57 protein-coding genes and 2 pseudogenes are annotated in these 53,570 nt (G+C 66.8%); 36 read left to right on the forward strand and 23 right to left on the reverse strand.

The features are described from left to right. The 5 genes from B141_RS42855 to B141_RS0126395 form a co-directional block, all read right to left on the reverse strand. The coding region (locus B141_RS42855) for a DUF6966 domain-containing protein (protein ID WP_202805926.1) at positions 1-268 on the reverse strand (268 nt) is incomplete at its 3' end. Positions 269-508: 240 nt separating this feature from the next. Next, entirely contained in the window at positions 509-670 is a 162-nt protein-coding gene (locus tag B141_RS52940; protein WP_420313605.1) for a hypothetical protein, read from the reverse strand. Then, positions 631-1,206, reverse strand: coding sequence for a tyrosine-type recombinase/integrase (locus tag B141_RS50855; RefSeq protein WP_084678534.1), 576 nt, complete (start codon positions 1,204-1,206; stop codon positions 631-633). The genes B141_RS52940 and B141_RS50855 overlap by 40 nt, the downstream gene beginning before the upstream one ends. A gap of 123 nt (positions 1,207-1,329) precedes the next feature. Continuing rightward, on the reverse strand, positions 1,330-1,599 hold the full coding sequence (locus tag B141_RS0126390; RefSeq protein WP_157181295.1) for a MafI family immunity protein: 270 nt from the start codon (positions 1,597-1,599) through the stop codon (positions 1,330-1,332). 149 nt (positions 1,600-1,748) lie between these two features. Beyond that, a complete protein-coding gene (locus tag B141_RS0126395) occupies positions 1,749-2,186 on the reverse strand; it encodes a DUF4265 domain-containing protein (RefSeq protein ID WP_020578193.1) in 438 nt (145 codons plus the stop codon). Between the two features lie 512 nt (positions 2,187-2,698). Between B141_RS0126395 and B141_RS0126400 the strand changes: the two genes are divergently transcribed. Next, positions 2,699-2,992, forward strand: a complete 294-nt coding sequence (locus B141_RS0126400) for a hypothetical protein (protein WP_202805927.1) — start codon at positions 2,699-2,701, stop codon at positions 2,990-2,992. Positions 2,993-3,169: 177 nt separating this feature from the next. Here B141_RS0126400 and B141_RS49675 read toward each other — a convergent pair whose 3' ends face one another. The 3 genes from B141_RS49675 to B141_RS0126415 are packed head-to-tail and all read right to left on the reverse strand — an operon-like array spanning position 3,170 to position 4,501. Beyond that, positions 3,170-3,340 carry a hypothetical protein gene (locus B141_RS49675; RefSeq protein ID WP_157181296.1) on the reverse strand — a complete coding sequence of 57 codons (171 nt, stop codon included), beginning with the start codon at positions 3,338-3,340 and terminating at the stop codon, positions 3,170-3,172. 10 nt (positions 3,341-3,350) lie between these two features. Next, positions 3,351-4,271 carry a hypothetical protein gene (locus tag B141_RS46125; protein ID WP_020578196.1) on the reverse strand — a complete coding sequence of 307 codons (921 nt, stop codon included), beginning with the start codon at positions 4,269-4,271 and terminating at the stop codon, positions 3,351-3,353. Further along, positions 4,268-4,501, reverse strand: a complete 234-nt coding sequence (locus B141_RS0126415) for a helix-turn-helix domain-containing protein (RefSeq protein WP_020578197.1) — start codon at positions 4,499-4,501, stop codon at positions 4,268-4,270. Before B141_RS0126415 ends, B141_RS46125 begins: the two co-directional genes overlap by 4 nt. A 686-nt stretch (positions 4,502-5,187) precedes the next feature. On the opposite strand from B141_RS0126415, the gene B141_RS0126420 reads away from it, so the two are divergent. After that, positions 5,188-5,580 (forward strand): ankyrin repeat domain-containing protein, encoded by a 393-nt coding sequence (locus B141_RS0126420; RefSeq protein WP_020578198.1) that lies wholly within the window; start codon positions 5,188-5,190, stop codon positions 5,578-5,580. Between the two features lie 112 nt (positions 5,581-5,692). On the opposite strand, the gene B141_RS0126425 is transcribed toward B141_RS0126420, so the two are convergent. From B141_RS0126425 to B141_RS0126440, 4 genes and pseudogenes are all read right to left on the reverse strand, one after another. After that, the gene (locus B141_RS0126425) at positions 5,693-6,589 is read right to left on the reverse strand and encodes a nucleotidyltransferase domain-containing protein (protein WP_020578199.1); all 897 of its coding nucleotides are present in this window, start codon (positions 6,587-6,589) and stop codon (positions 5,693-5,695) included. Positions 6,590-7,328: 739 nt separating this feature from the next. Continuing rightward, complete coding sequence (locus B141_RS0126430; protein WP_020578200.1) at positions 7,329-7,892, reverse strand: dihydrofolate reductase family protein; 564 nt, start codon at positions 7,890-7,892, stop codon at positions 7,329-7,331. 35 nt (positions 7,893-7,927) lie between these two features. Beyond that, positions 7,928-8,044: pseudogene (locus tag B141_RS51705) on the reverse strand (IS630 family transposase); the annotation flags it as partial. Between the two features lie 38 nt (positions 8,045-8,082). Next, the gene (locus B141_RS0126440) at positions 8,083-8,655 is read right to left on the reverse strand and encodes a dihydrofolate reductase family protein (protein WP_020578202.1); all 573 of its coding nucleotides are present in this window, start codon (positions 8,653-8,655) and stop codon (positions 8,083-8,085) included. 153 nt (positions 8,656-8,808) lie between these two features. Between B141_RS0126440 and B141_RS0126445 the strand changes: the two genes are divergently transcribed. Further along, entirely contained in the window at positions 8,809-9,294 is a 486-nt protein-coding gene (locus B141_RS0126445) for a hypothetical protein (protein ID WP_157181297.1), read from the forward strand. 195 nt (positions 9,295-9,489) lie between these two features. Beyond that, positions 9,490-10,278 (forward strand): GNAT family N-acetyltransferase, encoded by a 789-nt coding sequence (locus tag B141_RS47805; protein WP_157181298.1) that lies wholly within the window; start codon positions 9,490-9,492, stop codon positions 10,276-10,278. Positions 10,279-10,367: 89 nt separating this feature from the next. On the opposite strand, the gene B141_RS0126455 is transcribed toward B141_RS47805, so the two are convergent. Together B141_RS0126455 and B141_RS0126460 are read right to left on the reverse strand one after the other, a co-directional pair. Beyond that, positions 10,368-10,766: a contact-dependent growth inhibition system immunity protein gene (locus B141_RS0126455; RefSeq protein ID WP_020578205.1), complete on the reverse strand. Its 399-nt coding sequence runs from the start codon at positions 10,764-10,766 to the stop codon at positions 10,368-10,370. A gap of 126 nt (positions 10,767-10,892) precedes the next feature. Further along, positions 10,893-11,669 carry an SDR family oxidoreductase gene (locus B141_RS0126460; protein ID WP_237742810.1) on the reverse strand — a complete coding sequence of 259 codons (777 nt, stop codon included), beginning with the start codon at positions 11,667-11,669 and terminating at the stop codon, positions 10,893-10,895. A gap of 250 nt (positions 11,670-11,919) precedes the next feature. On the opposite strand from B141_RS0126460, the gene B141_RS42875 reads away from it, so the two are divergent. From B141_RS42875 to B141_RS50860, 3 genes are all read left to right on the forward strand, one after another. Further along, positions 11,920-12,633 carry a sigma-70 family RNA polymerase sigma factor gene (locus tag B141_RS42875; RefSeq protein WP_237742811.1) on the forward strand — a complete coding sequence of 238 codons (714 nt, stop codon included), beginning with the start codon at positions 11,920-11,922 and terminating at the stop codon, positions 12,631-12,633. A 244-nt stretch (positions 12,634-12,877) separates the two neighbouring features. Then, positions 12,878-13,318, forward strand: coding sequence for a cupin domain-containing protein (locus tag B141_RS0126470; protein WP_237742812.1), 441 nt, complete (start codon positions 12,878-12,880; stop codon positions 13,316-13,318). Positions 13,319-13,545: 227 nt separating this feature from the next. Next, entirely contained in the window at positions 13,546-14,349 is an 804-nt protein-coding gene (locus tag B141_RS50860; protein ID WP_202805928.1) for an NsdA family TPR-like regulatory protein, read from the forward strand. Positions 14,350-14,611: 262 nt separating this feature from the next. Here B141_RS50860 and B141_RS0126485 read toward each other — a convergent pair whose 3' ends face one another. Both B141_RS0126485 and B141_RS0126490 read right to left on the reverse strand, forming a co-directional pair. Continuing rightward, positions 14,612-15,274 carry a tetratricopeptide repeat protein gene (locus tag B141_RS0126485; protein WP_020578212.1) on the reverse strand — a complete coding sequence of 221 codons (663 nt, stop codon included), beginning with the start codon at positions 15,272-15,274 and terminating at the stop codon, positions 14,612-14,614. Positions 15,275-15,356: 82 nt separating this feature from the next. Beyond that, positions 15,357-16,220, reverse strand: coding sequence for a class I SAM-dependent methyltransferase (locus B141_RS0126490; protein ID WP_157181299.1), 864 nt, complete (start codon positions 16,218-16,220; stop codon positions 15,357-15,359). A gap of 31 nt (positions 16,221-16,251) precedes the next feature. Between B141_RS0126490 and B141_RS0126495 the strand changes: the two genes are divergently transcribed. The 9 genes from B141_RS0126495 to B141_RS0126535 all read left to right on the forward strand — a co-directional run bounded on the left by B141_RS0126495 (position 16,252) and on the right by B141_RS0126535 (position 23,345). Further along, on the forward strand, positions 16,252-16,749 hold the full coding sequence (locus tag B141_RS0126495) for a hypothetical protein (RefSeq protein WP_237742813.1): 498 nt from the start codon (positions 16,252-16,254) through the stop codon (positions 16,747-16,749). A 169-nt stretch (positions 16,750-16,918) separates the two neighbouring features. Further along, entirely contained in the window at positions 16,919-17,758 is an 840-nt protein-coding gene (locus tag B141_RS0126500) for a helix-turn-helix domain-containing protein (protein WP_237742814.1), read from the forward strand. Positions 17,759-17,821: 63 nt separating this feature from the next. Continuing rightward, positions 17,822-18,403, forward strand: coding sequence for a dihydrofolate reductase family protein (locus B141_RS0126505; RefSeq protein ID WP_020578216.1), 582 nt, complete (start codon positions 17,822-17,824; stop codon positions 18,401-18,403). Positions 18,404-18,608: 205 nt separating this feature from the next. Beyond that, positions 18,609-18,770, forward strand: coding sequence for a site-specific integrase (locus tag B141_RS50865; RefSeq protein WP_020578217.1), 162 nt, complete (start codon positions 18,609-18,611; stop codon positions 18,768-18,770). 154 nt (positions 18,771-18,924) lie between these two features. Next, positions 18,925-19,509: a dihydrofolate reductase family protein gene (locus tag B141_RS0126515; protein ID WP_020578218.1), complete on the forward strand. Its 585-nt coding sequence runs from the start codon at positions 18,925-18,927 to the stop codon at positions 19,507-19,509. Positions 19,510-19,593: 84 nt separating this feature from the next. Continuing rightward, a complete protein-coding gene (locus B141_RS46140; RefSeq protein WP_020578219.1) occupies positions 19,594-20,196 on the forward strand; it encodes a phosphatase PAP2 family protein in 603 nt (200 codons plus the stop codon). A gap of 120 nt (positions 20,197-20,316) precedes the next feature. Continuing rightward, positions 20,317-21,126, forward strand: a complete 810-nt coding sequence (locus tag B141_RS0126525) for an arylamine N-acetyltransferase family protein (RefSeq protein ID WP_157181305.1) — start codon at positions 20,317-20,319, stop codon at positions 21,124-21,126. Between the two features lie 83 nt (positions 21,127-21,209). Further along, positions 21,210-22,103, forward strand: a complete 894-nt coding sequence (locus tag B141_RS42890; RefSeq protein ID WP_020578221.1) for a phosphotriesterase family protein — start codon at positions 21,210-21,212, stop codon at positions 22,101-22,103. 72 nt (positions 22,104-22,175) lie between these two features. Further along, positions 22,176-23,345 carry a hypothetical protein gene (locus B141_RS0126535; protein WP_026257600.1) on the forward strand — a complete coding sequence of 390 codons (1,170 nt, stop codon included), beginning with the start codon at positions 22,176-22,178 and terminating at the stop codon, positions 23,343-23,345. On the opposite strand, the gene B141_RS0126540 is transcribed toward B141_RS0126535, so the two are convergent. Continuing rightward, positions 23,330-24,133 carry a TetR/AcrR family transcriptional regulator gene (locus B141_RS0126540; RefSeq protein WP_020578223.1) on the reverse strand — a complete coding sequence of 268 codons (804 nt, stop codon included), beginning with the start codon at positions 24,131-24,133 and terminating at the stop codon, positions 23,330-23,332. The genes B141_RS0126535 and B141_RS0126540 overlap by 16 nt on opposite strands. Positions 24,134-24,222: 89 nt before the next feature. Between B141_RS0126540 and B141_RS0126545 the strand changes: the two genes are divergently transcribed. From B141_RS0126545 to B141_RS0126590, 10 genes are all read left to right on the forward strand, one after another. Further along, positions 24,223-25,200, forward strand: a complete 978-nt coding sequence (locus tag B141_RS0126545; protein ID WP_020578224.1) for a daunorubicin resistance protein DrrA family ABC transporter ATP-binding protein — start codon at positions 24,223-24,225, stop codon at positions 25,198-25,200. Between the two features lie 2 nt (positions 25,201-25,202). Beyond that, positions 25,203-26,039 (forward strand): ABC transporter permease, encoded by an 837-nt coding sequence (locus B141_RS0126550; protein WP_040422397.1) that lies wholly within the window; start codon positions 25,203-25,205, stop codon positions 26,037-26,039. Between the two features lie 526 nt (positions 26,040-26,565). Next, positions 26,566-27,015, forward strand: coding sequence for an HIT family protein (locus tag B141_RS0126555; RefSeq protein ID WP_020578226.1), 450 nt, complete (start codon positions 26,566-26,568; stop codon positions 27,013-27,015). Between the two features lie 155 nt (positions 27,016-27,170). Then, the gene (locus B141_RS0126560; RefSeq protein ID WP_237742817.1) at positions 27,171-28,181 is read left to right on the forward strand and encodes a LacI family DNA-binding transcriptional regulator; all 1,011 of its coding nucleotides are present in this window, start codon (positions 27,171-27,173) and stop codon (positions 28,179-28,181) included. Between the two features lie 132 nt (positions 28,182-28,313). Next, complete coding sequence (locus B141_RS0126565) at positions 28,314-29,654, forward strand: extracellular solute-binding protein (protein WP_020578228.1); 1,341 nt, start codon at positions 28,314-28,316, stop codon at positions 29,652-29,654. Between the two features lie 14 nt (positions 29,655-29,668). Continuing rightward, positions 29,669-30,610 (forward strand): carbohydrate ABC transporter permease, encoded by a 942-nt coding sequence (locus tag B141_RS0126570; protein ID WP_020578229.1) that lies wholly within the window; start codon positions 29,669-29,671, stop codon positions 30,608-30,610. Further along, positions 30,607-31,503 carry a carbohydrate ABC transporter permease gene (locus B141_RS0126575; RefSeq protein ID WP_020578230.1) on the forward strand — a complete coding sequence of 299 codons (897 nt, stop codon included), beginning with the start codon at positions 30,607-30,609 and terminating at the stop codon, positions 31,501-31,503. Before B141_RS0126570 ends, B141_RS0126575 begins: the two co-directional genes overlap by 4 nt. Positions 31,504-31,520: 17 nt before the next feature. Continuing rightward, positions 31,521-32,516 carry an alcohol dehydrogenase catalytic domain-containing protein gene (locus B141_RS0126580; protein WP_020578231.1) on the forward strand — a complete coding sequence of 332 codons (996 nt, stop codon included), beginning with the start codon at positions 31,521-31,523 and terminating at the stop codon, positions 32,514-32,516. After that, on the forward strand, positions 32,513-33,514 hold the full coding sequence (locus B141_RS0126585; RefSeq protein ID WP_020578232.1) for a Gfo/Idh/MocA family protein: 1,002 nt from the start codon (positions 32,513-32,515) through the stop codon (positions 33,512-33,514). The genes B141_RS0126580 and B141_RS0126585 overlap by 4 nt, the downstream gene beginning before the upstream one ends. Before the next feature lie 88 nt (positions 33,515-33,602). After that, on the forward strand, positions 33,603-34,475 hold the full coding sequence (locus B141_RS0126590; protein WP_020578233.1) for an alpha/beta fold hydrolase: 873 nt from the start codon (positions 33,603-33,605) through the stop codon (positions 34,473-34,475). Here B141_RS0126590 and B141_RS52945 read toward each other — a convergent pair. Together B141_RS52945 and B141_RS52950 are read right to left on the reverse strand one after the other, a co-directional pair. Then, positions 34,459-34,794 (reverse strand): aminoglycoside phosphotransferase family protein, encoded by a 336-nt coding sequence (locus B141_RS52945; RefSeq protein ID WP_420313606.1) that lies wholly within the window; start codon positions 34,792-34,794, stop codon positions 34,459-34,461. The two genes, B141_RS0126590 and B141_RS52945, sit on opposite strands and share 17 nt — an antisense overlap. 62 nt (positions 34,795-34,856) lie before the next feature. Beyond that, positions 34,857-35,507 (reverse strand): annotated as a pseudogene (locus tag B141_RS52950) (aminoglycoside phosphotransferase family protein); the annotation flags it as partial. Between the two features lie 216 nt (positions 35,508-35,723). Here B141_RS52950 and B141_RS0126600 point away from each other — a divergent pair. Beyond that, positions 35,724-37,052, forward strand: coding sequence for an MFS transporter (locus tag B141_RS0126600; protein WP_020578235.1), 1,329 nt, complete (start codon positions 35,724-35,726; stop codon positions 37,050-37,052). A gap of 73 nt (positions 37,053-37,125) precedes the next feature. Beyond that, positions 37,126-37,437, forward strand: coding sequence for a GNAT family N-acetyltransferase (locus B141_RS0126605; protein WP_020578236.1), 312 nt, complete (start codon positions 37,126-37,128; stop codon positions 37,435-37,437). Positions 37,438-37,460: 23 nt separating this feature from the next. On the opposite strand, the gene B141_RS0126610 is transcribed toward B141_RS0126605, so the two are convergent. Continuing rightward, positions 37,461-38,936, reverse strand: a complete 1,476-nt coding sequence (locus B141_RS0126610) for an ATP-binding protein (RefSeq protein ID WP_020578237.1) — start codon at positions 38,934-38,936, stop codon at positions 37,461-37,463. Beyond that, on the reverse strand, positions 38,933-40,615 hold the full coding sequence (locus B141_RS0126615) for an NAD(P)/FAD-dependent oxidoreductase (protein WP_020578238.1): 1,683 nt from the start codon (positions 40,613-40,615) through the stop codon (positions 38,933-38,935). The genes B141_RS0126610 and B141_RS0126615 overlap by 4 nt, the downstream gene beginning before the upstream one ends. Before the next feature lie 113 nt (positions 40,616-40,728). Between B141_RS0126615 and B141_RS0126620 the strand changes: the two genes are divergently transcribed. The 8 genes from B141_RS0126620 to B141_RS0126655 all read left to right on the forward strand — a co-directional run bounded on the left by B141_RS0126620 (position 40,729) and on the right by B141_RS0126655 (position 51,142). Continuing rightward, the gene (locus tag B141_RS0126620) at positions 40,729-41,556 is read left to right on the forward strand and encodes a phytanoyl-CoA dioxygenase family protein (RefSeq protein ID WP_020578239.1); all 828 of its coding nucleotides are present in this window, start codon (positions 40,729-40,731) and stop codon (positions 41,554-41,556) included. A gap of 242 nt (positions 41,557-41,798) precedes the next feature. After that, positions 41,799-45,089, forward strand: coding sequence for a hypothetical protein (locus tag B141_RS0126625; RefSeq protein ID WP_237742816.1), 3,291 nt, complete (start codon positions 41,799-41,801; stop codon positions 45,087-45,089). A gap of 43 nt (positions 45,090-45,132) precedes the next feature. Continuing rightward, positions 45,133-46,656, forward strand: coding sequence for an ABC transporter substrate-binding protein (locus tag B141_RS0126630; RefSeq protein ID WP_020578241.1), 1,524 nt, complete (start codon positions 45,133-45,135; stop codon positions 46,654-46,656). 5 nt (positions 46,657-46,661) lie between these two features. Then, entirely contained in the window at positions 46,662-47,561 is a 900-nt protein-coding gene (locus B141_RS0126635) for a carbohydrate ABC transporter permease (protein ID WP_020578242.1), read from the forward strand. A gap of 103 nt (positions 47,562-47,664) precedes the next feature. Beyond that, complete coding sequence (locus B141_RS0126640) at positions 47,665-48,465, forward strand: carbohydrate ABC transporter permease (protein ID WP_020578243.1); 801 nt, start codon at positions 47,665-47,667, stop codon at positions 48,463-48,465. Positions 48,466-48,475: 10 nt separating this feature from the next. Then, a complete protein-coding gene (locus tag B141_RS0126645) occupies positions 48,476-48,805 on the forward strand; it encodes a hypothetical protein (RefSeq protein ID WP_157181302.1) in 330 nt (109 codons plus the stop codon). Positions 48,806-48,851: 46 nt separating this feature from the next. Beyond that, positions 48,852-50,096, forward strand: coding sequence for an L-rhamnonate dehydratase (gene rhmD, locus B141_RS42895; RefSeq protein WP_020578245.1), 1,245 nt, complete (start codon positions 48,852-48,854; stop codon positions 50,094-50,096). Next, positions 50,096-51,142 carry a Gfo/Idh/MocA family protein gene (locus B141_RS0126655; RefSeq protein ID WP_020578246.1) on the forward strand — a complete coding sequence of 349 codons (1,047 nt, stop codon included), beginning with the start codon at positions 50,096-50,098 and terminating at the stop codon, positions 51,140-51,142. Before rhmD ends, B141_RS0126655 begins: the two co-directional genes overlap by 1 nt. Before the next feature lie 120 nt (positions 51,143-51,262). Here the strand turns inward: B141_RS0126655 and B141_RS0126665 are convergent, their stop codons facing one another. Beyond that, positions 51,263-52,654 (reverse strand): HNH endonuclease signature motif containing protein, encoded by a 1,392-nt coding sequence (locus tag B141_RS0126665; RefSeq protein WP_020578248.1) that lies wholly within the window; start codon positions 52,652-52,654, stop codon positions 51,263-51,265. A 162-nt stretch (positions 52,655-52,816) separates the two neighbouring features. Continuing rightward, entirely contained in the window at positions 52,817-53,218 is a 402-nt protein-coding gene (locus B141_RS50870; RefSeq protein WP_202805930.1) for a transposase, read from the reverse strand. Between the last annotated feature and the right edge of the window lie 352 nt (positions 53,219-53,570).

Genomic DNA, 53,570 nt, shown 5'->3' on the forward strand with positions numbered 1-53,570 from the left:
CGAGGCGCGTGTTAACGGCACCTTCTTGTGCCTCATTGATCTCGTGGCCGTTGACGCGAAGCACCAACAGGTCGTTGAGGCTGCCCATGCCACCGAACGCGCTAAGTAGGTGGTCGAGGCCGTATGTGTCACCTGCAGCGATTCTTCTCCTGGACGTCGCGAGCCAGGATGCCCAGTGGCTCTCGCCATGTTTTTCCAGGAGCCCAACCGCTTCGTCAAGGAGGTTCGCCAGCCTCGACGCCCGTGCCTCCACTTCATCAGTCGCCACGAGCAGAGCGTATGCGGGGCGAGACTCCGGCGCAGCTGCCATGCGCCGGCCGTGGTCTCAGTTGTGGTCTCAATTCCCACTCGTACCAGGCCGTTCAGAAGCCCTCCGAAGACCACCATCAACGCTTGTACGAGCCGACCCGACCAGACCCAAACCTCTTCCGCGCTGCCTCGTAATGCGTAGGTCGTGGGTTCGATTCCCACCGGCGGCTCTCCTCGAAGCCCCAGGCCAGGGCCATGATCACTGACCTGGGGCCTTGTCATCTTCGGTGAGCTGGGCGGGAAATGCCCCTGCGGTGCCCCCGATCCTTTTGGCGGCCTCCCACAGGTTGGCGTCCAGGAGGTGCCCGTAGAGGTCCATCGTCATGGATGCGGTGGCATGGCGGAGCACCCGCTGAACCACCTTCGGGTCCGCGCCCTGGGCGAGCCAGATGGATGCGGCGGTGTGGCGTAGGTCGTGGTCCGGACGCCGACCTCGGTGGTTGCCCGGGTCCAACCAACCGAGCGCTTCCAGTTCGACTCCCGCAGTGGGCCACCCTCGGGGGCGGCGAAGATCCACGCGTCCGGCGACTTGCTCGCCACCCACTCGTCGACGACTGGCACCAGCTCGGCTACCAGGGCGACGGTCCTGGCCCGTCCACTCTTCAGGGTGTCCACATACAGCCGGCCGCCGCCGTGACTGGCCAGCACAGCCCGCTGAACCCGAAGGCCTCGGCCCGGCACGGATACGAGGTCGCGCACCTGCAACCCCGCCAGTTCTCCCCACCGGAGCCCGGCGAGCGCGAGGACCAGGACGACATCGCCGTACCTGCCTCGGCATGCCGAAGCCAGCGCCCGAACCTGTGCCAGCGACAGCGCCTGACCCTCTCGGCGAGCACGGCCGCGCGGTGGTCGCACGGTCGCGGCGAGCCACCCGAGCATCCGCGCACACGACGGCATCCACCTCCTCACGCCGCAGACACGAACCTAGCCGCCGCACCACCGCCTCTCGGTCGACATGAGCGCCTAGGACACTGAGGAGCTGGATCCGCGTCGAGGTCTACCGACGAGCGAGGACTGTGCCTAGTTCGGGCAGGAGGCGAGCGCGCGGGAAACGCGGTCCCCGACGTCCATTTGCTCCGCGACAGCGAGCATGTCGGAGCGCTCCTCGGCCGATAGAGGCTGCTCGTCCTCCGAGAGCACGTCCGCCATCTGCTCGAGGGCGAGCCCCAGCTCGTTGACGTCGATGAACTCCGCAATCAGGATCTGATCCGTCCTCTGGAGGCGGTCGCTCAGACGGATGAGGAGGCCACGCAGCTTTCCGGCGACGTCCTCGTAGTACGCAGTGTCCACTCGGATGATGCTGCCAGAACTAGCCGTTGAAACGACCATCGCCCAAGCAGTCCCTTGAGCTCTTGATCGTAGTCCTGTGGCTGGCTTCAGAACCGCTGACGTGAGTCGGGCGTGTCTGATCACCCAGGAATGTCGAGTGTCGAAGAGCCTCAGGCCGATTTACCGGTTTCGTACATCAGCTCGCCGCAGTTTTCGCGATCTTGAAGGAAGTCGGCGATCTGCTTGGCATGCTCATGATCTCGGGCGTCAACGGCCAGTAAGTTCACCGACGACCACTCAAGCAGGGCACCCATCCCGGCTAGGGCCTCCGCAATCTCACCCCGCGGGTGGTACGACTCGCCGAACCACACACGGAAGACATACCGACCGGAGGGTACGACCAGCCGGCTCAGCATGTAACGGCGCCCGCCGGATGGCGCCGTCTCTACGACATCGCCGAGCGCTACGTCGTAGAGAAAGAAGGGTATGCAGCACAACTCGAAACGGTTCTCGTCGACCTGGCGCGCCCACAGCTGCTCCCGGCTCGCGGTCGTCACCTGGGAGGAGATGTCAGCACCGATGATGAAGTTACTGCGGTCCCTCCACACCGGTTCCAGGTGCTGAACCTCGCGTGACGGGTCAGGTGGCACGGTACAACCCCCGGAGGGCAAGGGAAGCTGCCTGCAAGAGGCTAGCTCCGCGGAGACGTCGACCACAGAGTGGGCGAGCCGGACCACTGTCGCACATCACCTGGCGCGAGAGTGTCGCGGATCACCTGGCACAAGACACTGATGCGCGACTCTGCGTTGCTGATTTCGGCTCTATAGGATCAAGGCGCCGCTGGCGCGGCGCTGCGCCGGTCCGCCCTTGCGGGCGGCCCTGGGGGGCCGTCCTCGGACGGCCGGCGCCCGGAAGGGGGACCTGCACTCATCGAAAACCTCGGTGGCTTCGCCCCCGAACCCCCAGACCTCTCTCCGGGAGGGAAGCGCCGGGCTCCTCTCCCATCGGACGGCCACCGCAAGCGGCTACCCGGAACCTGGGTACGGACAAGCTGACCGACCGACGGGAGAGAAGCCCTCACCAATGGTGCATTAGCCTGCGGGTCGTGGGGTCGGGAAAGGTGAGTGTCGTCGAGCGCTGGCCGATGCTGGGACGCCAACTCCGAGAGGCATTAGTCGGTGAGGGTGAGCACGAGCTCGCGGTACAGGTCGATGCTTTGCAGGTCTATGAGATGTGCCAGTGTCACGACCGCTTCTGCCAGAGCTTCTACACCGACCCGCCGCCCAAAGGGGCATACGGTGCTGGCCACCGGAACGTCGTGCTTAGGCCGGATTGGGGCGGCTACCTGATTCTCGATGTGGTTGACGGACAGATCGTGTTCGTCGAGGTGCTGTACCGATCGCCCCTCGATTAGTCGTGGGAAATGCGTGGGATGGGCGCGGGACGTGGAGGACAGGAAGCCCGCATACATGCAGGTCAGCGCCGAGAAACGGTCAGGAGCGCCAGCCCATTCCTAAACCGTGTGTCCCGTACGCCAACGCGTGCACTCCCTGTGCGCTAAGGGGGGTAAATCGTGTGCCATGGTGTCAGGTCAGCGCTTGAGAGCCCGATACTTCTTGAGCAGAGCGGTGATCTTCTCGTAGTCCGCGTCGCCGTTCAGTTCGGTCAGCAGCTCGTCGGGGCATAGTTCGTAGAGATCTCCCCACCAGCGGCGTGCCTTGGTGACCCAGACCCGGTAGCCGCCCTGCACTCCTCTGGCCACGTGCCGTCTCCTACCTAGTGACCGCCTCCGGGCCGTTGGGCTCCGGGATGTAGCCGCAGCGTTGTGGGCTGCAGTCGGCCTTGTGGTCGCGGCCCCACAGGTAGGTGTCGCGTTCGGTGGCTCGGGCGAGGTGGACCAGCCGGTGTTGGCGCCTCCTGGCCAGGGCGGACGGCAGGGCGGTGAAGGTCTCGGGGAGTACGGCGACCATGCCGGTGACCTGTTCACCGTCGGACATCCGCAGCAGAGCCGTGCACTGCCACCAGCGGATCTTCCCGTTCGGGTCGGGCCAGTAGTAGTCGGCCGGGTCGGGCACCACGAAATGCGTGCCGTCCGGAGCCAGATGCGCGCGGAGCCATGGCCCGCCCTTGCCGAGGCCGAGCCGAAGCCGACCGGCTTCCTCGTAGAGCGCGCAAATGCCATTAGTGTCCAGCCCCTTGAGTACGCGCGCTTGCCGAGGCAGAGGGATGCGCCCGTCCGGCGTTTGTACCGGCCAGCGTCCAGGCAGGCCAGCCCGTTGCCGCATCGTCAAGTATGGCGGTCTCGCCTGTGCGGTCGGCAGCGGCGGCGGGGGCGTCCAGTCGTGCCCGGCCTGGCAGAGCTGATCCAGAATCCAGGCGCGCCCTTGCGGGCCGGCGGTGTTCCAGACCCAGCTCATCGGCCGTTCCGCCATGGCCCGATCCCGGCTGTTCATGGGCGCGTTCTTGCGGGACGGCTGCCAGGCGGGCGACTGGGCGACTTCGGGCAGGTTGTGGCAGAGATCGGCCAGGAACCAGATACGGTCCAGATCATCGCCCGGTGAGGCATCTCGCTCCACGCGCCGGACGGGTCCGGCGAGATAGCGGATCTCCACCAGCGCCCTGGCCGCAAGGATCGCGGCCGCCCTGCGGTCGGCGATCTCGGTTGCAGCGCGCTGAACGTGGTGACGTCTCATGGACTCTCACGGGTCGAGGCTGCAGCGCGATCGAGGACGCGGTAGACAGGGGCACGTCCGATTGAGAACACCTCCATTAGCTCGGCGACGGTGTACTCGCCGTTGGCGTGGGGCCACGCCAGCTCGGCCCGCTGGCGGGCGGTGAGTTTGGTCTGGCAGCCGTTGAGCTTGCCGCGCCATCGCAGGAGCTCCGTCGAGGCGAACGTCCAGATCGACGAGTTCCCAGGCACGCTCTATCCTCGAATCCGCGAAAGCCATCGGGCAGAGCCGCCTGCCAGTCGCCAACGTCATGCCGACAGGCTCGTAGCTCAGCGTACGCTCCGACAGGCTTGGTCCTGCTCTTCGCATCATCGAGTCATTATGCGCAGACACCACGGTCGGCCTGCGTTGATCCGAGATGGCTTTACGTACGCCTGAACGACCACTACCGACCACGGCGCCGATCGTTCGCATCGAGAGGGGCAGCCGGGCCATTAACGGGCCATTAGCCGAGGACAACGAGGGGTACTCCAGGCCGCTCCAGCCCGTCGGTCACACCGGAGATCGGGCTCTGAGCGCCGTAGACGTACGTTTCCCAAGCTGAAGTCGTCTAGGGGACCGTGCCCCTGACGTGCCCCCGAACGGCCCCCACCAGCCGTCAACGATCAACACTCGCCAGCGTCGATCCACGCTCAGCGGCAGCGGGACGAGGCGGTGACCTGCGCACGAGAACCACTCGTAATGCGTAGGTCGTGGGTTCGATTGCCACAGGCGGCTCCACCCATCAGTCCAGGTCATTCCTTAAGGAGCGGGGCCGGTCAAGCCGCCCAGCCATCCGAACCCACGACGGCGAACACGTCAGCCCCTGACATGGCGACCTTACTGACCCTGAGGCTGGGCTCACCTGGACGATTGTGGCAAAGTGCGGGAGGCGCGTATGGATTCGGCCGGGCGGACATCGATGCACTACAGCGCCATGAACAACCATGTCGAAGAAGTACGCCGCCAGCTTCACGATGGCCTCGACCCGAACGCGGCCGGCGCTCACGGGTTCACCCCTTTGCATTTCGCTGCGCAGGAACACGCCGTGGACGCTCTGCGGGAGCTGCTAGTGAACGGCGCATCCGTTGACGCCCGGAACGGTTTCGGGAACACCTCGCTGTTCACGGCGGTCTTCAACTCCCGAGGACGCGGCGACGTCATCGAATTGCTGCGGGCGTACGGGGCCGGCCCTCTGGCACGGAACTACTCTGGGCAGACGCCGCTCAGCTTGGCGCGCTCAATTGCCAACTACGACGTCGCTCGCCACTTCGCCGACATCGAAGAATGAAGCAGCCGCGGGAGGGGCGGCACTCTACGTCGCCTGCCGCTCTTGTCGTGTGCCAAGTGATGCTTGACAGATCTGTGCCACGACATCGTTGACACACCTAGATCGCTGGGCGCTATGAGACGTGCCGCGTCGCGTGTCGAGCGTTCCAATCATCCATATTCCAGGCGCGGCCTGGCTCGTCATGTGCACGGATGAAGGCTTCGTCAATGGGCTCGAAGTCGCCGTAGATGCCGTCCGCTACGAGGCGTTCCAGGAGCTGGTTCGACAGCTGCTTAAGAGCCTTGGCCCGACCGATGTATGCGCTACGGTCGTCGCCGGCTCCGCCCAGGGCTGCCACCATGATGTGGTCGTCGAAGTCTGAAGGTAGCCACGGCAATCGCATCAGCGGCGTCATCTCACGGTTGCGCCAGCCTCGCCACTGTCGGTTGTACGCGAAGAGCGCTTGGACCAGGTACTCGTACACGCTCTGCAGTCGGTCACCGGCCACCAGGGGGCCCAACGTGTCCCAGCAGCGGGACACGACGTCTTCGGCGAGGTGGTCCGAGATCAACGGCATGGCGTTGTCGAGGATCCGTTGGCGTTCGTCGTCAGGGTAGGTCGTTCGTTCATCGATCAGGCGGCGTACTTCTCCGTCTCGGTCGAACGCGATCCATCCGTTGGCTAGTTCGTAGCGAGAGGGTTCGGGCCAGCTGTATGCGGCATCGCACCACACGCGGAGGTCGATGCGATGAAGGTCGAGCTGTATGCCCTCACGGTCCAGTCCGTCCTCGCCCCCCATGATGCTGTGAAAGGTGTCGTCTCTCGGCCGCCAGATTGATTCGGCGGGGACCAGGTAGAGGTCGAGCGGATCCATGAAGACGAAGGCATCGATGTCGGAGCCGGGGCGGGCCTGCCCCGTTGCAATGCTGCCAACGCCGATCACCGCCTGGATCGCGGAGTGTGGCGCCAGCTTTCGATCGATGAAGTCCAGCAGCTGCTTACGCTTGTGTTCGGTCGCGGCCGTCACCATACGCGTCGCTCCGTTCTGACCGGAGCCGGACAGCTCCAGCCGACTCGCCCAGACATCAGTCAGCTAGTGCTCAACACATACCAGCATCCTCGTCCTTTGGCCCGCGAGTTTCGGCGTGGGCGGGGACCCGCCGCTACCGGTGACGTAGCACCGACAGGACTCGAACCACTGTCAACCGTCTGGTGGCACGCGACTGTCAAAGCATCAGGTGGCACAGCACACCCGGCATGGCCCTGCGTTGCTGAGTTGACCTCTCTTAGATCAAGGCGCGGCGCGAGCGCCGCGCGCCGCGCACGTCCTTGCGGGCGGCGCGGGGCGCCGTCCTCGGACGGCGCGGGCACTCGCTAGCTACCCGATCCTGAGAGCCACGGCAACCACGCTCCCCAGCCGGCCACGAGCGCCAGTCACAGGCCACACGACACGGCACCACGGCATGTACCGGTGGAACCCCTCACCCGATGCCAGGGAGTGTGCGCCGAGCCACCGTCGGCGTCCAGGGGCAGCAAGATCTTTTCGGCCGCCACCTCGCTTGTCCGGCGGACCGTTCCACTCGCGCGAGGACTCCCGGAGCCGAAAACATCTTGCCGCTGATCCCTGGACCCCGCCGCCGTCTCGGCTACGTTCGGCATCTATCGGGTGAGGGGGAGGAATGGCGAGCCCTGCCTTGTCGCAGCGAACAGCTCGACCTTGCTCCGGGGCATGCTGCCACTCCCTCAGGCAAGCAGCAAAGGAATCACGCTCAACGCCTCGTCTCGTACCTGGTCAGGACCACGCCGCCGGGAAACGTCCGCGTCTCCACCAGGTTCAGGTTCACCCAGCTGTCCAGCGCGGTGAAGAACGGTGTGCCGCCGCCCACCAGCACCGGATGGGTCACGATCTCGTACTCGTCGATCAGCCCGGCCCGCATGGCCGCCCCAGCGAGCGCTGCGCCACCAACCCTCATCGGCTCGCCGTCCTCGGCCTTGAGCCGGGTGATCTCCGCGACCGCGTCGCCGGTGACCAGGCGAGTGTTCCAGTCGACCCTGTCGACCGTCGAGGAGAACACCACCTTCGGCGTATCCCGCCAGTTCCGCGCAAACTCGATCTGCGCCGGGGTGGCGCCCGGCTGCTGGTCGCCGGTCGGCCAGTAGGAACTCATGGTTTCCCACAGCTTGCGCCCGTACATCAACAGGCCGATCGCCAGCTCCTGGTCGAGCCACCACTGAAACAGCTCGTCGCTCGGCCCGCCCCAGCCGATGTCGTCGCCGGGCGCGGCGACGTAGCCGTCCAGGGTCAGGTTCATGCCGTAGATCAGTTTCCGCATGGCGCCATGTCTTTCTGTCAGTCGGTTTCGGGAGTCTAGTGCTCCGCGTTTGAGATCTTCTTACGGTTTGACTTGGTCAGGATCTGGTGTGCGGTCTTGGTCCAGGTGAAGGGGTGGGCGCGCTCGTTCCGACCGTTGATGAAGGCGCGGATCTTGGTGTTGACCGGATCGTCTCCGAATCCGTAATTGGTCAATGGCGCGTGGGTCGGTAGATGAGCTCTTGGGTGTTGCCGTCGAGCGTCCGGTTCTCGATCAGCTCCAGGTCGAAGTCGGCCGCACCCTTGAAGATCGGGTCTTCCCCGGTCTGTCCACAGATGACAGGGAAGAGCGTCACCTGCACGCGGTCGACTAGGCCGGCGGCCATCAGCGCCCGGTTCAACGACAGGCTGCCGTGCGAGCGCAACGGAACCCCGGACTCCTCCTTGAGCCGGGCGACGACCTCGACGATGTCACCGCTTACGACGGTCGCGTCCGGCCAGTCAAGGGGTCCTTCCAGCGTGCTCGACACCACGATTGCCGGCAGGTTCCTCATCCGCGTGACCCACGGATCAAGCGATTCGGGCTCGGTGCCCGAGGCCAACATCGCCGCGTGCGCACGATAGGTGTTGGCCCCGAAGACCATCCGCTGCTCCTGGTCGTACAAGGCGAGGCGGTGGTCGAGCAGCTCGGGGCCTTGCTTGCCCCAGTAACCGCCCCAGTTGCCGCTGTGAGCGCCAAAGCCATCGAGGCTGGAAAAGACGTCGAAAGTGTAGGTAGCGGTCACGATGCTCTCCTCTACGGTGGGGTGCCCCTCGTGGGCGGCCGCTCACTCCTGCTACGAACACATCGGCCCCGATCCGACACCGTCTCCCGGATTTCTATCGAGGACTTTCTGGGAGCAATGCTCGGAACCTGTGGATGGTCTTGGGTGGCGAGCATGACCGCGGCGGACTGGCGCACCGTGCTGAGGTACTTCAGAGACCGCCCCGACATGTGGACACCCTGCATAGATCTCGAGACGGCGGAGCACTTTGACCCCGCAATCGTCGACTGGGGCGACCAGATCCTGGCCCGTGGTGACCTTCCGGGCCAGCTGAACGCCCGGTTCTGGAACGACGAGCTGGAGGTAGACCTCGATCCGCGGCTGGTGACCGAGGATGAGCATGTCCTAGCGCTCCACGGCTTCATGCGCGAACTCGGCCAGCTTCTTGAGCGAGACGTCGCCATGAGCTGGGAAGGCGCTCGTGAAGCCGTGGAGTTCCGGTACCGTTCACCGCAGACACGATCGAACGCACCCCGCAGGGCTGATACAAGCGGCCTGAGACGCGGCGTCGACATGCCAAGGCGTCGGCCAGTGAGCCATGAACGTCGACGGTCAGATGCAATTCGGACCCGACCCGCTGTGGTCTCAGTTGTGGTCTGAGTCGGATCTTACGGACCAGATGCTTCACGAGCCTGCAACGTCCGATAGTCGTTGCGCGGGTAGATCGGCGTTCCGAGCCTTGTCGTCAACACCAGGTTCGGATCCGACCAGGGCCTTGCCTCGGTCCGTACCAGATCCTGGCAATGGCGATGCTCCGGCAACGCCTGCAAAGCCGTATCTGCGACCCTGATGTGCATGGCGACAGGAAGCCTCAACTTTGGTGTCCGAGCCACAAGGCGGCTGCGCCTGGAGCCGATCGGCCCCGAGCACGCTCATGACCTTTGGCGCCTCCATCAGGACCCAGTGGTCGTAGCTTGGTATGCAGGCGCTTGGTCATTTGAAGAGGCCGAGGCTTTCGGCGTCGAGTCGCGTCGACTCTGGAATGACGACGGCGTTGGCAAATGGATGGCTTATCTACACGACGGCACCCTGGTGGGCCGGGGCGGCCTGTCCCGTACTCCGGAAGGTGCCTCAACCACAACTCAGATTCAGCGCCTCGTGAAGCGATCCTGGTCGATCGATCGTTTCGAGATCGGCTGGGCCCTCCTCAGCGAGTTCCACGGCCAGGGTTATGCCGCCGAGATCGGTCGGGAGGGCCTGACGTGCGCCGAGCAGGTTCTTGGGGGCACCGCAGTCATCTCCTTTACCGAGCGGCATAACGTCCCTTCACGGCGGGTCATGAAACGAATCGGCATGACCTATGCCGGGGAGATCCTCTGGCGCGGCCTGGCTTCGCGCGTCGTGGCGCGAACACTTGAGTTCTGGCCGGACTATGGATCGGGACCACTCTGGGATAACGAAGGTCGGCCGGTCGACCTCGACGAGCTAGACCTACCGGGAGCACTGATCGAGCGCATCCCCAACTGGCACAACAGGTACGAGGAAGCGCGGCTCCCGATGATGGGCCTGGTGATCCCTCCTGGCTGCAGGAGGGTCGCGAAGTACTGGAGAGCATCCGAAACTCGATGTCCGGCATCTGCATAGTGGTCAGCGAACCGTGGTGGGGGGAGTCGGCCTGAGTACCTGTTTGGGCCCGCGCTATCTGCGTGCTATTCGCCGAAGGGCCCAAGGGGTCACCCGGGGGCGCCACCAATGAACTGGAGCACCCGATCCCGTAGTAGTGCGGGGTCATCGAGTTCAGACTCCGTTACGAGATCCGTTAGGACGCCTGCGAGGCGTTGTCGTTCGACGTGTAGGTTCGACCACGCCGACTCCGGCAGCCTCACGACACTCGCCAGGAGATCGCCCGGATAGAAGTCGCCCTGGGCGAGTGGTTCGCGAAGAAGAACTTTAACGGCACGAGGTAACAGGATGGGCACGCCGATCTCCTGGCCGAGCATTATGCGTAAGTCCTCCACCGTGAACTCGGACAGAGGCTTGCGTCGAAGTTCTGTACACCGGAGCACCAGGAAAGTCGAGTCCGGTCCTGGGTCCGGCCAGACGTCCCGTTCAAGCTGCTCGATCGTGGTCACGAAGCGAAGGTTAAGCCACGGACGTGTGCCTCATGTCCCTGAAGGGCGCAAGTAAACCTATCTCAGGTGGCTGGAACGTTCCCGGGCGTACAACCACTTTTCGTTATCTGAAGTGGCGATGCGCGGCTACTTGGCGGCGGTCTGGCCGAGCCAGTCGCGGTAGCGGATCTTGCCGAGGGTGGCGCCCTCACTCGGCACCAGCGTCCGCTCGCCCGGCACGCTGCCGTAGTAGCGCGCCTGCGGGTCGGTGACCACCGTGCGCGGGTCGCCCCAGGCGGCCAGGGCGTCGCGGAAGAACTCATCCATCCGGGACTGCTCGGGCCCAGCCACCTCGACCCGGCCGTTCAGCGGCTGCCCAACCGCAACCCGGCCGACCGCCTGGGCGACCTCCTCGCCCGCGATGGGCTGGAAAAGCACGGGCGCGATCCGCACCGTGTTGCCGTCCGTGGACTCGTCCGCGATGCCGCGCACGAACTCGAAGAACTGGGTCGCGTGCACGAGCGAGAACGGGATCCCCGACGACTCGATCAGCTGCTCCTGAGCGATTTTCGCCCGGAAGTAGCCGTTCTCTGGCATCCGCTCCGTTCCCACTACCGACAGCGCGACATGGTGACCGACCCCGGCCGGCGCCTCCGCGGCCAGCAGATTGCGCGTGGAGGTCTCGAAGAACTTCAGTACTGCGGCGGGCTCGAACGACGGCGAGTTCGACACGTCGATCACCACCTGCGCACCCGCCAGCACCTCCGCCAGCCCTTCCCCGGTGAGGGTGTTGACGCCGGTGCTCGGCGCCGCCGCCACCGCCTCGTGACCATGCTCACCCAACTTCGCCACCAGCTTCGACCCGATCAGCCCAGTCCCGCCGATCACCACGACCTTCATGACGAACCCCCCTTTCCTGGCCACCGAGGCACCCCCATGTGCCAACCGGTCGCCAGCTAAGACAGGGCAGCCTCGGGGCTTGTGACAGCTGCCGCGAAGTTTCTTCCTCCAGGCTGTGGTGAAGCCCGTCGACAGCGATCAAGATCTGCGCTCTGAACGTACGCACAGCTCGCCACTGGTATGTCCCCGCTGCTCAAGGGGTAGGCGGCAGGTAAGCAGTCCAGGAAGATTCCAAAGCTCGCATTACCGACGAAGGAGGACGCTGGAGCAGGGGGTGACAGTGACGGAAACCGTGCCGGCGAGCGAATCCCGTGGACCGGAAGATCTCGAACAGGCGGCGGTGGTGTTCGTCGGTGTGCGGCCACGCCTGGTCGGTATCGCCTATCGGATGCTGGGCAGCGCAGCCGAAGCCGAGGACCTGGTGCAGGACGTCTGGCTGCGTTGGCAGGCCTATGATCGCGCCACGGTGGACAGCCCGCCCGGATTTCTGGCGACGGTGACCACGCGGCTGGCGATCAACGCCGCCCAGTCCGCACGCGTACGCCGCGAGACCTACAGCCCATGGCTGCCCGAACCCGTCGACCCCGGCGCGGACCCCTACCTCGGCGCCGAGCGCGGCGAGGCCCTGGAGTTCGCCGTTCTGCTGCTCCTGGAGCGCCTCTCACCCACCGAACGCGCGGCGTACGTGCTGCGGGAGGCGTTCGACTACCCCTACCGGCGGATCGCCGACATCGTCCGGCTCAACGAGGCGGCCGTACGCCAGCTGGTCAGCAGGGCCCGCAAACACGTGCTCGGCGGGCGGCGTACGCCCGTGACCAGGGTCGAACAACGCAGACTACTGACGGCTTTCGTCGTCGCTGCCCGCTCCGGCGACATGACCGTGCTGGAGGAGCTCTTCGCCGCGGAGGTGACCAGCTACTCCAACGGCGGCGCCGTACGCACATCCCACTTCGGGCAGTCATGTCGTTCTGCCGCGTATGCGGCTTGATCGGGCAGGTTAAGGCCGGGAGGCCATGCTCTGCAGCTGATGCGCCAGAGGCGCGACGTCGCGAGGCACAAGGCACGGCCTGTCACAGATGCGAGCCGCACTTTGTCTCTCCTGCGAATCCAGTTGTCTGAGCTCGGAATTAACGAACACGGTCGCCGCCGACCGAGAGGTCGGTACACCGGCCCAGAAAGGGGTGGCCGACGCCAGATCGTCCGTTTCGCGTAGGCCTACGGAGGTTAGTACCGTGTCGAAGAAGGACCCAATGGGCGGGACCGCCGAGCAGGAGAGCCAGGCGGCGTTCGGACCCAAGATGCTGGCGGACATCAAGCCGCCCTTCATTCCCGAGGGTGCTTCGGGGATGACCGTCCTCGTCGAGTGGCCTCCCGGCCACCCCGGCGCTGCTCCGCACCGCCACTCGGGGCCGGCTTTCGGCTACGTGATCGAGGGCGCGGTCCGGTTCGAACTCGAGGGTGAGCCGGAGCGCGTGGTCAAGGCCGGTGAGACATTCTGGGAGCCGGGCGGCGACGTGATCCACTACCAGGACGGCAACGCCTTGTCGGACGCGGCGACCAAGTTCGTCGTGTTCATGCTGTGTGAGTCGGGTCAGCCGATGCTCACGTACGTCGACGAGGAGGAACTGGCACAGCGGGCCCACCTGCGCGCCCCGCGTCCCACCGGAGGGTGATCCGCCTGTTCGATACGGCGGAGCCCGGACCCGCGCCACGCACTCCAATCGACTCCATACCTATCGTCGTCGGTACGAACGCTTTGATAGCTGGAAGGTGCTGGCCGCGGTCGCACAACTGACGAGAGCGAGTTTCGACGGCTGGCCCCGGTGGTGACGGAGCTGGCCGGCCACGAAGGCTTTCCGGCGCACGCCGCGACTGTGACCATCCGCCTGAGCGACAACGCGTGACAGACGTGGTCGCCGCCATGTTCCCTGCTGAAGGGAATCGGGACGGCAACGCCGAACTACTGGCCGCCACCGGCATGGACACGCTCGAAGTCCTCGCCAGAGTGCAGGCCTCTGACGTGGACGAGGCGACCCTCGACGCGCTCCGGATCACCGTCGACCGCCTTTGCTCGGAATACGCCTATGTCCCATCGGAGCAGCTTGTCATCGATGGTCGGGAGTGGCTCGGCCGTGTCGCGGACCTTCGTCACCGGCGGCTAACCCTCACCCAGCACCGCGAGATACTCACCCTCGCCGGTTGGCTCGCCCTGCTCGTCGGATGCGTGGAGTACGACAGTGGCGACCAGCTCGGCGCCGAAGCCACCCGCCGGGCTGCTCTCAGCCTCGGTCGAGAAGCCGAAAACGGCGAGATCCAAGGCTGGGCGCACGAGATGCGCGCGTACTTTTCCCTGACAACTGGCGATTATCGCGGCGTGATTAGCGCCGCGGCGGCTGGCGGCGAAGTAGCGTCCCAGCATTGCGTCGCTGTCCAGCTCGCGACCCATAAAGCAAAAGCCTGGGCGATGCTCGGTGATCGCCGTCGATGCGAGGATGCTCTCGCCTGCGGTCGAAAGCTGGTTGATTCGCGGCCACACCCAGAGAATGTCGCGCATCACTTCGTTGTCGATCAGGCGAAATACGACTATAAGGCGATGGGTTGTTACCGAATCCTGGGCGAGGACTCGACCGCCTCGACGTTGGCTCAGGAGGTAATCACAAGGACGCCTCGCCGCCCGCGCCGGGGAGTTGGAGCAGGCCGTTGACTACGGCCGTCTCGCAATAGTCAACGGCGCCAAGAGGTCGCTGCCGTCGCTCCTGATGTGCTCCGCCGAGTTGGCTTCGACGCTCCAGCAGCGATACCCCAACGAACTGGGTGCGCGGGAGTATCTTGACCAGCTTCGGGCGCTTGAGGGGTGAACTGCTCCGAGGCTGTGACACACGTGTGACACCGAGGCTGGGGCCCGCAGCTATTCCCCGGCCATTTGATCGTTGAGAATCGACCTCGGCGACGCCCCAGCGACCCGGTCAGATCTCTGTCCGCGCCTCTTGAATCTGCCGGACGATGGCCAGGGCGCCTTGCGCCTCGGCGATCGCGTACGCCTCGTCGAGCGTGGCGAGCGCGTCCGCGCGGCGGTCCTGGGCGGCGGCGACGTAGGCCAGCCCGACCATGTTGGCGGCGACACCCGGCAGGGCGCCGATCTCCTGGCGCAGGCGCGTCGACTCCTCCAAGTGCTTACGTGCCTCGTCCAGTCGGCCGGCCATCTGTGCTGCGATGCCGAGGTGCCGCAGCGCCTCGGACTGGGTCTGCTTGTCGCCGACCTGCGCCGCCAGCTCGCAGGACCGCTCCAAGACCGGAACGGCGGTGTCGTTGTCGCGCCGGATGACCTGATAGAGGCAGCCGATCCAGAACAGCGCCTCAGCCTCACCGCGCAGATCGCCCAGCGCCCGATACAGCTCGGTCGCGCGCTGGAACAGCGGCAGCTCGGTGGGGTCTTCGACTGGCGACGATCCGGCGCTGGCACGCTCATTGAGGAACCGCGCATGCACGATCCGGCCACGGGCGAGTGCGGTATCGGCCTCCACCGCGTCCAGGTCCCGTTCGGCGCGCGTCAACCCACTGGCATCGCCGCCGAACACGGCTTGTTCGTAGAGTGTCCTGGCCCGTTCGATCCGCTCATCGCCGCTCATCGCGCCCCGACCATCCTCGCCGCCCAGTGCCGGACGGCGAGTTTAGCGCTCATCCCGTGGCGCCGGTCGGCAGCAGATATGTCTAGCCGCTTGTCGCGGACAGGTACGCAACGGCTGATCGGACGCGGCCTCGTCCCTGCTCGACCAGGGGACGGAGTCGGCCTATCAGCTCTTCGCGTTCGTGAGGTTCCAGAGCCTCCTCAATCGCGTCACCGAGGCTTGGCACTTTGGGGTTCGGGACCGTGCGTAGGAAAGACTCCCAGGAGCGCGGGCCCGGAGATTTGACCTCGATGGTGAGCTGGAGCTGGATCTCGCCGAACCCGGCCTGCTCTGCCAACCGAACGAGGTCCCGCTCGTCGAAGTCGAGCATCGGGTCGCTGTCAGGTGGCTGGTTACGTTCGAACACCGAGCCGACCCGCTCGACGAGCGGCTCGAGGCCTGGGAGTTCGTACGCCCACAACCACCCAGGAGAGACTGGCCTGCTGAAGCTGTTGATCGGCTCGAAGAGTGAAACCCGCCCGCCGGGGCGCAGGACGCGGTAGAACTCCGCGAACGCCTGCTCCTTGTCCTTCACGTAGATCAGGACCGACCGTGTCGTCACAACGTCGACGGATCGGCTCTCGATCACGGCCAGGTCGTCGGCCGACGCGAGCGCGAAGCGGCACCGGTCAGCGAGACCCAACTCCGACGCAGCGGACTCGCAGGTGTCCAGCAGGTCCTGGGAGACGTCAGAGAACACGACCTTTCCAGCGCCGCGGTCCATGGCGCCAAAACCGATCAGGCCATCGCCGCAGCCAACATCCAACAAGGTCTCCCCGCCAAGGAGGCCGGCGTTGTCGAGCACCTTGTCGCGGATCCTGCCGAGGTACGCCAGTACCGGACGCCGATCCTCGTCAGGGAACCTCCGCGCCAAAAGCCAATCCGCCCACAGATCACGAGTACCCACGCTCACCTCCGCTAGCTGGCATGATCTTGCCGTGAGTTCGAGAAGGGCGTGGGTGCCCGGACAGCTTTTGGCCATGTTCATCGTCTTGACCGCTGTCGGTCCGGCGATGTGGATGTTTCTGGCGGGCGGCGATCCAGATCTCGCGAGCCGGAAGGATGTGGCCGCGCAGCTCGCACAGCACGAGGGCATACGTCTGCCGCTCCCGGTACGGCTGCCCGCCGGCTACGAGCCTCCCGACGACTACTCGGTCTCGGTCAATGAGGACGGCATCGCCTACGGGCGGGGCACACGGTTCCACCCGAGCGGAGAGGGGGCACCGAAGAATGCGGCAGTGGTCGTGCTGTGCACGCAAGGTGTTGAGGCTCCCGACCGGCCATGTGACCCGCACCCATCAATGCGCTCCCTGGAACGAGTGGTCGACTCGACCGTCGTGGTGATATGGGCCGAGTACCCACCAACGGCCAGTCTCGACCAGTGGAGCTCGCTCGAACTCACCACCGACCTCAACAAGGTCCGCTGGCTCCACTGAGGGTCGGGGTTCGACTGCCGCGACCGGCCAGTACCTCCGACCGCGCCTTGGGATGTCGGTAAGACTCGTGCAACCAGGTACAGGGGATTGAGTTCGCCCAGGTCAGCGGTGCTACTGATGGAACCATCCCGGCGCGCGATGCCGGCGGTGCGTCGGCGATGCTGTGGGCGTGGAGTACGTGTCCAGAGTGCCGCGACCGCCGCTGGACGGGCTGATCGACGACCTTTACTACCTGGAGGGTGCGCCGCCGTACGCCCGGCTGACGCTGCCGCCGGCGCCGTCGGCGTTGCTCATCGTCAACCTCGGGGCGCCGTTCCGTATCCGCGCCGGCGCCGACATCGAGACGGCCGAGTACGCCGACGGCTGCGTGGTCACCATGCGCACCCGCGCGTTGGAGTTCGGCTATCCACTCCGGACCCGGTCCGTCGGCGTGCACGTCAAACCGTGGGGCCTGGCGCCGTTCCTGCCGATGCCCGCGGCCGAGCTGTGTGACCGGCCGGTGACGATAGAGCAGGTTTGGGGCCGGCCCGCCATTGCTGAGCTGCGCGACCGGCTGGCCACGGCGGACGGACCGCACGAGATGCTGACGCTGCTCGAGGAGGAGCTCATGCGACGGCTGTGCGAGACCGCCGGCTTGGGGCTGGTCCGCCACACGAGCAGCGTCATCGCGGCGACCAGCGGAGCGGTGGCGATCGGCGACCTGAGCGTGGCAGCCGGTGTCAGCACCACTCATCTGGCGCAGCGGTTCAAGGAGCTCATCGGCGTCACTCCGAAGCGGCTGGCCCGTACCTACCGCTTCGTCGCCACCGTGTTCGCGATCGACCCCGCCGGACCGATCGACTGGGGCGACCTCGCCGGTGGCGCAGGCTACTTCGACCAGGCCCACTTCGGCCACGAGTTCCGGGCGTTCACCGGGCTCACGCCGACCCGGTACGTCGAAGTCCGGCGGCGGTTCCTGCGCGAACATCCCGGCCACGCGCTGGACGGCTGGCCGCTGCCGGCCGATTGATTTCTTACAAGAGCGACAGCTCACGAGACGCTAATTTGGGGCACCCAAGCAGAGGAGAGCCCCGTGGGCAAGGTGGTCATGTACAGCTCGGTGTCGGTGGACGGCTTCATCGCGGACGAGAAAGACCAGCCCGGACCGCTGTTCGACTGGTTGACCAGCGGTGACGTCCCGTTGGACGAGAGCGGCGTGCTGAAGGTGTCGCAGACGTCCTACGACTACACCCGGGCGTACTGGGACCAGATCGGAGTCACGATCGTCGGCCGCCACGTCTTCGACCTGACGGACGGCTGGGGCGGGAAGCCGCCGGGCGGCATCGACCACGTGGTCGTCGTGTCGCACCGGCCGATGCCCGAGGGCTGGGACCCCGAGGCGCCGTTTCACTTCGTCGACGGCGTCGAGGCAGCCGTGGCCAAGGCGCAGGAGCTTGCGGGTGACCGCATGGTCGAGGTCGCCGCTGGCGACGTCGGTGGCCAGGTGCTTGCCGCGGCCCTGATCGACGAGGTGCGCATGGACGTCGTACCCGTCGTGTTCGGGTCCGGCAAGCGCTACTTCGGGTCGGTCCACGCGCAGCACCTGTTGGAGGATCCTGACGTGGTGATTCAGGGCAACCGGGTGCTTCACCTGCGCTATCGGGTGCGCCGTTGACCGATCTGAGCGGGTACGCGAAGAAGTCCACTGCGAACGGTGACACAAGATCGGGCCTCCGGCTGCGTTTGCGCATCGCTGTCCCTGGTCGGGCAGCCGACGCCGATCCGCCCCAGCACCTCACCTGCGGCAAGTTCAACTCAAGATCACTGGTTGCCGGTTTCCGTCGTATCTCGGCAGACCCCCGAACGGACTTGGCCTGAGCGTGGCCCCGGGACTTTGGCCCGATCAACGCCCCGACGCCGCCCTCCTCCTCAACCGCCGCGGCGGCCGCCTCACCACGCGGGCCGTCGACCAACTCATCGACGAACTCGCCACAGACGCCGACCTCGAAGACGCCGTCGGACGCCTCCCCACCGATCAATAGCGCGCCGCTGACCTCGGCGAACTCAATCCCCTGTACCTGGTTGCACAAGTCTTATCGACACCCCGCCTTCCGGGCGCCGCGTCCACCGATGAGAACGCGGCGCGAAGCCGGTCTACTGCCAGAAGGTCATTGGATCGATCTCCGGGAGGTACGCATGTCCGCGACGGTTCTCTACATGTCGATGTCGCTCGACGGGTTCATCACCGGGCCCGACGACGGACCCGACAACGGGCTGGGAACCGGCGGTGAACGGCTACACGACTGGCTCATCAACAGCGCTGGGGAGCTGGTGCGGCCGTCCGGCCCGAGCGGCGACATTCTCGACGAGCTCTTCGCGACCGGGGCGGTTGTCGTCGGAAGGCGTACCGCCGAGATCGTCGACCACTGGGGCGGCGACCACCACAACGGCGTTCGCATCTTCGTGCCCAGCCACCGCCCGCCGAACGACGCGGTGGCGGCGTACCCACGCGTGACGTACGTGACCGACGGCATCGCCAGCGCAATGGCGCAGGCGAAGGAGGCGGCCGGCGGGCGGGACGTCCTCGTCCACGGCGCGTACACGGCGCAACGGGCCCTCGAGGCCGGCGTGCTCGACGAGTTGGAGATCCACCAGATCCCGGTGCTCCTCGGTAAGGGGCGCCGGCTGTTCGGCGAACTTCCCGCTGGGGTGGAGCTCGAGGTCCGGCGCGTGGTCGAAACCCCGGAGGCGACGCACCTCCGCTACCGCGTTCGCCGCTGAGGCGCGAGCGGCCGGCCGAGCCCATCCACGTCGTCGCCTCCACGCCCGGCCCTACGTTGCTTGGCGAGCCATTAGATTGTCGCCATGGGTGTCAGCGGGTGGCTGGACGAGGACCTACTGCGGTTCGTCGCGGCGCACCGGACGAGCTGGGTGACCAGTGGTGCGCTGGCCCTGATGGAGATCGGGACCAGCGCTACCGCGCTCGCCGTACTCGCTCTGCTTGCCATTGGCGTCGTGGTGGCTTGCCGGGCATACCCTGCGGCCGTTGCTGTGCCACTTGCCGTGATCGCCTCGACGGCTGCGACTGTGGGGCTCAAGCAGGTCATCGACCGGGCGCGGCCGCCCGCGGACCTCGCGCTCGTTCACGTCAGCGGCTTTGCGATGCCCTCGACGCATGCGGCGGCTACGTCCGCCGCGGCCGCCGCCGTCGTGGTGGCCACGAGCTTCGCTGCGTCCCGATGGCGACTGCTCTGCGGGATCGTGCTTGCCGCAGGCACCACGCTCATTGGGTTCTTCCTGGTGTATCTCGGCGTGCATTGGCTCACCGATGTCCTGGCTGGATGGGTGCTGGGCATCGCAATCGGTTCAGGTGCGGGCTTCCTGTCGCGTTTCTTGCTTCGACGGGTGCGCGAAGGACTGCTGATCCTGAGGTCACGACGAGGTGTGACGGGCGTCCCTGGCGAGTAGCTGGGTAACGCTGAGGCGATGGATAGACGAGATCCGCGGTAGTGGTCTGCCGCCGCGCCTAGTGTGGGCAGAGCGGACCATGGCGGTGGAGAAACGGATGGGATGGAGATTCAGGTGACGATGACGTCGGAAAGCTCGGACGGGTGGGGGATCGCCGCGCTGGATCTCGGCGCTTATCTTGAACGTATTGACCATCCGCGCGTGCGGCCCTCGAGTGAGTCGTTGCGGTCACTTCATGAAGCGCATGTGCGGACGATTCCGTTTGAGAACGTCGATGTCGTTCTCGGCACCCATCCCGGCATCGAGCTGGGTGTGATCAGCGACAAGCTGGTACGCCGCGGGCGTGGCGGGTATTGCTACGAGCACGCCCTATTGTTCGCCGCGGCTTTGGAACAGTTGGGTTTCCAGGTCGAGCGTCGCATTGCGCGGGTGCAACCGCACCGATCAGGTCCACGCACTCACATGATGCTCGCTGTCCGTGTCGATGGGGCGGACTTCCTTGCTGACGTGGGATTCGGCGCGGGTGTGCTGCGGCCGATGCCGCTTCACGATGGCGCAATCGTCGACCAGGCCGGGTGGAAGCACCGCATGAGTCGTACGAATTCGTTGTGGACATTGGAGAAACAGACCGCGCAGGGCTGGGAACCCCTTCACGCATCTGACGAGTCCGCGCAGCGACCCATCGACTATGAGGTCGCTCACCATTACGTCTCGACGCATCCGCATTCGCCATTCACCGGGAAGCTGGTCGTCATACGTCTCGACGAGGGTGTGGGCCGGCGCCTGGTCGGTGACGAGCTCACGGTCGAGTTTGCCGACGGCCGGATTGAGACGACGCACGTCGCGCCGCACGAACGGGAGGCGACGTTGCGGGAGCTCGACGTCATTCTGGAACCAAAGGAGTACGCCGCGCTACGAGATCTCGGCTGAGCGAAGGAGATCCGCTCGTGAGCGCCGCCCGGCCATAGTCAACGGATAGCAGCGCATGAGGGCGCTCCGCTACCGTGCACCACATGACCGCTCCGGAGGACTTCGAAGCCGCACCTGTTGTCATCCCCAACAGCGTTCTCACCCATGAGCACGTCCTGGTCGACTTCGGTGGCACGGTCAGCCCTGGCGCTTATGAGGCAGACGAGGTTTTCGCGCTGGCAAGGCCGAAGCTGGACCAGGCGTACGCGCTGGGTTGCCGGCGACTGCTCGAGTGCACGCCTCGCCACCTCGGCCGGGATCCCGCGCTGCTGGCCCGCCTCGCCGACGCGACCGGGATCGAGATCTGGACCAACACCGGCATCTACGGCGCGGCCGGCCGCGTCGGCGTGCCGGATTATGCCCGGGTCCTGTCCGCCGAGCAGTTGGCGGACCGGTTCGTCTCCGAGCACGCCGACGGGATCGACGGCGTACGACCGAGGTTCATCAAGACGGCGGTCCAGGACGGAGCGCTCGACGAACTCGACCGCAAACTTGTCCGGGCCGCAGCGCTCGCCGCCCGAGAGACCGGCCTCACCGTCGCATCACACACCACTGGCGGCGCTGCCGCTCTGGAACAACTCGGCATCCTCGACGAGGTGGGGGTACCAGCGAGGCAGTTCGTCTGGGTGCACGCGCACGCGGAGGAGGACCCGGCGTACCACGAACAGGTGGGGCGGGCCGGCGCCTGGGTTGAGTTCGACGGACTGCGGTCAGGTGAGACGGACTGGCAGCGCACCTGTGTCGAGCGGATGGCGGCGGCCGGACTGCTGGGTCGCACGCTGATTGCCAATGACAGCGGGTGGTATCACGTGGGGGAGCCCGGCGGCGGCGAGTTCCTGGGATACGCCTGCATCTATACCGACCTACTGCCCGCGCTCGATCCTTCCTGGCACCGCATTCTCATGGTCGACAACCCGAGCTCCGCATTTGGTGCGTGACCGCGCCGAGAGTCCCGGGATGGAGGTCGGACGGCCCTACTCCGGCCTTGTGCCGGCCAGAAGGCTGGTCGGGTGGGCCTCCGCCCTGGACTGGGCCGGCTTGTGCTCAGGACCCGGCGTTGCCTGCGGCATGCCGCACCGGCGATGGTGGGTTATATCGGGGTACGTGCTTTTGGCGTTGTTGTTCTTGCCGGGTGCGCGCTACTGGCCGGCGAGAATCCGTACCGTCTGCTGGCCGGCCGGTGGGATGCGGTGTGGTACGCGAGCATCGGCGAGCACGGCTATGGCCGCACGGTCTGGGTAGGCCACGGCCCGGTCCGCTCCGACCTGGCGTTCTTTCCGCTGTTCCCCGCTTTGGCAAGGGGCGTGTGCGAACTAAGCCCGCTGGACGTCATGGCCAGCGGACTGGTGGTCAGCTGGCTGGCCGCGCTGGTGGCGGCCTGGGGGATCTTCGCGGTCGGTGATCTGCTGTACGGGCGGCGTACCGGCACCGTACTCGCGATCGTCTGGGGCGCGGCGCCGGCCGCGGTGGTCCAGTCGATGGCGTACACCGAGTCGCTGTTCACGGCACTCACGGCATGGGCGGTGTACTGCGTACTGACCAAACGCTGGATTGTGGCCGGGACGCTCACCCTCGCCGCCGGCCTGACCCGGCCGACGGCCGCTGCGGTGGTGGTGGCGATCTGGGTCGGCGCGGCGGTAGAGATCGTGCGGGACTGGCGCCGCGATCGCAGGCCGCAGTCGCTGTGCGGCCGCCCGCTGGTCGCCGCGCTGCTCGCACCGCTGGGACTGGCCGGCTACCTGCTGTGGGTGGGGACGCGGACCGGGCACCTCACCGGCTATGTCGAGGTCCAGCGGCAGTGGATCAAGTCGATGGACGCCGGTCAGGCGCTGCTGAAGCAGATCGAGCGACTGCTGACCGGCCCGGAACCCCTCGCAGGTGTAGCGGTCATCGTCGCACTTGTCGTAGCGCTGCTTCTGCTGGGTCTGAGTGTGCGACAGCGCCAGCCGCTACCGTTGCTGGCCCTTACCGTTGTGTTGCTGATATTCGCGCTGACCGGCACCGGCTACTTCAGCTCCCGGCCACGCCTTCTGCTGCCGGCATTCGGTCTGCTGTTACCCGTGGCCGCCGGATTGGCGAAAGCTCGGACACCGGTTGTCGTCGCGGTGTTGAGCCTGCTAGCGACCTCGTCCGCCGCGTACGGCGTCTACATGGTCCTTGTCGCTCATGCACCACCCTGATCTTCCGCGCGAGTTTCGCCCGGCCCGGGCGGCGGGATCCCGCGGCGGGCCGCGAACAGGACGGCGAAGCCGTCGAGTAGGCGATCCAGGCCGAAATCAAAGCTCTCGTCCCAGCTGGCGTCGTACGCCTCGGCGCTGAGCGCGGCCATCGCCGGGTAGTTGCCCGACTCCATGGCCCGCACCAGGACCGGGTGGTGCTGGCTCCAGAACTCCTCGTCGCTCACCCCGGTCTCCTCGGCCGCGGCGTCGTACAGGATCCGCTGTCGTACGAAGCCGGTGACGAAGCCGTCGAGCGTGATCACGACTCCTATCTGCTCCTGGTCGGTCAGCCCGAGGCCGGCGAGGCCGGCGATGACGATCTCGACCCCGGCGAGGCTGTTCGGACCCATCACCGGGCGGGTCCAGTTGACCCGCAAGAGCCAGGGATGCCGCAGGTAGAGCCGGTACGAGTCGCGGGCGACCGCTTCCAATAGCTCGCGCCAGCCCTTGTCCGCGGCCTGGGTCACGTCCTCGCCCGGCAGGATGAGCCGGTCCAGCATCAACGCGAGTAGCTCCGCCTTGCCGGGGACGTACCGGTACAGCGACATCGCGCCGACGCCCAGCTCGCCGGCGACCCGCCGCATGGAGAGAGCGCCGATCCCGTCCCGGTCGGCGGCCGCGATCGCCGCCTCGACGATCCTGTCCAGGGTCAAGCTCGGCTTGGGTCCGCGGGCGGGTCGCTCACTGGGGCCCCAGAGCAGGTCGATGCTGCGTCGCAACTGCTCCGCGGGGGTGGGGTCGGTCGTCATGGTTGCCGCCATCCTACAAAGCCGCTTGTGATCTGGGTACGCCGTACGCTAATTTGCGTACGGCGTACCCAAATGTAGGGAGGGCTCGCTTGTCCACGTCCGACTACGTGGTCCTCACCGAGGGCCTACAGAAGCGATATCGCGAAACTCAGGCGCTCGACGGCCTGGATCTGGCCGTACCGCGCGGCCTGGTCTTTGGCCTCCTGGGCCCCAACGGCGCCGGTAAGACCACCGCCGTCCGCATCCTGTCCACGCTGGTCCGGCCCGACGGCGGCCGGGCCGAGGTGGCCGGCCACGACGTACGGACCCAACCGCGCCTGGTGCGCCGCCGGATCGGCCTGACCGGACAGAACACCGCGGTCGACGACAACATCAGCGCCCGGCAGAACCTGGTGATGTTCGGCCGCTTGTTCCACATCGGCAAGGCGGCCGCCCGGCAACGGGCCGACGAACTCCTGGCGCAGTTCGGCCTGGCCGACGCGGCCGAGAAGACGCCGAAGAAGTTCTCCGGTGGGATGCGCCGCCGACTCGATCTCGCCTCCAGCATGATCCTCGCGCCGGAGGTGCTGTTCCTGGACGAACCCACCACCGGCCTGGATCCGGCCGGGCGGCGGGAGGTGTGGCAGGCGGTCGGGGAACTTGCTGCCCACGGCACCACGGTGGTGCTCACCACCCACTACCTGGATGAGGCGGACAAGCTCTGCGACCGCATCGGGGTCATCGACCGCGGCCGGAACGTCGTCGAGGACACTCCGAGCGGGCTGAAGCGGCGGATCGGCAACGAGCGGCTGGAGATCGTCGCGGCCGACCCGGGCGACCTGCCCGCGATCGAGATGCTGCTCGGCAAGGTGGCCGCCGACGGGCGTACGCCAACGCTTGATGAGACCACCCTCGCCGCGAGCGTGGCGGTGTCCAACGGCGTCACCGCGCTGACCGAAGTCGCGGCCGAACTACGCCACCGGGACCTCACCGTGGCCGACCTGGGGCTGCGGCGGCCCACCCTGGACGAGGCCTTCCTACACCTCACCGGAGAACGCCCGACCGACGATCTGGAGGTGAGCAAGTGAGCATGCTCCGTCTCGCACCCGACACCAGTGACACTCTCGGCAGTCGGGTCAGATGGGCGGTGGCCGACTGCTGGACGATCCTGATCCAGGAGTTGACGCACCTCGTCCGTCAACCCTCCACCTTCGCCTGGCAGCTCGGGTTCCCGATCGTCATGGTGCTCATGTTCGTGTACGTCTTCGGCAGCGCCATGGACGTCTCCGGGCAGGGCGCCGGAGAGGGCTACCTGGAGTTCGCCATGCCCGGGCTCTTCGCCATGACCATGGCGTTCGGCTTCATGAACACCGCCTTCGCAGTGGCCATGATCAAGGAGAAGGGATTCATCGACCGCTTCCGGTCCATGCCGATGGCCTCCTCAGCGGTGGTCACCGGGCGGGGCCTGTCCGACGTCATCCACGCCACAGTGGACCTGGCGATCCTGGTCGCGATCGCCCTGGTCCTCGGCTGGCGCCCCGGCGGGGGTATCGCCGCGACGCTGAGCGCGTTCGCGCTGCTGCTCTGGCTACGGCTGGCCCTCATCTTCGTCGGCATTCAGCTGGGGCTGATGGTGAAGAACACCGAGGCGGCAGGAAACCTGTTCGCGGTGGCCTTCCCCTTCGGGATGGTCTCCTCGGTCTTCGCGCCACCGGACCTGATGCCCGGCTGGCTGGGCGCGGTCGCCGCGTGGAACCCGGTCTCCTCCACCGCCGGGGCGATCCGGGAGTTGTTCGTGTCCCCGGCCGTCTCCAGCGGATACTGGATCGAGCAGCACGCGGTCGCGGCCGCAGTCATCTGGCCGGCGGTCATCACCGCGATCTTCCTGCCCCTGGCGGTACGCCAGTTCCAGCGCCTCGGCCGCTGACCTAGAGCGCAAGCTGACGTGGCGGAGGCGCCTCGGGCTCTTTGGGCCAAAACTCCTCCGCCACGTCACCGCAACCTCGCGAGCAACTCTCGAACCCGACCAAGGATCGTGAAGGATTCTGGTCAGATATCGACGAAAATCCTTCACGATCACGGCAGTCACCTCGGCGAAGTTGATCAACGGTCCGCAAATCGGGCACTCTTCGCTGTGGGTGCCCAAATTCGGGACCGTTGATCAACTTCGATGGCGCGGCGGTTTTGAATAAGCTTCATGGTGTACACCTGATTGTTTCGAATGCCGAAAAATCAGGCGCAGCTCTCGCGATATGAGACAAGCCCTTTGGTCTGCTCGAGTTGTCATAGGTTTCTCGGTCTCTTAGCCGAGAAACCTATGACAGCTCGGGGTTGTTGGGATCCAGATTCTGGAGGCGGTCCTCGTCATGGAGGAGCTTTTAGTAGCTCCGACGATCGACGCCGCTAGCTCCGGTCAGGGGCCCTGGTCCAATGCGTTGGATAGGGTCTGAAGCATGACGGTGACGGGCTGCCACAGCTGCGACCAAGAAGCCAACTTCGATGGGCTGCCACCCAGGGAGTTGATCGCCTCTGACGAGCACTGGCGTGTGGTGCACGCCTTCAACAGTGGACTGTTGGGGTGGCTCGTCCTGACGACCCGGCGGCACGTGATGGAGCTGGCCGAGTTGAACGACGCGGAAGTTGCGACGCTTGGTGCGTGGCAGGTGCGACTGGCGCGGGCGTTGGGGGAGGAGTTCGGGACTTCCAAGACGTACGTCGCGGAGTTCGGTGAGGTGTCTGGCTTTCATCTGCATTTTCATGTTGTTCCGCGGCTTGGCGACCTCGATGACGCGATGCGTGGACCCGGCATTTTCAGTTTCCTGGGTGTGAGTGACGACGAGCAGGTCAGCGCGGAAGCCCGGGACGATCTCGCCAAGAGACTCGCCGCCCGGTTGACTGCCTAACGCCACCCGCCCTCCTGGACGACCTCACCACCGACGCGGGCACCCTGCCGCTGCCCACCGCCACGCGCGCGTGGCTGCCCAGCGCCCGCTACGTACGCTGGGGACACTGGTGGCCGGCGACTCGCGGAACGGAGGCAGGTGGCATGGCGGTGAGCATGCACGACGTGGCACGCCATGCTGGAGTCTCGCAGCGCACCGTCTCCAACGTCGTCAACGGCTACGCGCACGTCGCGCCGGCCACCCGTGCACGGGTGCAGGCGAGCATCGAAGCACTGCACTACCGGCCCAATCCGATCGCCCGCCGGCTGCGGCGGGGGCGGACCTCCACCGTCACCCTCGCCCTACCAAGCCTTCATGAACGCTACTTCGCCGACCTCGCGGCCGCCGTCGTGGCGGAGGCTCGACTGCGCGAACTCAAGGTGCTGGTCGAAACCACCGAGGGTGATCGCGAGGTCGAACTCCGCATTCTGCGCGGCGGCGATCTCCTGACCGACGGCGTCATCATGAGTGCCGTCGCGCTCACGGCCGAGGACGAGAAGATCCGCCATCCTGACTATCCACTCGTCCTCGTTGGCGACCGTCAACTGCGCAGTCAGATCGACCACGTCGGCGCCGACAACCGTCGAGCCGCGCGGGAGGCGGTCCTGCACCTGCTGGACACCGGTCGCCGCCGCATTGCCCTGCTCGGCGTCGGGCACGGTCCGACTCGTACGTTCAATCTGAGACGTCGTGGCTACACCGACGCACTCACGCGTTACAAGCTGCCGGTCGACGAACGTCTCCTCATCGACTCGACCTGGACGCGCGCGGGCGGAGAGGCCGCCATCGCCCGCCACCTGGCGTCGGACAGCCCGCCCTTCGACGCGGTGTTCGCGATGAACGACTCCGCCGCGTTTGGAGCAATGCGGGCCGTGCTGAGGTCAGGGCTCAAGGTCCCCGCGGACGTGGCGATCGTCGGCTTCGACAACATCGACGAGGCGCATTCCTCGGTACCCTCGCTCACCTCGGTCGGACCCGCCTACGCCGACATCGCCCGCGCCGCACTCGACCTGCTGCAGGTGCAGGCCGATTCCCAGGGGGAACGGCAACCCGAGCAGCGACGCGTGCCCTTCGAGTTGCATGTACGGGAGAGCTCGACTCCACCTTCGCGCAAGTCTCGCGCGTAGGCCGCGCGCCCTTCCGACGGTTTGGCCAATTCTGGCGCGGCCATCTTGTGCTACGTAGCAAATTCGTGTTTCCATAGCGCCCACTTCATTCTTTGCTACGTAGCATCCAGTGCCGTGAGGAGGTGGTTCGAGATGACGGCACGGCCCGATGGCGGGCGCGGTTCGACGATCACTCGTCGAGGATTGCTGTGGTCGGGACTGGTAGCGGGCCTCGGCCTCGGCACGCTCGCCGCGTGCTCGCCGGCTGCCGGCGGGGCACTCGGCGGCGGCGCGACGCAGGTGGCGTTCTGGCACCTGATGGGCGGCGGAGACGGCGTACGGATGGACACGATCCTTGCCGACATGCGCGATGAGCTCAGGGGAGCCAGCGTCAAGCAGACGGTCCTCGCGTGGGGAGCGCCGTATTACACGAAGCTGGCCATGGCCTCGGCCGGCGGTCGGGCGCCTGACCTTGCCATCATGCATCTCTCCCGGCTCGGCGGATACGCGCCAGGTGGGCTGCTCGACACCTGGGACCTCGACCGCCTGGCGCCGTACGGGGTGACGGAGAAGAGTTTCACCGTTCCCACGTTCAAACGCATGAACGTCAACGGCACGCTTTTCGCCATCGCACTCGACTCGCACGCGTTCGTACGCTTCTTCAACCCGGAAATAGCCGACAAGGCCGGCCAGCTCGGCTCAGACGGTCGGCTGCTGCCGACCAACACCGTCGAGGAGTTCGTCGAACAGGCACTGGCCATGAGCAAGGTGACCGGCAAGCTCGGCATCACCTATGGCTGGTTGGGTTCACCCGACCACATGTGGCGGTTGTTCTGGACGTTCTACACCCAGCAGGAAGCGACCATGACACTCGAGAATGGTCGGTTCCGATTCGAGGAAGACGCCTTCATCGGCGCGCTCGAGACGATGATCGCGATCATTTCCAACGACGCCGCCAATCGGCGCGCGGACGGCGGATTCGCGTTCTCCACCTTCACCAGCGGCAAGAGCGGCATGTTCCTCTCCGGCGTGTGGGAGGTGCCCGGTCTGCAGGAATCCGGAGTTCCCCTTGACGCGTCGCCCATTCCGAACCTCTTCGGCACGGACGTGAAGGCGGTCTGGGGCGACTCGCATGCGTTCGTCCTTCCCCATCAGGACAATCCTGACGTGCGGCGCCGCGAGAAGACCTACGAGGCCGTCTCGCTCATTCTCAAACACTCGCTCACGTGGGCGAGTGCCGGCCACACGCCGGCGTACCTGCCGATCGTGGACGAACCCGCGTTCGACAAGCTTCTACCGAACGCGCATTACGCGGAGACCGCCGACTACCTGCAGTACGACCCGGCTCTGTCGTTCGCCGGGTCGGGTTCCAACTGGCAGGCGCAGTTCGGTCAGGCCGTGCAACCCGCGTTGCTCGGCACGGAAAGACCTGCCGAGGCGATGGCCGCGTTCAAGGCCATGACCGACACCTTCGTGCGCAAAGCAGTGAACTGAAGAGGTCGACGAACATGACGACTGCAGCCCTCGGGCCCAACCGCACCTCACGTCTCGCCGCGCGCCGCGGCCGCCAACGCCGATGGCACCGCAACCGGCAGCCGATCGGACTGCTCTACGTGGCGCCGTTCGCCGTGCTGTTCGCGATGTTCCTTGTCTGGCCGACCATCTACGGTTTCTACCTGAGCTTCACCGACCGCAACCTCGCCGGTGCCTCCGCCCCCTCCTTCGTCGGACTGGCCAACTATCTCGAGGCGTTCGCCGACCAGGTCGTGTGGCGTTCGATGGGCAACACCGTGTGGTTTACCGTCCTCACGACGATTCCGCTCGTCATCCTCCCGCTGGTCGTGGCGCTGCTCGTCAACCTGAACTTGCGCGGGCAGTGGTTCTGGCGGCTGGCGATCTTCATGCCGTTCCTGCTCGCCTCGACGGTCGTGAGCCAGATCTTCACCTGGCTTTTCAATCCCGACCTGGGCCTGATCAATGCGGCTCTGGGGTCGATCGGTATGACGGGCCCCGCCTGGCTGCAGGATCCCAAGACGGCCATGACGGCCGTCGTGATCGCGACGGTCTGGTGGACCATCGGGTTCAACTTCCTTCTTTTCCTGGCCGCCCTGCAGAACATTCCGGCGCAGATCTATGAGGCCGCGTCCGTTGATGGAGCAAGTGCCTGGCGTCAGGTGTTCCTGATCACGCTGCCGCTCATCCGGCGGACGGTGTTGCTCGTGGTCGCGCTCCAGGTGCTCGCCTCGATCAAGGTGTTCGACCAGATCTACCAGATGACCGGTGGTGGGCCGGCGAATTCGACCCGGGCGATCCTCATGTATGTCTACGACACCGGATTCAGCAACTACCGGCTCGGCTATGCGTCGGCGATCTCGTACATCTTCTTCGTGATCGTGGTCGTCCTGTCCCTGGTGCAGGTGCGCTTCTTCTCTCGAAAGGCCGACCGATGACCGCTGCCACCCTGCACGGGTCCCACGTCGCGTCTGGCGGAGCCGTCCGTGGAATCGGTCCTCGTCGTTGGTTCGAGCCCGGCCGGTCCGCGGCTTACCTCGCGCTCGCCGTGCTGTCCCTCATCTGGCTGACGCCGTTCCTCTGGGCGGTCAACACGTCGTTCAAGTCCGAGACGGACGCGTCCGCGCTACCGGTCTCGGTCCTTCCGGCCGAGGGATACACGACGGGCGCCTACGCCAGGATCTTCGAGACCGGCGACGTCCCGCTCTGGGCGTTCAACAGCGCCGTTGTGTCGATCGCCGTCACCCTCCTCACGTTGATCGTGTCGACGCTGGCGGCGTACGCGTTCTCCCGGCTGGAATTTCCCGGCCGGCGGGTGCTCTACGCCCTGACCATCGCGTCGATCATGGTGCCGACGCAGATCTTCATCGTGCCGTTGTTCGACCAGATGCTCGCGCTCAAGTTGGTCGACACCTACTGGGGCATTATCCTGCCGCAGTTGATTCACCCGGTGATGATCTTCGTCCTCAAGAGGTTCTTCGACGAGATTCCGATGGAGCTCGAGGACGCAGCACTCGTGGACGGGGCAAGTAGGTTCCGCATTTTCCTGCAGATCGTGCTGCCTCAGTCTCGCCCGATCATCGCGGCCGTCGCGATCTTCGTCTTCATCGGAGCCTGGAACAACTTCCTCTGGCCGTTCATCGTCACGAACGATCCCAACCTGATGACCCTGCCCGTGGGTTTGCAGGCGGTCACCCCCGGCTACGGCGTGGTCTTCGCGCTTCGAATGGCGCAAGCCGTCCTTGCCGCCCTGCCGCTGGTGATCGTGTTCCTTTTCTTTCAACGCCAGATCATCCGTAGCATCTCGACCACCGGTATCGCCGGATCCTAACGACGGGGGTTATCTCCATGCCGATTGCCGAAGCTCCTCGCCTGATCGGGAACGAGCAGGTTTCGTTCGTCCCGATCTCCTACCCCGATCCCGCCCCGGGCCAGATCCTGCTCCGTGTCCGCGCCAATGCCGTCTGCGGCAGCGACCGGGAGATCTTCGCGCAAGGATCCGACACCATCGCCGGGCACGAGGTCGCCGGTGAGGTGGCCGCCGTCGGGCCGGGGGCGACGGTGCCGATCGGCGCGCGCGGAGTGGCCTTCCTGATGGCGTACTGCGGCCGTTGTCGCAACTGCCAGAGGGGCGCCACCAACGTCTGTCTCGACAAGTCCGGTGACCTGGGATTCAACCGCGACGGCGGGCTGGGCCCGTTCGCGCTGATAGACGAGCGGGTGTTCTTCCCGGTCGACGACGACATCCCGTTCCCGCTGGCGACCATGCTTCTGGACGTCATGGGGACGAGCGGGCATGCGATGGACCGCGCGAGCCTGGTCCGTCCAGACATCGAGTCGTTGTACGTCGCCGGGGCCGGGCCCGTTGGGATCGGCGTTCTGGTGATGGCCCGGATCCGGTTCGGTCCAGACGTACCCATCCGCGTCAGCGATGTCTCACCGTGGCGGCTGGAGTTCGCCGAGTCACTCGGCGCGCGACCGGTGCACGCGGACCGCGTCGACTCGATCCCGCTCGTGGACGTTGCCATCGACGCCTCGGGGAGGACCTCCGCCCGCGAGGCCGCGGTCGCGCGGCTCGCCAAGGGCGGTGCGCTGATCTGCGTGGGGCACGGCCAGGACCTGCGGCTGGACGTGTCGCCGGACCTGATCGCGACCGAGCGCGCGGTGCTGGGTTCGGAGTATTTCCCGTTCGCGGACCTCGCCCACAACCTCACGCTCCTTCGCGAGCACAGGGATACCATCGCGCGCGTGATCACGCATACGTACGACGTCGCGGAGGTCGGCGAGGCGTTCCGCACCTTCCTGAGCGGCCAGAGCGGCAAGGTCGTGGTGACGCAGGCATGACACACACTCCACTGCGCGTTGCGATCGTGGGCGCCGGCGGCTGGGGGCGGCAGCATTTCCGCGTGTTCTCCTCCCGGCAGGACACCGAGGTGGTCGCGGTGTTCTCGCGTGACCGGTCAAAGGCGGAGGCGCGGGCGAAGGGCGCCGGTGCCAGGGGCTATGACGACCTCGACCGCATGCTTGAGCTGGAGCAGCCGGACCTGGTGAGCGTGTGCCTCCCGAACACGCAGCACTTCGAGCCGACGCTCCGCCTCATCGGCTGGGGCATTCCCCTGCTGGTGGAGAAGCCACTCGTCTTCGAACTCGACGAAGGCCGGCGCCTGATCGACGCGGCCGCCGAGCGGGAGCTGTTCTTCGCGATCAACTTCAATCATCGGTACGCCGAACCCGTACGCCGCGCCAAGCATGCGGTCGCGGCTGGTGATCTCGGGAGGCTGTCGTTCGCGACCTGGCGGTTCGGCGGCGAGGGCGGCGCGGACAGCGGGCCGCACGGTAATCTCATCGAGACGCAGTGTCACGGTCTGGACATGCTGGAACACCTCGCCGGGCCCATCGACGCCGTGAGCGCGGAGATGACCGACTTCGCTGGCCGGGGCCACAGTACGGTCGCCGTCGCGCTGCATTTCGCCAGCGGCGCCGTCGGGTCGCTGGTCGGCAGCTACGACAGTTCGTACGCGTATCCCAGCACTCATCTGCTCGAGCTCAACGGTGACGCGGGCCGGGTCGTGGTGACAGACACGGTCAAGCGCTACGAGTTCTCCCGTGCTGGCGACGAGACCCGCCAGGTCTGGGAAGCCGGGTACTTCGCCGACCGTCAGCGCGCGTTCGAGGCCACGTTCGACGCGCATCTCGACGCGCTCGTCCCCGCCCTCGTCGCGGGAGATCCGCCGCCCGTCCCCGCAGCGGCCGGGCTCCGCGCTCTCCAACTGGCGCACGCGATCATCCGCTCGTCTCGCGAGGGCACCCGGGTCACCATCCCGCCGGGTCAATCCTCCTGAGCGCGATGGCTGGGCACCGATGAGTTTTGCCCCTCTGGGTGAGTCGGAGAGGATGAGACATCACGTCCACCCTCGAGGAGCAGGCGTCATGACCGATCCGAAGACCCACATCCTGGACGTGCCCGGCGCCGTCCTGACCTACGACGTCCGGAGCAACGACTCCAGCACCGAGCCCGTCCTGCTGTTGATCGGGTCTCCGATGGGCGCCGCCGGTTTCACCACTCTGGCCGGATACTTCACCGACCGCACCGTCGTCACCTACGACCCTCGCGGCGTGGAGCGCAGTGAACGTACCGACGACGCCACCGAGTCCACCCCCGATGAGCATGCGGACGACCTGCACCGGCTGATCTCGGCGCTGGATGCCGGGCCGGTGGACATCCTCGCCAGCAGTGGTGGCGCTGTTAACGCGCTCGCGCTGGTGGCGCGCCATCCGGAGCAGGTCCGGACGCTCGTCGCGCACGAGCCGCCGGCCGTCCAGGTGCTCCCGGACCGCGAGCCGGCACTGGCCGCATGCGTGGACATCCACCAGACGTACCATCGCAGCGGTCTTGGCCCTGCGATGGCGAAGTTCATCGCGCTCGTTGGCCACGTGGGCCTGATCACCGCCGAGTACGCTGACCGGCCCGCTCCGGACCCCGCTGAATTCGGCTTGCCGGTCGAGGACGACGGCTCCCGGAACGATCCGTTGGTGGGGCAGAACATGATCTCGTGCACCCACTATCAGCACGACTTCGGCGCGCTCAGCGCGGCATCGACTCGTGTCGTCCTCGCCGGCGGGACCGAGTCCGAGGGCACCCTGGCCTACCGCGGTGCGGTGGCCGTGGCCGAACGACTCGGGACGAAGCCTGCCATCTTCCCCAGCCACCATGGTGGGTTCCTCGGCGGGGAGTACGGCATGGCGGGTGACCCGGAAGCGTTCGCTACCGCCCTGCGCCAGGTCCTCAGCGCCGAGGGCTAACGCTTTGCTCTAGGCACCGCGGCATTGGAAGCGCGTTCAAGATCAAGTCCGACAAACTGTTCACCGAGGTGGCGTGCGGTGAACAGTTTGTCGGACTTGATCTTGGTCTGGCGTGAGGATCACCATGAGCGCTGTCATTGTGTCGGGTGCATGCTCCAAGCGAGGTACTGATCGGCCTCGCGAAACCCGCCCGTTGGTACAACGGCCGCGCGCGCTCGGTGGGATAGATATCCCAGTGCACGAGGTCCCAGATCGGGTGGCCACCCGAACACTCTTGCAGGTCAATGATTCCGCTGATTCGGTCGCCGTCGACCAGGATGTGGTCAGTCGTGAAGTCGCCATGGACGAGACGTGGAGTTTCCCAGGAAAGAGTTCACTGTGCTCGGCGAGGAGCTCCAGGCCGCGTTCTGCTTGCCGCGACGGGATGTCCCAGTGTCTGGCGGCTGCTGCGACCCGGTCGTGCTGGGGGAGCAGGTCGAGCATGATGTCGGAGAACCCGATCGGCCAGCCGCGCCCGTCCGGTTGTAAGTTGCCGAAGCCGTCCACTGGCACGCTGTGGATCCGGGCGAGCAACTCGCCGACCTGCTCTGTCGCCCGGGTCGCCGTTCCCTGATCGAGCGCCACGGTGAGGGAAACTCCCGGCAGTTTCTCCTCGACACACACCTGCACCCGCGCCGAGTGTTCGATCAGCAACACGCGCGGCGTGGGTACGCCGGCATCGCGGGCGGCATCGAGCGCCCAGCATTCCCCTTCGAAGCGGGGGTCGTCCGCGTGGGAGATCCGCACGATGACCCGGCGACCATCGTCAGTCACCACGTCGTAGACCTCGTTCATCTGCCCGACGATCAGACGGGTGAGCGAATCGATGCTGTGTCCGGTCGCCTTCCGCACCACACCGTCGATCAGCGCGCGCGGGCTCGCCAGCTGGCTGTGGCGGGCAGTAGCCACTCGTCGAATCCGGTCACTCAGACTCTCCTCACCCCGCGCGGCGGCCTGTAGGTCTGTCCCGCGCCGGACGCCCGCCATTGTCATCCATTGTTGGCGCGCATAGTTTCGGGTACGTACCCACCGCCTTCTCCGCACGGATCGGGTGGGATCCTGGATGACGGCCCCGCGTTAGTCGGGCCATCGCAGTGCGCCGGCAGCGTCGCCAGAGCGCCCACCACTCGCACGTTACGTCCGTCGGGCGCGGATCCTGGCCGATCGAAGGTTCGCCAGCGCGCCCGCGGCACGAGAAAGGGATGACGCGTGCCCGGCCCCAACAGTGGTTCGGTACCTGGCTCACATACCGCCGTCGACACCCCGTCACCAACAGGAGGAGAACGCGGCGGGCGCCACGTCCGGGCGCTGGCGATCACCAAAGCAAACTACGCCATGTTGTACGCCGTCGACGGGGCGCTTCTGCCGTTCCTGTCCGTCTTTCTGGCGTACACGCACGGACTGAGCCCCAGCCAGATCGGACTCGTCCTCGCCGTGTCGAGCGCCACCGCCGTCCTGGCGCCGCCGGTGGTGAGCATGCTGGCGGACAGGTACGGCCGGGCCAGGACATTGCTCCTCGCCAGCCTGATCGCCTCCGCCGCCGCGCTGGCGATCTTCGCCGTGGTCGACGGCTACTGGTGGGTGCTCGCGGCCTACGCGGCGTTCAGCCTCGCGCGGGAACCAACCCGGCCGCTGTTGGACGGCATCTTCTTCAGCGCCCAGCGAGCGGTGCCGGCCCTGGCGGAGGTGAGCTATCACCGGGTACGCCTGTGGGGGACGTTCGGCTACATGGTGCCCGGCGTCCTCCTCTACTTCTTCCTCGACACCACGACCTCGCTGGGTGTCCTCCCGATCCTCGCCAGCGGGATGGCGATCCTCGGCATGGTGGTGGCGACGTTCCTCCCGACCTGGCCGCGAACGCCGGCTGACGAGGTCGCGCAGGCCGCATCACCGGGAGGGGCCACCGGCTCCACCGGCCCCACCAGCCCCGCCACGGTAGGCGCGTTGGTGGGCTCGGCGGTCCGGCTGCTCCGCCGGCGTACGACCGCGGTCTTCGTCCTCGCGATGTTCCTGCTGCAGGCCTCCATGGCGGCGTACTTCGCGTACTACCCGCTCCACGCGACGACCGTGGTCGGGTTGTCGCCGCGCTGGCTCGGCCTGGTGAGCAACCTCGGCGTCGCCGTCGAGCTCGGCTACATGGCGGCGTTCGGTTGGCTGGTACGCCGCCTGGGCTGGCGGCGGCTGATGGTCCTCGGTGCGACCGCGGCGGCCGTGCGGGTGGCGTTGCTGGCGGCGGTGCCGACCGTCGGTGTGGTCGTGGGTACGCAGGTCGTGCACGGCATGGTGATCATCGTCTCGATGGTGGCCGGCCGGATCCTGCTGGACCGGCAGGCGCCCGACGAGATCCGGCACACGACGCAGGGCCTGTACGCGATGATCGTCATGGGCGGTGGCAAGATCGCCGGCAGCGCGCTCGGCGGGGTGATCGCGGCGTACTCCCTGGCCGCGGTGTTCTGGAGCGCCGCAGTCGTGGGCCTGGCCGCCACGCTCCTGCTCGCCTGGTCGTTGCGCGACGTCGACACCGCGAACCCGGGATGATGCCGCGGCCGCGCGGTGTTGCCGTGGATGCCGCAGGATGAGGGTCATCCCGGCAGTGGAGAGGAATGCGCGGATGGCAACGGTCAGCATCGCGGACAACCCCGAGCGTCGCAGGTACGAAGCGAGCAATCCCGATGGTGAGGTGGCGGGTTTCGCGGAGTACATCAGGACCGAGGAACTCGTGGTCTTCACCCACACGGAGGTCGCCCGCGCGTACGAAGGGCAGGGTGTGGGGTCCGCACTGGCGGCGGGAGCCCTCGATCATGTCCGGTCACTGGGGCTCGCGGTGATCCCGATGTGCCCGTTCATCCGGTCCTACATCGAACGCCACCGGGAGTACGCCGACCTCGTCTATTCGGCGAAGCCCTCGTCGGTGCACGACTAGCGCACAACCGGCGCGGTACACGACTAGGGCGCGTCCTCGACCAACGTCGTCCCGTCCCGCGCGACCAGCGGTAGGCGTACGGCGAAACGGGTGTCGCCTGGGCGCGACGCCACCGAGATGTCCCCGCCGTGGCGTCCGACCACGATCCGGTAGGCGATGTCGAGGCCGAGCCCGGTGCCCTGACCCACCGGCTTGGTGGTGAAGAAGGGTTCGAAGATGCGCTGCCGTAGCTCCTCGGGGATGCCCGGCCCGGTGTCGGTGATCTCGACCAGCAGGCGTTCGCCGTCGAGCGAGGTACGGACCCCGAGCGTGCCCTGCCCGTCCATGGCCTGCAGGGCGTTGTCGATCAGGTTGGTCCAGACCTGGTTCAGCTCGGCGGGATAGGCGGGTATCCGCGGGAGGGCGCTGTCGAAGTCGGTGATGAGCTCCACACCGCCGAGCTTTCCGGCGAACATCGCGAGCGTACTGGAGAGTCCCTCGTGGATGTCGGCGTACTCCGAGGGTGCCCGGTCGAGGTGGGAGTACTGCTTCACCGCCCCCACGAGCGTCGAGATGCGGGTCACCGAGTCGTTGATCTCGCGGAGCAGGACTTCGCTCTCGACCGTGGCGGAGAGCCAGTGGACAGCGCTGTCAAGGAGTTCTTGCGGCACCCTGCTGGCCACGGTGTCGAGCAGGTCGGTGTCCAGCCCGGCGGCGACGAGGCTCGGCGCGACGTCCCAGGCGTTGCCGACTCCGTGATCCTCCAGCCAGTCCGTGACCGCGTCCTCGCGTTCGGACTCCTCCAGCGCCGTCAACCTCGGCAGGTCAGGAATGGCGTTCACCGCCTCCTCCTGGACGTCCACGAGCGCCTCGAGCACCCGGGGGTCGATCTTGCCGTGGGCGATCATGGCGAACTTGCGCCGCGTGGCGGCCACGTGACCGCGCAGCGTCGCGACGGCGCGGACGGCGGCCGCGGCGGGATTGTTGAGTTCGTGGGTGAGACCGGCCGACAGGGCGCCGAGGGCGAGGAGTTGCTGCCGGCGACCTACGAGTTCCTGCGACGTCCGCATCGCCAGGAACAACCCCTCCAGCAGGTGAATCGCCATCGGGAACCACGCGTGCATCGCGTGGGAGAAGTCGTCTTGGCGGAGTACGAAGAAGCGGGTGTCGGTGAGGGCGTGCAGTGTGGAGGTGTAGGTCTGCGGCGCTCTGTCACCGAGGTAGGACTGCACCGCACCGGCGTACACCCCGACCTGGTGGGTGCGGGTGAGCTCCACCTCGTCTGGACCTACGCGGTGCGTCAGGCTGATGGTGCCGTCCAGGAGGACGACGAGCACCTTCGCCGGTGCGCCTTCGGCGAGGACGGTCTCCCCTCGGGGCACTTCCGCGACCCAGCCGTGCTCGGCCAGCCAGCCGCGCTGCTGGTCGTCGAGCCGCTCGAACAGGAACAGCTCCCGCAGCTCGGTCGCGCCCAGGGGCCCGGTCGGCTGGTGGATGGTCCGCCCAGTGGTCTCGGTCATGGCGTGCCCAGATACCGGTGCGCGAGCGTCACCGCCATCGCACCCTCACCGACCGCGGAGGCGACCCGCTTGACGGACGCCGACCGGACGTCACCGGCGACGAACACGCCGGGCATGCTCGACTCCAGATGCCACGGGTCGCGGTCGACCGACCAGCCTCGGGGTCGCCGGCCGCTGGCGACCAGCGCCGGGCCGGTGACCAGGAACCCGCGCTCGTCGCGTTCGAGGACGCCGGTCAGCCAGTCGGTACGCGGAGTCGCGCCGATGAACACGAAGAGGTGGCTCGCGGGCACGCATTCCGACGTTCCGGTTGACCCGTCGTGCAGCGTCAGGGACTCCAGGTGGTCGGCCCCGTGGGCCTTCTCGACGACGGTGCGCAGGCGGACGGACACGTTGGGCCGGGTCCGGAGCTGCTCCACGAGGTAGTACGACATGGAGCGCTCGAGCGCGTCGGCGCGGACGACGAGAGTCACTGACCGGGCGATGGTGCTGAAGAACAGCGCGGCCTGGCCGGCGGAGTTGGCGCCTCCCACGATGTAGACGTCGCGGTCGGCGCAGTGCGCCGCCTCCGTGGCCGCCGAACCGTAGAAGACGCCGCGGCCGGCGAGCTCGGCGACGCCTGGGACATCGAGGTCGCGGTAGGCCACACCCGTCGCGATGATCACGGTGTGCGCGGCGACCTGGCCGCCGTCGTTGAAGGAGACGATCCGGGCCGAGCCACAGGCCTCGAGCCCGGTGACCTCGCTGGTGGTGAGGATCTCCGCGCCGAACTTCACCGCCTGCCGGCGGGCGCGCTCGGTGAGCTGGGCGCCCGAGACGCCGTCCGGGAAGCCGAGGTAGTTTTCGATCCGCGAGGACTGCCCGGCCTGGCCGCCGGTCGCCTGGCGTTCGGCGACGAGCGTACGCAGCCCTTCTGACGCGCCGTAGACGGAGGCGCCGAGCCCGGCAGGGCCGCCGCCGATCACCACCAGGTCGTAGAAGTCCGTGGTCGGGGTGGTCGGGAGGCCCACAGCCGCCGCGAGTTCGGCCGTCGTCGGCGCCACCAGAGTCGTACCAGACGGAGTGACGACCACCGGGAGTTCCCGGCCGTCGACGCCCGCCGCGTGCAGCAGGCGTTCGCCTTCCGGCTCGTCGGAGGAGAACCAGCGGTAGGACACCCCGTTGTTGGCAAGGAAGTCCCGGGCCGCGAACGACGGCGCCGACCAGCGGTGCCCGACGACCTTCGTGTCGCCGACCGCCACGTCGGGCTCGTTGGCGTACGCCTTGATCATCGCGTCGACGACCGGGTAGAGCTTCTCCTCCGGAGGTTCCCACGGCTTGAGCAGGTAGTGGTCGACGTCGACCACGTTGATGGCGGCGATCGCGGCGTCGGTGTCGGCGTACGCGGTCAGCAACGCCCGGCGGGCACGGGGGAAGAGATCCATCGCCGACTCGAGGAACTCGATACCGTTCATCTGCGGCATCCGGTAGTCGGCGAGTAGGACCGCGACCCGGCCGCCGCGCAGCTTGATCTCCCGCAGTGCCTCCATCGCCTCGGCGGCCGAGGTGGCGCGCACGATGCGGTGGTCGGCGCCGTAGCGGCGGCGTAGATCTCGGGCCACCGCCCGGGACACCGCGGGGTCGTCATCCACGGTGAGCAGGACGGGCCGGCTCTCGTTCGGGTCAGATTGCGCTGTCATCGCCCGCGATCCTACGTGGGCCGGCACCGGTCGCGGCCGAGATCGGTCCCATCCACAGACATCGCGGACATTCGGCGCGCAGGCTAGGAGGTCGCGCCGAAGGAGGGACGCTCATGGAATCTCGAAACCCGGAATCCCGAAAGCCGAGCCCGCTCGACGACTTCCTTTTCGATCTTCGTGGGTACCTGATCCTGGAGAACGCCGTCGAACCCGAGCTGCTCGGCGACCTCATCCAGGCGTTCGACGAATTTCCCGATCTTGAACCCGGCGAATGGTGGGGAAACGCCCAGCGGCGCGACTACACCGAGGAGACCGGGTTCGAACTCCACAACTGCGTCGAGGCCGGCGAGCCGTTCGAGCGGCTGATCGATCATCCGTCCTGGATCGAGTACGTACTGAGGTACGCCGGTGAGGACGACAGTTATGTCAGGGGCGTTTTCATCGATGAATGCATCGCCTCGATCCGGCGGTCCGGCGGGCACCATCCCGTGCACAGCGGTGGATATCGGGGCGCCATGCGGGGCGCTTACCGTTACCTGAACGGCGTGTTCCGCTGCGGTCAGGTCAACATCATCGTGGCGTTGACCGATATTGGCGACGGTGACGGCGCGACCATGGTGATTCCGGGTAGTCACAAGTCGAACTTCCCGCACCCGCTGGGCGGCGACTATGCCCGCGGTGATCGCATGGACACCCTGCCCGGCGCGATTCCCGTCCATCTCCGCAAGGGCGACGCGCTGCTTTTCATCGACGGTCTCATGCATGGCGGGAGTAGCCGGACGAATCCGGGGGAGCGGCGGATTCTCATTTATCGGTACGGCCCGTCATGGGCGCGGACCAGGTTCGGGTACGAGTATTCGCGGCCGCTGCTGGATCGGCTGTCACCCGAACGGCGGCGGATTCTCGAGCCGGTCCCACCCAGCCGGCCACCTGCCGTGTAGGTCTCAGCCGTTCGGTTTCTGAACGCTGCGAAGGAGCGCGCGCGGGCCTTCTGAGGCGTGTCGCCGGTCGATGGAGTTCACGGATATGCGGGGATATTGACAGCGCACGGTTCCTACTGAACAGTTCCCCGGTACCCGGCTTGAATCGATACAGATGGCCGGGTGAACGGTTCGCCAGATTCCGTGTTCCGGTAGCACCGGAAGGCTCAGCACAACGGGACGACCCCCGGAGGTGCTCAACCATGCCCGCTCCTTTCGAACCCATTCCTGGCTCTCCCCGACCGGGCCGGCGTACGCTCCTTCGCTGGTCAGGGATTGGTGTGTTCGCCGCGGTCACGAACGGATACTTCGCCACTCCCGCCATGGCGAGGCTCGCCAGCGGTACATCCACGCGAGGGCAAGGCACCCAAGGGCCGGCCGCGTCAGCCCTCGGCTGGACTTTCGACGCGACGACAGGGCTCTTCATCCAGCCACCCGTGTCGGCGGGCACGGCAGTGGCATGGGAGTTCAACACAGACGGGGATGCTGAGGGATGGCAGCCGACCCACAGCGTGGCGCCGTTCACGGTGGCAGGGGGAACGCTTCAGACAACCGTGACGGGCCACGATCCCTACCTGTTCGCGCCACCGGTACGCCTGACCGGTCAGCGCGACCGGCTGCTGCGGATCCGCGCCAGGGCGACCGGCGGCGACCGGCTCGGCATCTATTTTGCCACCGAGGAGTCGCCGAACCTCGCCGAAGACAAGATGATCCGGGTTCCGCTCCCGATGGATGGCGAGTTCCACGAACTCACTCTCGACCTGGGCGCGGCCAGCCAGCTATGGCGATCGGGGACGGTCACCACCTTCCGGGTGGATATCGAGCCGGCCAGCAGCGAAGGCGTCGTTCTCGAGATCGACTACGTACGCATCGAACGCCTCGGTGCCCGGTTAGCCGCGACCGTGCCCGGCGTCTCGCTCGGCAGCATCCAGCCCGGCGAGGAATTCACGGTCGCGACGACGGTGAGCAACCTCGGGGGCGAGGGCGCCGCCGGCTTCCCGGTCGAGCTCACGTTGCCCGAGGGCGCGGTGCCGATCGGTAACCCGGCAACGGATGTACCCGCCCTCGCCGCCGGCGCTGAAGTGAAGCTCACCTGGACGGCACGGTTGACCGCGGCGACACCGGGCGCGGCGACGATCGACCTCGCGGCCCCTGGGGGCGCGTTCCGGTTCGGCGCGCTCATTCCCGCGGTACCCGCGGCGCGGCTCGCGGCCCGCTGGGCACCCACTGGTGTGCAGGTTTTCCGCGACAACGCCGGCCACACCTACCTGCAGAACGCCCGTCTGCGGCTGGCGCTGCTCATCGGCCCACGCGGCTTCGCGCAAGCTCAGCTTGCCGTCCGCGACGGCGCGACCTGGCGGCCGATGGCCAGCAGCCAGCCGTTGACCTGGGTCGTGGTTCAGGGTGTGAACGGTCCTGAGCTCCTGCCAGTCGTACCCGACAAGGTGCGCCTGGTCACCGGCGACCCGGGTTCGGTGACTCTCACCGGCGGGGTGGTCGCGTCGGACGGTACGCGCTGGAGTGTGGAGCTGTCGTACTCACTCGGCGCGAAGGACGCCTTCGTACGAACGACGTACACCGCGACACCGGACCGGAACACCGACCTGCTCGCCTTCCGCGGACCGTCCCTCACCGCCGGAGAGCGGAGCTTTGGTGAGGCGCAGGACAGGGCGCTCTTCCCTGGCCTGGAATGGCTGGTGGCGGGAGAGCGGTCCTCCTCGACGCTTGACGCGGACCCTCCGCACAACCTTCGGTCGACCCCGCATCCGCTCAAGGTCACGGTGCCCCTGCTCGCGCTCGTCAACGACGGTGCGCTGGTCTCGCTGCAGTGGGACACCCAGCAGGTGTGGGATGGCGAGCGACGCCATCCGACCCCGCGGTTCGCCTCACCCAACTGGATCGACGGGCAACGCAACCATGCCTTGACGTTGTTCGTGCCAGGTGTCCCCGACCACGTGGACGAGAACGCACCATGGGCAACGGTCGCGCCGTATCCGGCGAAGGCCGGCCGTCCGCTGCGGGTGCGCGCGGAACTCGTGACCGAGCTGACCAGTGACGTCCTCCGCGCGATGGACCACTGGTACGCCGTGCACGGGTTGCCGGATCCGGCGGACAAACCCTTCGGGTGGGAGCAGGAGCTGGAGCTGATCCGGAACGCGTACGTGACGTCGTACTGGGATCCGGCGGTGAAAGGCTGGCCACACGTGTACGGCTGGGAACCCGAGCCGTTCGTGCCGCTCGCCGCCGTCCTCCAGATTGCCGGACTGCTCGCCAGCGACCCGGCCGCTGCCCGGGCGGCGTTCGACCGGGTACGCGAGTTCACCGTGAACGTCCTTGCGGAGAAGGGCCCGGGCGCTCTCGGCGAGCTCGGCGGCGCGCACATCACGATGTTTCACGCGCCGTTCTATCTCGGGCATCTCGAAGGCGCGCTGCCACGCTTCCGCGAGCAGATGGCCGACCTCCTGCGAACCCAGTGGGCCGACGGAAGCTGGCGGTTCGACCCGGGCGACGATCCCAATCGGCGGCGGCTGGGTGAGCCGGGCGCAGAAGGGCTCGGGTTCACCGCCGTACCCGCGCAGCGCCTGTTGAGGTACGCCCGGCTGAGCGGTGATCAAGAGGCCCTTGACGCGGGTCTGCGGGCCCTTGGATACCTGGAGAAGTTCGACGTACCTCGAGCCGCCCAGACCTGGGAGGTGCCGGTACACACACCGGACGTCCTGGCCTCGGCGTATGGCGCCGGCGCCTACGCGGAGGGCTACCGGCTCACCGGCAAGGGCGACTACCTGCACCGCGCGGAGTACTGGGCGCGCACCGGCCTTCCCTTCCTGTACGCGTGGTCTGATCCCGAGCGTCCGATGCTGCCGTACGCGTCGATCCCTGTCTTCGGGGCAACGGCATTCGTGCTCCCGTGGTTCGCGCGGGCCGTTCAGTGGAACGGCCTGGTCTACGCGTACTTCCTGCTCGACCTGCTTGACGCCGGCGGGCGCAAGGTGCGCTTTCCATGGCGCACGGTCGCTGAAGGTCTCGTGGTCAGCGCCATGCACCAGCAGCGCACCGAGGAGCCCGGGAAGGGCGGCTATCCAGACGTGTGGGAGTTGCGCGAGAACGTCCCCATCAAGAACGTCGACATCAATCCCGAGGGTCTCGCGAAACCGGCCATCATGCTCATGGGTAGGCCGACCGACGTACAAACCGTCCTGCTGCGAAGGTCGGGGGAGGTCGCCCGGATCAGTACCGCCGCGGCCGTGTCCGGCGCCTCGTGGACGGCGTCCACCCTCGCGGCAACGCTCCACTTCTATGCCGGCGCGACCTCTCACCTCATGGTGACAGGCGTTTCCGGCCCACGTCAGGTGCTGGTTGACGGGCGCGCGTTGCCTCGCGTGACGTCGCTTGACGCAGAGGAGGTTGCGGAGGGCTGGAAACGCCTGCCGGACGGGACCCTGCTGGTCAAGCTGCGCCATGCCGCCGAATCCACTCTGACAGTCAACCTGTAATTCGCCGTACTCAATGGACCGGCCTTACCAGAAGGGCCCTCGAATGTTCTCGACCAACCTCGTTTCGGACCGCGGACGTCCGCGCCTCCACAGAAAAGCCTGGGTTCGCCTCCTTTCGGGCGTCGCCGCACTCGCCCTCGCGGCGTCCGCCTGTGGCGGCAGCGGCGACGGCTCATCCAGTGACTCCTCCGGTGACACCGTCACCATCACTCTGGAAGGTCCGAACCAGTGGAACGAAAGCGGTTCGTCGTTCGGGCGACCGTGGGAGGACCTGGTCGCGGCGTTCGAGAAGGAGGAGCCGACGATCAAGGTCAAGACGGTGGTCCTGCCGCTCTCCAGTTTCAGCCAGACCATCTCGACCCACCTGTCGGCCGGGACCGCGCCGGAGCTGGTGTTCAACCAGGCGCCGCACCAGCCCTACATGGTGACGGCGCTCGATGAGTACCTCCAGAAGCCGAACCCCTACATCAAGAGCGGTCCCGGCAGTCAACGCTGGATTGACGTCTTCCGTAAGCGCTATTACGGGACCGGCAACCCGGCAAGTCGCAATGCCGAGGGAAAGGTGGAGTTCGTTCCCTTCAACCTCGTCGGCATTGGTCTGTTCTACAACAAGGAAGCCTTCGACAAGGCCGGTATCAGTGCGCCGTTCGCCACCTTCGAGGACCTGATCGACGGGTGCGGCAAACTCAAGGCCGCGGGCTACACCCCGCTGGCGATGGATCGGTCAGACCTCGGACCGGGATGGACGATGTCCACGATCAGCGGCATGTTGCTGGACACGTGGGTCGACCGGTTGAACGTCTACACGGTGGACGGCAAGCCCGGGAAGGCCGCCTCGTCGACCGGCCAGCCGGTGGTGGCGGGCAAGTCGGTGGCGAAGGCCGTCCTGTCGGGTGAGCTCACCACCAAGGCTCCCGAGATCGTCGAGTCCCACAAGCTGATCAAGCGGATGTGGGACTCCTGCGTGGACAAGAACTGGTCGGGTAACACCGAAGGTCTCAACGGTGCCGTCGTTGGCCTGCGCGACTTCGCGGGCGGCAAGGCCGGCATGGCATGGGGCGTCAACTTCGGGGTGAGCGCGTTGAAGGACGTGAAGTTCTCCTTCTCCAGCATGCCGTTCCCGCAGATCACCACTGACTCCACGCCAGTGGCCACCGACGCGCCGGCGAGGTTCGGGGCGAGCGTCGGCGGCACAAGCTACATGATCCCGTCGAAGGTCAAGGGCGCGAAACTCCAGGCCGCGGTGAAGTTCCTGCAGTTCGTCAGCACACCGGAGCGCATCCAGCCGTGGCTTTCGGCGACTGGCGGCATCTCGGCAGTGGAGGGCTCCGCCGGTGCCGGAGAGACCAAAGCCTTCGCCGATGGGAGCTGGGGCGACTCGATCCCGCTGGGCATCCCCGGAGGTCCTCCTGGCGTGACCACGCTCAGCTTGTTCGAAGGCTGGTTGCTGGGAACGAAGAACCTCCAGCAGCAGGAGTCCTACCTGCAGAACCTGTGGATCAAGGGGCAACGCCAGGCCGTCAAGGACAACAAGTGGGACAAGGAACCCTGGGCGGGGAGAAAGTGAGGACCATGCGGGCAGGGCGTCGACGCTTCCCGTGGTACGCCTATCTCGCTCTCGCTCCGTTGTTCGCGACGCTGGCGGTGTTCGCCTACTACCCGGCGGCCAGCGGGATCTGGCATTCGCTCTACGAATGGCGGCCCGGATTCGACTCGCCGTTCGTCGGGCTGGACAACTACGTGACGATGTTCGGGGACGACCTGTGGTGGAAGTCGTTCCGCAATCTCGGCTTCATCTTCGTGTTCGGTGTCACCATCGCCTGGGCGATCCCGCTGCTGGCCGCCGAACTCATCATCAGCCTGGACAGCAAGCGGGCGCAGTTCACGTTCCGGACCCTGCTCATCGCCCCGATGGCGTTTCCGGGTGTCGTCACCGTGTTGCTGTGGGCGGCGATGTACGAGCCGAACAACGGCGTGATCAACCGAGTCCTCCGAAGCATGGGGCTCGGCGTCCTGGCACAGAACTGGGTGGGCGACCCGGCGTTCGCCCTGCTGTCGTTGCTGTTCATCGGCTTTCCGTTCGTCGCGGGCCTGCCGTTCCTGGTGTTCCTCACCACTCTCCAGAACGTCCCCACGGAGGTCTTCGAGGCGGCGGCGCTGGACGGCTGCGGACGGCTGCGCCGGCTGACGGCGATCGACCTGCCGTTGATGGCGAGCCAGCTCAAGTTGCTGGTGTTCCTCGCCACCATCGGCGTTCTCCAGTACGGATTTGCCGCGTACCTCCTCACCGGTGGCGGCCCGGACAACGCCACACAGGTGCCGGTGTTGCGGATGCTCGGCGTGGCGTTCCAGGGCAGTGACTGGGGGTATGCGGCGGCGTTGTCCACCACGTTGTTCGTCATGACGATCCTGCTCAGCGTCGTCATCGTGTTCGTACGAAGGAGGGACACCGCCGATGTCCGTCCGCTCTGACGTAGCCGCGCCCCGCACGCAAGCCCGTCATGCGCAAGCGCGTCGTGCGCAAGCCCGACGTGCGCAAACCCGACGTACGCGAGGCCGTCGCCAGGCGCTGATCATGCTGGCTCTGGGCGTCATCGTGTTCGTGGGGCTGTTTCCGTTCCTCTTCATGCTGGTCACGTCGTTCAAGACCAACCAGCAGTATTACGAGTCGTGGTGGCTGCCGGCGCTGCCGCTGCATCTGGAGAACTACTCGCGGGCCTGGGCACAGATCCAGCCGTACTTCGTCACCTCGGTGACCGTGGCGGCCGCGGCGATCGTGGGCACGGTCGTGCTGTGTTCGGTGTCGGCGTTCGTGTTCGCGCGTTACCGCTTCTTCGGACGCAACGTGTTGTTCGGGCTGATCGCCGCGCTGCTCATGGTGCCCGGCATCTCCAGCCTGATCCCGATGTTCGTGCTGATGCGCGATCTGGGCCTGCTCAACACGCGAGCGGTCCTTGTCATCCCGCACATCGTCGGGGGATCGGTGCTGGGAACCCTGCTGATGAAGACGTTCGTCGAGCAGCTTCCGCAGGAGCTGTTCGACGCTGCCCGCGTGGATGGTGCGGGGGGCCCGCGGATGTTCGTCTCGATCATGCTCCCGCTGTCCATGCCGGTCCTCGGCACCATCGCGCTGGTCACCGTGATCGGAGTGTGGAACGACTTCTTCTGGCCGTTGCTGACGGTGACGGAGAACCACCTGCGCACCATCTCGGCCGGCCTGCAGTTCTTCCAGACACAGAACGCCACGGAGTACGGCCCGCTCTTCGCGGGGTACGCGATCGCCAGCATTCCGTTGCTCGTGCTGTTCGTCTTCTTGTCGAAGTACTTCCTTGCCGGTCTCCAGGGCGGTCTGCCCGGGGTCGGCGGCACCAAGTGAGGAGTCCGCTATGGCAGTGCGGCTTTTCCCACGAAGCATGCTGATCCTGGCCGTTGTCGTCTCCTCCCTGCTGGGCACGCTGTCGGCGGTGGCGTCGGCTGGAGCGGCACCTACGGCAACGACCGGCATCACGTCGGTGTCAGCGGGCGACGCGTCCGTCGTGGTGGCGGGAGCGGTGGACACGGGCGGAGACCCGGTGGCGGTCTACGCGCTTGGCGCCGAGGCAGACCCGAACAGCTTGACTGGCATGGAACCTGCCGGGACCACGACCGCGGCCGCGGATGGTTCGTTCCGGGTCTCGGTACCGCGGCTCGACCAGGCGGGCGAAATTCCAGGTTGACGACGTGGCGTACGTCAACGACTAGGGCGAGTGGAGAGGACGAGAAGTGACTGCGGATCGGATCGTCGACGTACGCGCGTCGTTCGTCGGCAGGGATGACCCAGAGCCGCCGGCCGCGGGCAAGGCTGGCCGGCGCGGCGATCATTGGCTGGGAGGCAAGGTCGCCAACCCGATGACCAGGTATGCGGAGTTCCGCGACAGCCGGGACGCGGGCATTGGCGCGGATGACGGCGGCACGGTCGTCGTCGAGGTGGAGGCGGAGTCCGGCGCGGTCGGCGTGTGGACGACCGGTGGCCTTGCTGCGGCGGCGATCATCGAGCAGCACCTGGCCCGGTTGGTGAAGGGCGAGCGTGCCTCCGCCCACACCCGGATCTGGGACCGGATGTTCGCGAGCACCCTGCGCTATGGCCGCAAAGGCCTGGTACTGCACGCGATCTCGGCCGTCGACCTCGCGATCTGGGACCTGCACGGCAAGGTCGTCGGTGAGCCGGTGCACGCGTTGATCGGCGGCCGGATCCGGGATTCCGTCCAGGTGTACGCGACCGGTCCGCGCCCAGAAACCGCGGCGGCATTGGGATTCGCGGGGGCGAAGCTGCCGTTGGTGTGGGGGCCGTCCGAAGGTGAGGCAGGGTTTCGCAACAACGTCGCGCTGGCCCGCGAGGCGCGCGCCGCGGTGCCCGCCGACTTCCCGTTGATGTACGACTGCTGGATGGCGCTGGACGTCGACTACGCCGTACGCCTGGCACATGCGGTCGAGCCGCTTGGTTTCACCTGGATCGAGGAGCCCCTACCGCCGGACGACTATGCGGGCCTGCGGCGGATCCGGGACCGGATGCCACCGACCATGACGTTGAACACCGGCGAACACGAGTACACCGCGGCCGGCTTCCGGCTCCTCTGCGAGGCGGGGGTCGACGTGATCCAGCCCGACCTCGGCTGGTGCGGTGGTATGACCGAGGTGCTGCGGATCGCGGACGTGGCTCGGGTCTACGACGTCAGAGTCATCCCGCACACCTGCGGAATGCCCAACTACCACTTCGTGGTGACGCAGCCCGGCGGCGACCTCGCGGAGTTCCCGGTGCTGTCGACGGACGGGGTGTCGGTGGCTCCGCAGCATGCGCCGTTGTTCTCCGGCGAGGACATTCCTGTCAATGGATGGTTGACGGTCGGAGAGGCTCCTGGCTTCGGACTGACTCTCAACCCTGATATGCGGTTGGTGCCCGCGGTGCCGGGGCTGCCCGGGGTGCCCGGCAGCCGTCGTGGCGGCGGCGTCGACGACCAGGGGCAGTGATGAGCGTTCCCCGATTGGCTGTCATCGGCACCGGGTGGTGGGCGACGACGGCGCACCTGCCGTCCCTCGTCGATTACGACGGCGCCGAGTTGGTGGCGGTCTGCGACGCGCGCGCGGACCGGGCGCGGGTGGTGGCGGAGCGGTTCGGCGTACGGCACTCCTTCAACGACGTCAGCGCGCTTGTGGCCGCCGGACTCGTCGATGGCGTCATCGTCGCAACGCCCCACACGAGCCACCACGAGGTTGCCAGGGCGGCGCTCGACGCGGGACTCCACGTCCTGGTGGAGAAGCCGCTGACGACGTCCGCCTCCGACGCGTGGGAGCTGGTGGCGGTCGCCGAATCGGCCGGCCTGCACCTGGCAGCCGGCTACACCTACCAGCACACCCGGACGGCGGGCTTCGTCCAGCGGGCGGTGCGGGAGGAGATCGGCGAACTCGTGTGCGTGGCGGCGGAGTTCGCATCCGGGACCGTCACGCTCTTCGCCGGAACGGAGGATCCTTCGACGGCCACGGAACCACATCCCCTCACTTACTCCGACCCGGCGAACGCGGGCGGCGGTCAGGGCCACGCGCAGGTGACCCACCTGATGGGCATGGTCCTGTGGGCGACGGGACGGCAGGTCGAGGAGGTGTCCTGTTACCTCGACCACCGTGGGCTCGCGGTCGACGTCGCGGACGCGATGGCGTTCCGGTTCGTGGGCGGCGGACTTGGCACAGTCACCTCCACGGGTACCGCGGTCGGCGGGCAGCCGCCGCACCAGCGGATCCGCTACTACGGCACCAATGGCTCGCTCGAGCAAGACCTGCTCTCCGCTCGAGCCACGTTGTACCGCGGCGACGGTACGTCGATCTCCAGCGAACCGGCGGTCGGAGAGCCCGCGTACCCGACGTACGCACCCGCTCGGTGCTTCGCTGACCTGCTGTCGGGCCGCGGCCCGAACCTCGCACCGGGCCGGCCGGCCGCCGCGACGACCGCCTTCCTCGACGCCGCCTACCGGTCGGCCGCATCCGGAGCCCCGCAGCGCGTGCATGCCAGGATGGGGTGATGCGGCAGGATCCGATCACGATCGTTGCGTACGACCCTGACTGGCCGGCGTTCCGTGATCACCTCCGTGCCAATCCTGCCGTCGCGGCCGAATACGCGCGGGTTTGAGGAGCCCTTCGCCTCAGAAAGGTATGAGCTCATCTTCTTGGGCGAGTTGCGCGGCGACGGATTCTCGTTGTCGTCTCGCTTCCGGGTCGGCCTGCCGGGGAATCCCGCCGCCTGGTAGGGGATCGGGGTTCGCGTCGTAGGTGTGCCCAAGCGGGCTTTGGGTCTTGAAGTAGCCCGGTTCGGGTTGGGTCCACAACCAGCCGCCTTCGTGTTTGGCTCGGTGGTGGCGTTTGCAGAGCATGGTCAGGTTGCAGGCGCAGGTGGTCCCACCATTCCGGTGTTCGAACGTGTGGTCTGCTTCGCATCGCTCGGCTGGCCGTTCGCAGCCTGGGTGGCGGCAGGTGCGGTCCCTCGCCTGCACGAATTCGCGTTGTTTCTTGGTGGGCCGGTAGGCGCTGCGGTTGTGGTAGACGACCACCCCGTCGGCGGTGACGGTCCAGCAGTACTCAAACCCTGCCTCGGCGGCTTTGATGAGGTCGGCGAGCACGTCTTCGGAGATTGGGCCGAAGTCCTTCAGGTCAGCTGGCTCGAACCCGGCCTCGCCAGCGCGCTCGTCCGTCTGGCCGGCCTGGCCGGCGGCGGCCTTGATCCAGGTGTCCAGTGGGGCGACAAGCTCAACTTTGACTGCCATGCCGCCGGTGTCGAGGTGTCGGCCGCGCAGGAGGTCGAGGAAGACGTCGACTTCGATCTCACCGAGCCAGCGGTCATCGCCGCCTGCTTTGAGGTGCTCGGTCAGCCTGTTGATGAACGCTTTCGCCTCCGCCACCTTCTCCAGCGGCAGGTCGTAGCCGAAGATACTCGCGGTCCCGTTGACACCGGCGCCGAACTGAATCTTGCGTTCGCGTTTCGCGGCCTTCCGCCGTTCCTCGGCACCCACCGGATCCAGCTTGATCACTTTGGCTTTCAGGCGGCGCTCAAGCTGCTGCCGAGTCAACTCCGAAGCTTTGGGCAGGATCCATTCCTCTGCTTCGCGGGCGAGTTCGTCTGACAGGCAGCTGGTTTCGGAGGAGATTTCCCGTGCCTTGTTCACATCAATCCGACCCGCCTCCAGTGCCGCGCGGGTCCCGGGGAGTCGCTTGGTGAGGTCGAACGCCAAGTCCAGTTCACGATCAGCCGACCCCGGTGACAGGGTGAGTGCCGCCCCGATCTCAACGGAGGCGAACTCGCTGCAGGTTTCCAGCAGTTCTGGTGGCGCGTCCTCACCACCCATCGGTGACCGCGCCACGTAGGCCATCGCGTCATACATCCGGCACGACGCCCACGACGCCTGCCGCTGCCAGGCCCGCATCACCACGACGCGCGCGTAGCCATTCACAGCAGTCAGATCAATCGCGGCGAGTTTGGTGGCAAGCTCAGGACCCGGCGCGGCCACCGCCAACACATCAACATCCCCGTGGTCGAACATGTATGCGACTCTATCACGAAAATGATCAGTTCGCCGACGCTCAGAACCCTTTGTTTTCAACAGGATTCCGTACATTGGCCAGGCCGTCAGGCGAGCTCGGGAACGTCGTCAACGAGCCCTTGCGCCGATCGATCTGCACGCCCCAATGCCCTAGGCCGTGTTTCATAAGTGTCGTTCGAGGTCACGGAGCCAGGTGTCGATGGCGGCGATGTGGATGGTGGCCTGGTAGCGGACGGCGAGTTTGTCGTATCGGGTGGCTACGGCGCGACGCTGCTTGAGCAGGTTGATGCCGCATTCGACGGCGTGTCGCTGCTTGTAGATATCGGAGTCGAAGGCGGGTGGTCGCCCGCCGCGGGAGCCGCGGTTGCGGCGGTGGGCGGCCTGATCGACTTTGACCGGGATGGTTGCCCGGATGCCGCGTCGCCGCAGGTAGACCCGGTTTGCGCGGGAGCTGTAGGCCCTGTCAGCCAGCACCCGGTCGGGACGACATTGAGGGCGGCCTGGGCCGGGGCGGGCCACGCTGATGCCGTCCAGCACCGCCTGGAACTGCGGGGGTGTCGCCACGCTGCCCGGCGGTGACCAGGATCGACAGCGGCTTGCGGCCTTGCTCACAACCCAGATGGAGTTTCGTGGTCCAGCCGCCGCGGGAGCGTCCCAACGCGTGATCAGCCGGCTCGATCCCGCCGACGCCGGCCAGGCCGCCTGGTGGTTCGGCTTGCAGATCCCCCTTTTCCGGGCTCCGGCCGCATGCTGGTGCGCCCTGGCAATCGTGGAATCCACGCTCACATCCCAGGTGATCAACCCAGCCGCATCGGCACAGGCCTGCAACCCGGCCAGGACCCGCGCCCAGGTGCCATCCCGCTACCAACGGCGAAACAGGCCATACACCGTCTGCCAAGGCCCATACTCCGCAGGC

The sequence above is a fragment of the Actinopolymorpha alba DSM 45243 genome (assembly GCF_000373925.1).
GTDB classification, from domain to species: Bacteria; Actinomycetota; Actinomycetes; order Propionibacteriales; family Actinopolymorphaceae; genus Actinopolymorpha; species Actinopolymorpha alba.

Coding starts and splice junctions, on each gene's coding strand:
- B141_RS42890 (WP_020578221.1), top strand. CDS start 21,210: ATGACCGCTCCGGAGGACTTCGAAGCCGCACCTGTTGTCATCCCCAAC.
- B141_RS0126550 (WP_040422397.1), top strand. CDS start 25,203: ATGCTCCGTCTCGCACCCGACACCAGTGACACTCTCGGCAGTCGGGTC.
- B141_RS0126560 (WP_237742817.1), top strand. CDS start 27,171: ATGCACGACGTGGCACGCCATGCTGGAGTCTCGCAGCGCACCGTCTCC.
- B141_RS0126580 (WP_020578231.1), top strand. CDS start 31,521: ATGCCGATTGCCGAAGCTCCTCGCCTGATCGGGAACGAGCAGGTTTCG.
- B141_RS0126420 (WP_020578198.1), top strand. CDS start 5,188: ATGGATTCGGCCGGGCGGACATCGATGCACTACAGCGCCATGAACAAC.
- B141_RS0126645 (WP_157181302.1), top strand. CDS start 48,476: ATGGCAGTGCGGCTTTTCCCACGAAGCATGCTGATCCTGGCCGTTGTC.
- B141_RS0126635 (WP_020578242.1), top strand. CDS start 46,662: ATGCGGGCAGGGCGTCGACGCTTCCCGTGGTACGCCTATCTCGCTCTC.
- B141_RS0126615 (WP_020578238.1), bottom strand. CDS start 40,615: ATGACAGCGCAATCTGACCCGAACGAGAGCCGGCCCGTCCTGCTCACC.
- B141_RS0126640 (WP_020578243.1), top strand. CDS start 47,665: ATGCTGGCTCTGGGCGTCATCGTGTTCGTGGGGCTGTTTCCGTTCCTC.
- B141_RS50855 (WP_084678534.1), bottom strand. CDS start 1,206: ATGCCGTCGTGTGCGCGGATGCTCGGGTGGCTCGCCGCGACCGTGCGA.
- B141_RS0126620 (WP_020578239.1), top strand. CDS start 40,729: ATGGAATCTCGAAACCCGGAATCCCGAAAGCCGAGCCCGCTCGACGAC.
- B141_RS0126425 (WP_020578199.1), bottom strand. CDS start 6,589: ATGGTGACGGCCGCGACCGAACACAAGCGTAAGCAGCTGCTGGACTTC.
- B141_RS0126540 (WP_020578223.1), bottom strand. CDS start 24,133: ATGACGACCGACCCCACCCCCGCGGAGCAGTTGCGACGCAGCATCGAC.
- B141_RS0126485 (WP_020578212.1), bottom strand. CDS start 15,274: ATGAGCGGCGATGAGCGGATCGAACGGGCCAGGACACTCTACGAACAA.
- B141_RS46140 (WP_020578219.1), top strand. CDS start 19,594: ATGGGTGTCAGCGGGTGGCTGGACGAGGACCTACTGCGGTTCGTCGCG.
- B141_RS0126610 (WP_020578237.1), bottom strand. CDS start 38,936: ATGACCGAGACCACTGGGCGGACCATCCACCAGCCGACCGGGCCCCTG.
- B141_RS0126605 (WP_020578236.1), top strand. CDS start 37,126: ATGGCAACGGTCAGCATCGCGGACAACCCCGAGCGTCGCAGGTACGAA.
- B141_RS0126555 (WP_020578226.1), top strand. CDS start 26,566: ATGACGGTGACGGGCTGCCACAGCTGCGACCAAGAAGCCAACTTCGAT.
- B141_RS0126525 (WP_157181305.1), top strand. CDS start 20,317: ATGACGTCGGAAAGCTCGGACGGGTGGGGGATCGCCGCGCTGGATCTC.
- B141_RS0126585 (WP_020578232.1), top strand. CDS start 32,513: ATGACACACACTCCACTGCGCGTTGCGATCGTGGGCGCCGGCGGCTGG.
- B141_RS47805 (WP_157181298.1), top strand. CDS start 9,490: ATGGCGACAGGAAGCCTCAACTTTGGTGTCCGAGCCACAAGGCGGCTG.
- B141_RS0126625 (WP_237742816.1), top strand. CDS start 41,799: ATGCCCGCTCCTTTCGAACCCATTCCTGGCTCTCCCCGACCGGGCCGG.
- B141_RS0126630 (WP_020578241.1), top strand. CDS start 45,133: ATGTTCTCGACCAACCTCGTTTCGGACCGCGGACGTCCGCGCCTCCAC.
- B141_RS0126570 (WP_020578229.1), top strand. CDS start 29,669: ATGACGACTGCAGCCCTCGGGCCCAACCGCACCTCACGTCTCGCCGCG.
- B141_RS0126575 (WP_020578230.1), top strand. CDS start 30,607: ATGACCGCTGCCACCCTGCACGGGTCCCACGTCGCGTCTGGCGGAGCC.
- B141_RS0126665 (WP_020578248.1), bottom strand. CDS start 52,654: ATGTTCGACCACGGGGATGTTGATGTGTTGGCGGTGGCCGCGCCGGGT.
- B141_RS0126655 (WP_020578246.1), top strand. CDS start 50,096: ATGAGCGTTCCCCGATTGGCTGTCATCGGCACCGGGTGGTGGGCGACG.
- B141_RS0126515 (WP_020578218.1), top strand. CDS start 18,925: ATGTCCGCGACGGTTCTCTACATGTCGATGTCGCTCGACGGGTTCATC.
- B141_RS0126445 (WP_157181297.1), top strand. CDS start 8,809: ATGACCGCGGCGGACTGGCGCACCGTGCTGAGGTACTTCAGAGACCGC.
- B141_RS0126430 (WP_020578200.1), bottom strand. CDS start 7,892: ATGCGGAAACTGATCTACGGCATGAACCTGACCCTGGACGGCTACGTC.
- B141_RS0126565 (WP_020578228.1), top strand. CDS start 28,314: ATGACGGCACGGCCCGATGGCGGGCGCGGTTCGACGATCACTCGTCGA.
- B141_RS0126590 (WP_020578233.1), top strand. CDS start 33,603: ATGACCGATCCGAAGACCCACATCCTGGACGTGCCCGGCGCCGTCCTG.
- B141_RS46125 (WP_020578196.1), bottom strand. CDS start 4,271: ATGAGACGTCACCACGTTCAGCGCGCTGCAACCGAGATCGCCGACCGC.